General features: G+C 60.2%; 51 protein-coding genes (2 of these 51 only partly in view). 32 read left to right on the plus strand and 19 right to left on the minus strand.

Annotated features, from left to right (window positions below; genetic code table 11):
* Positions 1-944, minus strand: partial view of a cytochrome c gene (locus GSP01_RS03635; protein WP_141350821.1) — the 5' portion only. 391 nt of this gene lie to the left of the window's left edge; 944 of the gene's 1,335 nt are visible here — the first part of the coding sequence; it begins with the start codon at positions 942-944; its stop codon lies off the left edge, out of view.
* Between the two features lie 462 nt (positions 945-1,406).
* On the opposite strand from GSP01_RS03635, the gene GSP01_RS03640 reads away from it, so the two are divergent.
* The 5 genes from GSP01_RS03640 to GSP01_RS03660 all read left to right on the plus strand — a co-directional run bounded on the left by GSP01_RS03640 (position 1,407) and on the right by GSP01_RS03660 (position 7,152).
* Positions 1,407-2,441, plus strand: coding sequence for a FecCD family ABC transporter permease (locus GSP01_RS03640; protein ID WP_141350823.1), 1,035 nt, complete (start codon positions 1,407-1,409; stop codon positions 2,439-2,441).
* Positions 2,438-3,220: an ABC transporter ATP-binding protein gene (locus GSP01_RS03645; RefSeq protein ID WP_141350825.1), complete on the plus strand. Its 783-nt coding sequence runs from the start codon at positions 2,438-2,440 to the stop codon at positions 3,218-3,220. The genes GSP01_RS03640 and GSP01_RS03645 overlap by 4 nt, the downstream gene beginning before the upstream one ends.
* 14 nt (positions 3,221-3,234) lie before the next feature.
* Entirely contained in the window at positions 3,235-4,221 is a 987-nt protein-coding gene (locus tag GSP01_RS03650) for an ABC transporter substrate-binding protein (RefSeq protein WP_228123741.1), read from the plus strand.
* A 28-nt stretch (positions 4,222-4,249) separates the two neighbouring features.
* Positions 4,250-6,424, plus strand: coding sequence for a family 20 glycosylhydrolase (locus tag GSP01_RS03655; protein ID WP_141350829.1), 2,175 nt, complete (start codon positions 4,250-4,252; stop codon positions 6,422-6,424).
* 62 nt (positions 6,425-6,486) lie between these two features.
* Positions 6,487-7,152 carry an HAD family hydrolase gene (locus GSP01_RS03660; protein WP_141350831.1) on the plus strand — a complete coding sequence of 222 codons (666 nt, stop codon included), beginning with the start codon at positions 6,487-6,489 and terminating at the stop codon, positions 7,150-7,152.
* A 20-nt stretch (positions 7,153-7,172) separates the two neighbouring features.
* On the opposite strand, the gene GSP01_RS03665 is transcribed toward GSP01_RS03660, so the two are convergent.
* The 4 genes from GSP01_RS03665 to GSP01_RS03680 form a co-directional block, all read right to left on the minus strand.
* Entirely contained in the window at positions 7,173-8,246 is a 1,074-nt protein-coding gene (locus tag GSP01_RS03665) for a LacI family DNA-binding transcriptional regulator (RefSeq protein ID WP_141350833.1), read from the minus strand.
* Between the two features lie 202 nt (positions 8,247-8,448).
* Positions 8,449-8,706 carry a hypothetical protein gene (locus GSP01_RS03670; RefSeq protein ID WP_174787535.1) on the minus strand — a complete coding sequence of 86 codons (258 nt, stop codon included), beginning with the start codon at positions 8,704-8,706 and terminating at the stop codon, positions 8,449-8,451.
* A gap of 127 nt (positions 8,707-8,833) precedes the next feature.
* Positions 8,834-9,217, minus strand: a complete 384-nt coding sequence (locus GSP01_RS03675; protein ID WP_141350835.1) for an ArsR/SmtB family transcription factor — start codon at positions 9,215-9,217, stop codon at positions 8,834-8,836.
* Positions 9,214-9,861, minus strand: coding sequence for a peroxiredoxin (locus GSP01_RS03680; RefSeq protein ID WP_141350837.1), 648 nt, complete (start codon positions 9,859-9,861; stop codon positions 9,214-9,216). Before GSP01_RS03680 ends, GSP01_RS03675 begins: the two co-directional genes overlap by 4 nt.
* A 108-nt stretch (positions 9,862-9,969) precedes the next feature.
* Between GSP01_RS03680 and GSP01_RS03685 the strand changes: the two genes are divergently transcribed.
* The 3 genes from GSP01_RS03685 (at position 9,970) to GSP01_RS03695 (ending at position 13,423) form a co-directional block, all read left to right on the plus strand.
* Positions 9,970-10,896: an MBL fold metallo-hydrolase gene (locus GSP01_RS03685; RefSeq protein WP_141350839.1), complete on the plus strand. Its 927-nt coding sequence runs from the start codon at positions 9,970-9,972 to the stop codon at positions 10,894-10,896.
* A gap of 63 nt (positions 10,897-10,959) precedes the next feature.
* Positions 10,960-12,648: a bifunctional protein tyrosine phosphatase family protein/NAD(P)/FAD-dependent oxidoreductase gene (locus GSP01_RS03690; protein ID WP_141350841.1), complete on the plus strand. Its 1,689-nt coding sequence runs from the start codon at positions 10,960-10,962 to the stop codon at positions 12,646-12,648.
* A gap of 7 nt (positions 12,649-12,655) precedes the next feature.
* Positions 12,656-13,423, plus strand: a complete 768-nt coding sequence (locus GSP01_RS03695) for a sulfite exporter TauE/SafE family protein (protein WP_141350843.1) — start codon at positions 12,656-12,658, stop codon at positions 13,421-13,423.
* Positions 13,424-13,429: 6 nt separating this feature from the next.
* Here the strand turns inward: GSP01_RS03695 and GSP01_RS03700 are convergent, their stop codons facing one another.
* The gene (locus GSP01_RS03700; protein WP_141350845.1) at positions 13,430-13,780 is read right to left on the minus strand and encodes a hypothetical protein; all 351 of its coding nucleotides are present in this window, start codon (positions 13,778-13,780) and stop codon (positions 13,430-13,432) included.
* Between the two features lie 285 nt (positions 13,781-14,065).
* On the opposite strand from GSP01_RS03700, the gene GSP01_RS03705 reads away from it, so the two are divergent.
* Together GSP01_RS03705 and GSP01_RS03710 are read left to right on the plus strand one after the other, a co-directional pair.
* Positions 14,066-14,608: a cupin domain-containing protein gene (locus GSP01_RS03705; RefSeq protein WP_141350847.1), complete on the plus strand. Its 543-nt coding sequence runs from the start codon at positions 14,066-14,068 to the stop codon at positions 14,606-14,608.
* 168 nt (positions 14,609-14,776) lie between these two features.
* Positions 14,777-15,172 (plus strand): hypothetical protein, encoded by a 396-nt coding sequence (locus GSP01_RS03710; protein WP_141350849.1) that lies wholly within the window; start codon positions 14,777-14,779, stop codon positions 15,170-15,172.
* 15 nt (positions 15,173-15,187) lie between these two features.
* Here the strand turns inward: GSP01_RS03710 and GSP01_RS03715 are convergent, their stop codons facing one another.
* The 3 genes from GSP01_RS03715 to petA are packed head-to-tail and all read right to left on the minus strand — an operon-like array spanning position 15,188 to position 17,698.
* The gene (locus GSP01_RS03715; RefSeq protein ID WP_141350851.1) at positions 15,188-15,880 is read right to left on the minus strand and encodes a cytochrome c1; all 693 of its coding nucleotides are present in this window, start codon (positions 15,878-15,880) and stop codon (positions 15,188-15,190) included.
* Positions 15,877-17,055 (minus strand): cytochrome b, encoded by a 1,179-nt coding sequence (locus GSP01_RS03720; RefSeq protein ID WP_141350853.1) that lies wholly within the window; start codon positions 17,053-17,055, stop codon positions 15,877-15,879. The genes GSP01_RS03715 and GSP01_RS03720 overlap by 4 nt, the downstream gene beginning before the upstream one ends.
* Before the next feature lie 10 nt (positions 17,056-17,065).
* A complete protein-coding gene (gene petA / locus GSP01_RS03725) occupies positions 17,066-17,698 on the minus strand; it encodes a ubiquinol-cytochrome c reductase iron-sulfur subunit (RefSeq protein WP_141350855.1) in 633 nt (210 codons plus the stop codon).
* 164 nt (positions 17,699-17,862) lie between these two features.
* Between petA and GSP01_RS03730 the strand changes: the two genes are divergently transcribed.
* A complete protein-coding gene (locus GSP01_RS03730) occupies positions 17,863-18,339 on the plus strand; it encodes a c-type cytochrome (protein WP_228123742.1) in 477 nt (158 codons plus the stop codon).
* A gap of 168 nt (positions 18,340-18,507) precedes the next feature.
* Positions 18,508-19,119 (plus strand): TetR/AcrR family transcriptional regulator, encoded by a 612-nt coding sequence (locus GSP01_RS03735; protein ID WP_141350857.1) that lies wholly within the window; start codon positions 18,508-18,510, stop codon positions 19,117-19,119.
* 15 nt (positions 19,120-19,134) lie between these two features.
* Here the strand turns inward: GSP01_RS03735 and GSP01_RS03740 are convergent, their stop codons facing one another.
* Positions 19,135-21,459, minus strand: coding sequence for a TonB-dependent receptor (locus tag GSP01_RS03740; protein WP_141350859.1), 2,325 nt, complete (start codon positions 21,457-21,459; stop codon positions 19,135-19,137).
* A gap of 236 nt (positions 21,460-21,695) precedes the next feature.
* On the opposite strand from GSP01_RS03740, the gene GSP01_RS03745 reads away from it, so the two are divergent.
* Positions 21,696-24,002, plus strand: a complete 2,307-nt coding sequence (locus GSP01_RS03745; RefSeq protein WP_141350861.1) for a TonB-dependent receptor — start codon at positions 21,696-21,698, stop codon at positions 24,000-24,002.
* Positions 24,003-24,031: 29 nt separating this feature from the next.
* Here the strand turns inward: GSP01_RS03745 and GSP01_RS03750 are convergent, their stop codons facing one another.
* The gene (locus GSP01_RS03750) at positions 24,032-25,768 is read right to left on the minus strand and encodes a putative bifunctional diguanylate cyclase/phosphodiesterase (RefSeq protein ID WP_228123743.1); all 1,737 of its coding nucleotides are present in this window, start codon (positions 25,766-25,768) and stop codon (positions 24,032-24,034) included.
* Between the two features lie 264 nt (positions 25,769-26,032).
* Complete coding sequence (locus GSP01_RS03755; RefSeq protein ID WP_141350863.1) at positions 26,033-26,716, minus strand: Fe2+-dependent dioxygenase; 684 nt, start codon at positions 26,714-26,716, stop codon at positions 26,033-26,035.
* A 199-nt stretch (positions 26,717-26,915) separates the two neighbouring features.
* Here GSP01_RS03755 and GSP01_RS03760 point away from each other — a divergent pair, with 199 nt between their 5' ends.
* The 3 genes from GSP01_RS03760 to GSP01_RS03770 are packed head-to-tail and all read left to right on the plus strand — an operon-like array spanning position 26,916 to position 32,455.
* Positions 26,916-28,208, plus strand: coding sequence for a TolC family protein (locus GSP01_RS03760; protein ID WP_228123744.1), 1,293 nt, complete (start codon positions 26,916-26,918; stop codon positions 28,206-28,208).
* Positions 28,205-29,368, plus strand: a complete 1,164-nt coding sequence (locus tag GSP01_RS03765; protein ID WP_141350865.1) for an efflux RND transporter periplasmic adaptor subunit — start codon at positions 28,205-28,207, stop codon at positions 29,366-29,368. Before GSP01_RS03760 ends, GSP01_RS03765 begins: the two co-directional genes overlap by 4 nt.
* Positions 29,369-29,377: 9 nt before the next feature.
* A complete protein-coding gene (locus tag GSP01_RS03770; protein ID WP_141350867.1) occupies positions 29,378-32,455 on the plus strand; it encodes an efflux RND transporter permease subunit in 3,078 nt (1,025 codons plus the stop codon).
* 21 nt (positions 32,456-32,476) lie between these two features.
* Here GSP01_RS03770 and GSP01_RS03775 read toward each other — a convergent pair whose 3' ends face one another.
* Positions 32,477-34,456 carry a hypothetical protein gene (locus GSP01_RS03775; protein ID WP_141350870.1) on the minus strand — a complete coding sequence of 660 codons (1,980 nt, stop codon included), beginning with the start codon at positions 34,454-34,456 and terminating at the stop codon, positions 32,477-32,479.
* 521 nt (positions 34,457-34,977) lie between these two features.
* Between GSP01_RS03775 and GSP01_RS03780 the strand changes: the two genes are divergently transcribed.
* Positions 34,978-35,772, plus strand: coding sequence for a deaminated glutathione amidase (locus tag GSP01_RS03780; protein WP_174787536.1), 795 nt, complete (start codon positions 34,978-34,980; stop codon positions 35,770-35,772).
* A gap of 514 nt (positions 35,773-36,286) precedes the next feature.
* On the opposite strand, the gene GSP01_RS03785 is transcribed toward GSP01_RS03780, so the two are convergent.
* The gene (locus GSP01_RS03785) at positions 36,287-38,428 is read right to left on the minus strand and encodes a TonB-dependent receptor (RefSeq protein ID WP_255320858.1); all 2,142 of its coding nucleotides are present in this window, start codon (positions 38,426-38,428) and stop codon (positions 36,287-36,289) included.
* A gap of 120 nt (positions 38,429-38,548) precedes the next feature.
* Between GSP01_RS03785 and GSP01_RS15065 the strand changes: the two genes are divergently transcribed.
* The 7 genes from GSP01_RS15065 (at position 38,549) to GSP01_RS03820 (ending at position 42,967) form a co-directional block, all read left to right on the plus strand.
* Complete coding sequence (locus GSP01_RS15065) at positions 38,549-38,791, plus strand: hypothetical protein (RefSeq protein WP_228123746.1); 243 nt, start codon at positions 38,549-38,551, stop codon at positions 38,789-38,791.
* 481 nt (positions 38,792-39,272) lie between these two features.
* Positions 39,273-39,683 carry a hypothetical protein gene (locus GSP01_RS03795; protein ID WP_174787537.1) on the plus strand — a complete coding sequence of 137 codons (411 nt, stop codon included), beginning with the start codon at positions 39,273-39,275 and terminating at the stop codon, positions 39,681-39,683.
* 42 nt (positions 39,684-39,725) lie between these two features.
* Positions 39,726-40,253, plus strand: coding sequence for a DUF4405 domain-containing protein (locus tag GSP01_RS03800; protein WP_141350877.1), 528 nt, complete (start codon positions 39,726-39,728; stop codon positions 40,251-40,253).
* Positions 40,254-40,414: 161 nt separating this feature from the next.
* Complete coding sequence (gene exbB / locus GSP01_RS03805; RefSeq protein ID WP_141350879.1) at positions 40,415-41,140, plus strand: tonB-system energizer ExbB; 726 nt, start codon at positions 40,415-40,417, stop codon at positions 41,138-41,140.
* A 6-nt stretch (positions 41,141-41,146) separates the two neighbouring features.
* Entirely contained in the window at positions 41,147-41,581 is a 435-nt protein-coding gene (gene exbD / locus GSP01_RS03810) for a TonB system transport protein ExbD (protein WP_141350881.1), read from the plus strand.
* Positions 41,581-42,414, plus strand: a complete 834-nt coding sequence (locus GSP01_RS03815; protein WP_141350883.1) for an energy transducer TonB — start codon at positions 41,581-41,583, stop codon at positions 42,412-42,414. The genes exbD and GSP01_RS03815 overlap by 1 nt, the downstream gene beginning before the upstream one ends.
* Before the next feature lie 202 nt (positions 42,415-42,616).
* Positions 42,617-42,967 carry a zinc ribbon domain-containing protein YjdM gene (locus GSP01_RS03820; protein ID WP_141350885.1) on the plus strand — a complete coding sequence of 117 codons (351 nt, stop codon included), beginning with the start codon at positions 42,617-42,619 and terminating at the stop codon, positions 42,965-42,967.
* Here the strand turns inward: GSP01_RS03820 and GSP01_RS03825 are convergent.
* Positions 42,954-44,642, minus strand: coding sequence for a SulP family inorganic anion transporter (locus tag GSP01_RS03825; protein ID WP_141350888.1), 1,689 nt, complete (start codon positions 44,640-44,642; stop codon positions 42,954-42,956). The genes GSP01_RS03820 and GSP01_RS03825 overlap by 14 nt on opposite strands.
* Positions 44,643-44,778: 136 nt before the next feature.
* On the opposite strand from GSP01_RS03825, the gene GSP01_RS03830 reads away from it, so the two are divergent.
* Positions 44,779-45,510 carry an SDR family NAD(P)-dependent oxidoreductase gene (locus tag GSP01_RS03830; protein WP_141350889.1) on the plus strand — a complete coding sequence of 244 codons (732 nt, stop codon included), beginning with the start codon at positions 44,779-44,781 and terminating at the stop codon, positions 45,508-45,510.
* A gap of 197 nt (positions 45,511-45,707) precedes the next feature.
* A complete protein-coding gene (locus GSP01_RS03835) occupies positions 45,708-46,088 on the plus strand; it encodes an ArsC family reductase (RefSeq protein WP_141350891.1) in 381 nt (126 codons plus the stop codon).
* Here the strand turns inward: GSP01_RS03835 and GSP01_RS03840 are convergent.
* Positions 46,063-46,968, minus strand: a complete 906-nt coding sequence (locus tag GSP01_RS03840; protein ID WP_141350894.1) for a helix-turn-helix domain-containing protein — start codon at positions 46,966-46,968, stop codon at positions 46,063-46,065. The genes GSP01_RS03835 and GSP01_RS03840 overlap by 26 nt on opposite strands.
* A gap of 411 nt (positions 46,969-47,379) precedes the next feature.
* Here GSP01_RS03840 and GSP01_RS03845 point away from each other — a divergent pair, with 411 nt between their 5' ends.
* Positions 47,380-49,851, plus strand: a complete 2,472-nt coding sequence (locus GSP01_RS03845; RefSeq protein WP_141350896.1) for a membrane-bound PQQ-dependent dehydrogenase, glucose/quinate/shikimate family — start codon at positions 47,380-47,382, stop codon at positions 49,849-49,851.
* Positions 49,852-49,931: 80 nt separating this feature from the next.
* Positions 49,932-50,822: a transporter gene (locus GSP01_RS03850; RefSeq protein ID WP_141350898.1), complete on the plus strand. Its 891-nt coding sequence runs from the start codon at positions 49,932-49,934 to the stop codon at positions 50,820-50,822.
* Positions 50,823-50,842: 20 nt separating this feature from the next.
* Here the strand turns inward: GSP01_RS03850 and GSP01_RS03855 are convergent, their stop codons facing one another.
* On the minus strand, positions 50,843-52,318 hold the full coding sequence (locus tag GSP01_RS03855; protein ID WP_141350900.1) for an aminotransferase class V-fold PLP-dependent enzyme: 1,476 nt from the start codon (positions 52,316-52,318) through the stop codon (positions 50,843-50,845).
* Positions 52,319-52,428: 110 nt separating this feature from the next.
* Between GSP01_RS03855 and GSP01_RS03860 the strand changes: the two genes are divergently transcribed.
* Both GSP01_RS03860 and GSP01_RS03865 read left to right on the plus strand, forming a co-directional pair.
* The gene (locus tag GSP01_RS03860; RefSeq protein WP_011252091.1) at positions 52,429-52,890 is read left to right on the plus strand and encodes an Lrp/AsnC family transcriptional regulator; all 462 of its coding nucleotides are present in this window, start codon (positions 52,429-52,431) and stop codon (positions 52,888-52,890) included.
* A 50-nt stretch (positions 52,891-52,940) separates the two neighbouring features.
* On the plus strand, positions 52,941-54,239 hold the full coding sequence (locus GSP01_RS03865; protein WP_141350902.1) for an amino acid permease: 1,299 nt from the start codon (positions 52,941-52,943) through the stop codon (positions 54,237-54,239).
* Between the two features lie 4 nt (positions 54,240-54,243).
* Here GSP01_RS03865 and GSP01_RS03870 read toward each other — a convergent pair whose 3' ends face one another.
* A complete protein-coding gene (locus tag GSP01_RS03870; RefSeq protein WP_141350904.1) occupies positions 54,244-54,642 on the minus strand; it encodes a DUF4186 domain-containing protein in 399 nt (132 codons plus the stop codon).
* A 93-nt stretch (positions 54,643-54,735) separates the two neighbouring features.
* Between GSP01_RS03870 and GSP01_RS03875 the strand changes: the two genes are divergently transcribed.
* Positions 54,736-55,770, plus strand: a complete 1,035-nt coding sequence (locus tag GSP01_RS03875; protein ID WP_141350906.1) for an exodeoxyribonuclease VII large subunit — start codon at positions 54,736-54,738, stop codon at positions 55,768-55,770.
* 162 nt (positions 55,771-55,932) lie between these two features.
* On the opposite strand, the gene GSP01_RS03880 is transcribed toward GSP01_RS03875, so the two are convergent.
* Entirely contained in the window at positions 55,933-56,427 is a 495-nt protein-coding gene (locus GSP01_RS03880; protein ID WP_141350909.1) for a hypothetical protein, read from the minus strand.
* Between the two features lie 145 nt (positions 56,428-56,572).
* On the opposite strand from GSP01_RS03880, the gene gap reads away from it, so the two are divergent.
* Positions 56,573-56,989: the 5' end (the start) of a type I glyceraldehyde-3-phosphate dehydrogenase gene (gene gap / locus GSP01_RS03885; protein WP_141350911.1), read on the plus strand. 606 nt of this gene lie beyond the right edge of the window; 417 of the gene's 1,023 nt are visible here — the first part of the coding sequence; the start codon lies at positions 56,573-56,575; the stop codon falls past the right edge of the window.

Raw genomic sequence — 56,989 nt, forward strand, 5'->3', positions numbered from 1 at the left:
CGGGCAATCGCAGCCTGATCGCCAGCACTGCGTTGGGCGGCCTTGTCCACGTCCGCATAATAATGGGCGATGGCGTGTACGTCTTCCTCGGGGATCTTGGAGAGGAAGCGGTGCGGCACGGGCGACATCGGGCCTGCGGCGGAACCGTGCAGCGGAGCCACGCCGAAACGCAGGTACTGGAACAGTTCGTCTTCGGTCCAGACGACGGGCGTCGGGTTATGGTCGTTCAGCGGCGGAGCGATCCAGCCGTCGATGACTGCACCGTCATAGACATTGCTCATCTTTTCGGCGCCGAGAAGGTTACGCGGCGTATGGCAGGCGCCACAGTGTTCGTTGCCCTCGGCGAGATAGGCACCACGGTTCCATTGTGCGTCGTGCTTCGGGTCGTTCTGGTAGCGGCCCGGAGTGAAGAACAGCAGCTTCCAGAAACCCTGGCCGGTCAGACGGATGTTGATCGGGAAGGGGACCGTGTTGTCACGCGGCTTCAGATGCACGGCCGGGCGCGTCATCAGATAGGCGTAGAGATCCGAGACGTCCTGATCGTTGACCTTCGTGAAATGGTCGAACGGGAAAGCCGGATAGAGCTGTGAGCCGTCGCGGGCGATGCCCTTGTTCATGGCGCGCTTGAACGCAGCCAGCGACCAGTTGCCGATTCCCCATTCTTCATCAGGCGTGATGTTGGACGAGAAGATGTCACCGAAGGGTGTGGCCATCTTGAAGTCGCCGGCCAGTTCTGGGCCGGTCTTGCCATCCACGCGGGTATGACATTCCGCACAGTAGCCGCCATTCGCCACGATTTCGCCGCGGCTGATGGCGGCTGCGGAGAATGACGATGCGGCTGGCCGCGGGATCGGGGCAATGGCGGGGTACCAGGCATAGGCAAGAAAGCCGATGCCTCCCACTGCGCCAATGCCAATGACGGCGGCAGCTATCCGTTTGAGCATGCTTAAACTGTCCCGGCAGGTTTGAAATGGTTTGCCACAAAAGATGGCAGTTGGGTGCAACCTAGGGCACGGAGGCGTGAAAGGAAAGATTGCGTTATCTCAAAACCGGGTGTTTCTGGAAATGAATGTCGCCTCTGTCATGAAAATAACACAGATTTTGTGCTGTTTCAGCATTAATACGGGATTTTTTTGGTCCTGATTGCAGTATTCCCTGAGGTGGACTCTGTGTGGATATGGGAAGGGTATTGATGTCTTGTCATGAGAGGCTGCTGGATTGCTTCCATAACAAGTATGCTTCTCTGTGAATATTATGACACCGAGTGTCAAAAGCCTCCTATGCTTCTGACAGACTTCCAGAACCTGTTCCGAGGGTGCTTCAGACTCCGCTCTCTGCCCGGGTCTATCCCTCGGTGGGGTTCTGGTGATGCGGGAAGGCTTGGCTTATGATTTCCTGACGGCAGATTGGCCGTTCTGCCGAGAGGAAGCGTTATTTCCGCCCGTCCTGCCCTGATCCGGTCTCTCGCATTGGTCTGTGTCATTCTGAGCGTGCTGTGCGCGCTCTGTCTGGGGCGGTATCCGTTGTCGCTACTGCGCGTGGTGGGGGTGTTCGGGTCTCTGTTGCATCTGTCTTCCGCGAGTGATCCCGTGGCGCAGGTTGTCGTCATGCAGGCGCGACTGCCGCGTATTCTGGCGGCGCTTCTGGTCGGAAGTGCGCTGTCCTGTGGGGGGGCAACCTATCAGGCGGTCTTCCGCAATCCGCTGGTCTCGCCTGATCTGCTTGGGGTTCTGAGTGGGGCGGCGTTTGGTGCTGCGCTTAGTATCGTCAGTGGCGGGTCGGCGGTTGTGGTGCAGATGGGGGCGTTCGGCGGCGGTCTGCTGGCTGTCGGGACGGGGCTGCTGATCAGCAGGACGTTGCCCGGCGGAGGGATCCTGACGTTGTTGCTGGGTGGTTTGATCGGGAATGCGATTTTCTCGGCGTTACTGTCTTTGGTGAAATATCTGGCCGATCCGATGGATCAGCTGCCCGCTATTGTGAACTGGCTGCTGGGCAGTCTGGCGCCGAGCAACTGGCAGGAACTGGCCTGGATGTCGGGGCCGCTGATTGTTCTGACGGTGGCGTTGGTTCTGTGTGCGCCGGTGCTTGATGTTCTGTCGCTCGGGGATGATGAGGCACGCAGTCTGGGCGTATCGGTGCGGGTTATGCGTCCGGCGCTGATCGTGCTGGCGACGCTGGTCTGTGCCATGACGATCTCGATGGCGGGGATTATTGGCTGGATCGGGCTTCTGGTGCCGCATGTCGCGCGGCTTCTGGCCGGGGCGGAACATCGGAACATGATGCCGGTGACGGCGCTTCTGGGGGCGGCCGGGCTGGTGCTGGCTGATACCTGTGCGCGCAGTCTGACGACGGGGGAGGTTCCGCTGGGGATCGTTACGCAGCTTTTCGGGGCGCTGGCCTTTGTGCTGGTGCTGCGGCGTCTGCGGAGTGGGGTGGCATGACGCTGCTGTCCTGCCGGAACCTGGGGTTTTGTCAGCCCCGGGGGAATGCTTTCGTGCTGCAGGGGATCGATCTCTCGCTGGAGAAGGGTGAGCTGGTCGGGCTGCTGGGTCTGAACGGGGCGGGTAAAAGTACGCTGTTGCGGTTGCTGATGGGGTTTCTGACGTCTTCGGTCGGAGATGTCTTTCTGGAAGGTCGCTCTCTGCGTGAGTGGTCTGCCTCTGCCATTGCGCGGCATCTCGCTTATGTGCCGCAAAGCCATGTCGCGACCTTTCCCTATACGGTGCGGCGGATGGTGGAGTTGGGGCGTGTGCCTTATTCCGGGCTGACGGGACGCCTGGCTCCCGAAGATCGGATGGCGGTTGATGCCGCGCTGGAGCGGATGGGGCTGTCGGGATTGGCGGATCGGCCGGTGACGGAGCTTTCCGGCGGGGAGCGACAGAGGGTTGTGCTGGCGCGGGCCATTGCGCAGGACGCGCAGGGCCTGCTGCTGGATGAGCCGATGACCGGGCTTGATTATGGGTATCAGCTGCGTCTGATGGCGCTGCTGGCGGATCTTGCTCGGGAAGGCCGGCTTGTTATGCTCACCTCGCACCGGCCGGAAGAACTGTATGTCCAGGCAAGCCGGGTTCTGGTCCTGGATCACGGCCGGATTGATGCAGACGGGCCGCCTCAGGATGTTGTGACGGCGCAACGGATGTCAGCGCTTTACGGTGTGTCTCTGGCCCAGACGGACCATGCCGGAAACCGCTTTTTCCATCATGGAAGGGACGAGAAATGACACTCTCACAACTCTTGAAGAGGTTTTCGGTCCTCACACTCCCGGCGGCTCTGCTGGGTGGGGCGCTGTTCATATCCCTGCCGGCTCCTGTGGCGCATGCCGCCCCGCCCGGGCGGATCGTTGAAGGCTGGTACGCGCATAATGCGACGCTCATCATGCTGGGTGCGCAGGACCGGATCGTGGGCACCGTGGCGCGTCCGGCGATGCTGCCCTGGATGTTCCATCTGGTGCCGGAACTGGCAGAGGCCGAGACGTTGGATCCGGGCAACCTGAATGCGGAAGAACTGCTGGCGCTGCATCCCGATCTGGTGTTCGTCACCAGCTCGGGCCATTCCGCCGGGGCCCTGATACGGGCGGGGCTGAATGTGGCGCCTGAAGGGTTTGACCGGTTTGATACGATGCTCGACTGCGTGGACGGGACCGCGACCCTGCTTCAGACGCCGATTGCCGCCAAGCGTGCTCAGGCTTATCGCTCGGCGTTCCTTCAGGTCATCTCGCAGGCTCCGACAAACCCGCAGGGGCCGCGCGTGCTGCATGTGGAGTCCCTCAAGCCGCTGCGGGTGGATGGTGATGACAGCATCATTGACCAATGGATACGCAGTGCAGGCGGGCTGAATGCGGCGCAGGGGATTCACGGCAACAAGCAACCCGTTTCCATCGAGCAGGTCCTCTCCTGGAATCCGGATATTCTGATCGTTGCTGCCAATGCGGGCGATCCGGAAGCATTGGAAAAGGACCCTGTCTGGTCGAAGATCAAGGCCGTGCAGTCGGGGAGGATCTATCGCAATCCGACGGGTCTTTTCCCCTGGGATCGCTATGGGCCGGAGCTGATGCTTCAGGTGATCTGGGCCCGGCAGATCGTCCAGACCGGACAGGTGAATGTCCCGGCGATGATCCGGTCGATCCGGTCTTTCTATCATGATTTCTATGGCATTTCGCTCTCGGCTGATGATGCGCAGCGGATGCTTGATGCGCTGCCGCCCCCTACCGATACGCACTGATCTTCCGATTTTTCAAGGAAAGCCCCGTATGACGCATAACGTCTCGCTTCGCGGCCTGAGTTCTTCCCGCAGGTGTGCCCGTGTGGCGTGGCTGCTTCTTGCGGGAAGTGTGCTGACCGGAGAACTGGGAGGTGTTGCGCGGGCGGAAGAGGCCCTGCTGCCCGTGCCGCAAACTGTTTCGGTCTCCAATGGGGTGGCATCAATCGGGGGTGGGATTCAGGTCGTGTGGGACACGCGGCCCTCGCCTCTGCTGCGGCGGGCCGCAGCGCGGTTCACGACACGTCTGGCCGCGATTGCCGGGCCTGCGGGCAGGGGAACGCCTTATGTGCTGCATATCTCGGCTGGGCAGGACCGGGCTTATCTGAGTGTGGACGAGAAGGAGCGTTATGCGCTCACGACGTCCGTTAGCGGTGCTCGGCTGGAGGCAGATGGACCGGCGGGGGTGATGCACGGGCTGGCGACGTTGCTTCAGCTTGTTCGGGTGGCGCCGCAGGGGGCGCTGGTGGAGCGGGTGCATGTCGAGGATGCGCCCAGGTTTGCCTGGCGCGGTTTGCTGATGGATGTGTCGCGGCATTTCGATACGGTCGAGACTGTCGAACGGCAGCTTGATGCGATGGAGCTGGTCAAGCTCAACGTCCTGCACTGGCATCTGAGTGACGGAGCGGGTTTCCGTGTCGAGAGCCGGATGTTCCCGAAGCTCCAGAGCGTGGCGTCGCACGGCCAGTATTACACGCAGGCGCAGATCCGCGAGGTCGTGGCTTATGCGGCTGACCGTGGCATCCGTGTCGTGCCGGAAATCGACGTGCCGGGTCATGTGCTGGCGATTCTTCAGGCCTATCCTGAACTGGCGGCCCAGCCTCTGCCGGATGTGAGCGCCAAGGGGTTGAACCTCAATAATGCTGCGCTCGACCCGACCAATCCGCAGACGTTGCATTTTGTGCGCGTGTTGTACGGGGAGATGGGCGCACTTTTCCCGGACCGTTATGTTCATGCTGGTGGCGATGAGGTCGTCTCCTCTCAGTGGACGAAGAATCCGGCCATTGCGGCCTATATGAAGGCGCATGGTTTCGAGACGGCCGCTGCGCTTCAGGCGGCTTTTACAGGAGAGGTTGCGAAGATCGTTTCTGCCCAGGGGCATGTCATGATGGGCTGGGACGAGGTCAGTGAGGCGCCGATCCCCAAAAATGTTGTCGTCGAACCGTGGCGGGCCTCGAAATGGACCGGGACGGCGACGCGGGCCGGGCATCCGGTTGTGGTGTCAGCAGGGTATTATCTGGACCTGCTGCGGCCGTCTGTCGCCCATTATGCGGTGGATCCGTTTGATACGAAGGCCGAGGGGATTACGGCGGAGCAGTTGGCGAAATATCCGTCCAAACATCCTGAGTTTTGGGCGCCGTTCGCGATGGATGAGCATGCTCTGCCTCTGGATGACGGGCAGAAGGCGCTGGTTATGGGGGCGGAAGGTACGCTCTGGGCGGAAATGATGTCTGAGCCGATGCTGGATGGGCGGCTATGGCCCCGGATGGCGGCTCTGGCCGAGCGGTTCTGGTCCGGGCAGGATGTGCGCGATGTTCCTGATCTGGAACGGCGTCTGCCGCTAGTGATGGCGGAGCTTGAGGCGACCGGGCTTCAGGCAACGCAGCATCGGGAGGTCATGCGCGAGGCCATGGCGCCGGGACATTCGGAGCCGCTGAAGATCCTGACCGAAGTGACGGTCCCAGTCCGAAACTACGCTCTCAACCATCTCGCTGCATCCAGTGGGGATGCGATACTCTCCGCGCCGGCTGCGGTGACGGATCCGGATGCGTTTGTAGCACTGCGGTTTAATGAAATGGCAGCGCGGTACGTCCGGGGCGAGCGCAGGCTTGCGGTTCCGCTGCGGGAGATGCTGCAGCGTTGGTCGGGCAATGATGCGGCGTTTGTGGTGGGCGCGAAGGGTATTCCGGTGCTTGAGGCGGTCGTGCCGGTGTCGCATGCCGTCGGTCTGCTGTCGCGGGCGGGGCTCGGGGTTCTGGACGGTCGGGAAGGTTCGGCTTGGCGGATAGATGCGAGTCGGCTGCTTCAGGAACAGCAGGCGGCCTTTGAAAACTCGGCCAACATGCTGGCATCCGCCCATAGCCCTCAACCGCCCGGGGGATTGCTGATTGCGATCCTGCCGGGAATCCGAGCGCTTTTGACGGGGGTGGCAAAGCCTGCGGAGTAAGACATCGGTCAGTTGTTGTGCGGGGGGATGGATTTCCGGCGCTGGGCGGGGGAAAAGGGGATATGACACGTTTTTCGATCCTTCTCCTCGATTATGACGGCACTCTGGCGGAGACGCGGCCCGCTATTCTGCGCAGCTTGAAGGAGGCCTTTGATGCGGTGGGTGTGACAGCGCCCTCCACTGATGTCCTCGAACAGGAACTGACGCGGGGCGGGACGCTCCAGACCCTGTTCCAAGCGATCGTACCCAAAAGCGACGAACGCGAGGCCGCCTCATTCGTGCGGCACTATCGGGCGTTCTATCCGGCGGCTGATGAGGAAGAGACGGTCCTGTTCGACGGCGTGGTGGAGACGCTGGCCGCTCTGAAGGAGCAGGGGAAAACTCTCGCCATTCTTAGCAACAAGCATGCGCCCACGGTCCATGCGAGCATGGCGCGATTTGGTCTGGAATCGTTTTTCAGCGCTGTTGTGGCGTCAGAGCCGAACCTCCCGCACAAGCCCGATCCGCGTGTGATGGAAGAACGTGTTCGTCCGCTTTTTCCCGATCTGCCGCGCTCGGCTTTCCTGATGGTGGGCGATACCGTGGCCGATCTCCAGTTCGCGCGTAACGCTGGAATTGCCTCATGCTGGGCCAGTTACGGTCATGGGTCTTCGCAGCAATGCGTCGCACTGGGGCCGGATCTGCGGATTGACGCTTTCGCGGACCTGCCGGCGGCGCTTCAGGGCTGAAGGCCTCCCGAACGGGAAGTTCAGGCGGCGGGGCCGATACTGCCGCGCAGGACCAGTTCGGTTTCAAGGATGACGTTTTCGTTGCTGCCTGTGGCGGCGCTGAGCAGGCGGACGGCTTCCGTGCCCTTGCGCTCATGCGGCTGGTGGATCGTGCTCAGGTCCGCGCCTTCTGCGGCGGGGATGTCGTCAAAGCCGAAGATCGACACATCCTGCGGGATGTTTAGGCCAAGCGCACGGATGGTTTGCATGGCGCCGATGGCCACGCGGTCGCTCATGGCGAGGATGGCGGTCGGGCGTTGGGCGCGATTGAGGAGATGGCGTACGCCCTGGGCGCCCATGTCTTCGGAGTTGATCGGGATTTCCCAGGTCGGGACGTCCTCGGGCGCGATCCCGGCTTCTTGCAATGCGAGCACATAGCCTTCAAGGCGCATGGCGATGGTGCTGTGGGCGATATTGTCGCGGCGTTTGGCGGTCAGCGGGCCGAAATATCCGTCATGGGCCGTCTTGAGTGACAGGATGCCGAAATGCCGGTGCCCGAGATCGAGAAGCGTCTTGGCTGCGCGGTAGGCAGAGCCACGATCGTCGATCCCGACATAGGGTACGCCGTTGAGACGGGGCTGATCCACCACCACGAGGGGGACGTTGCGCTGCTGTGCCATCATGACGCAGCGGCTGTCTGGGGCGACGGAGTAGAGGATGTACCCGTCCACGGCAGCATTGCCGAGCGAGACTGGAGCTGTGCGGTTGCGTAGGTTGCTGCCCGCGGAAATCAGGGCGAGATCGGTTTCCCGCTCGTCACAGGAGCGGGCGACGCCGTTGAGGACGCTGAGGATCGCGGGATCGGTGAAGGCATAGGGCAGGTCTTCGCTGAACAGGAAGCCCAGAGCGCCTGCGCGACCTGTGGCAAGCTGTTTGGCCGCTGGATCGGGGCCGGTATATCCAAGCTCCTGCGCGGCGGCGAGGATCTTCTCGCGCAGGGCGGCTGAGAGCTGGCCAGGGCGGATATAGGCATTGGAAACCGTTGTGTGGGAAACCCCGACCTGTGCTGCCACGTCCTTGAGGGTTACTTTGCGGCGGTCGTACTGTCGGGTCATTGTTCCGGTCTGTCCAGCAAAACACACCAGGCCTGTCGGGTCCGATCCTGACGGTTGCGGTGTGATGTCAGTATTCTGTTGAAAATCACTGGACGCACCATATCCAGTCTGTCGGGTGGAAACCAGTCACGGACGCGGGAGGGATTACGGAAATAGCCGATTTCGCAATCACGGATCCGTCAAACTGGTTTGCAGGAGTGCTTCAGCCCTGTTTCGGCTTGGGCGCAGATGCTTTTTTGGCTTGAGGGAGAGGTGTGAACATCGCGCGGCATTTCGGGGATAGTTTGTCGATCTTCTTCTGCATGCAGGCGGTGATCTTGGCTTCGTTGGGAATGGCAAGCGCACACAGACGCAGCGCATCGCCCTTGCAGGCCTTCGTCTGTTCTTCGCGTGTGGCTGCGCTTGCGGTCTGCGTCAGTGCAAATGCCAGGCCGGTCAGAGCGATAAAATAACGGATCATGTTCTTTCTCCTTACCTGCAGGTAAGCGTATGGGGCTTTTGCAGTTTCATCTCCGAATCACTTTATCGCAACTATACGTCCCTTATTGTCTTTAAATAGGGATTGGATAATTCCTGATTAAGGACTTTCAGGGGTGAAGAATACGGGCAAAACGCGCCGAAGCTGCTGGCCCGGGTGTGGCTTCAGGTGTGGGAGAAGGTAGTTCTGGCGGAAGTGCGCCGGGTTGAAGGCTCATCAGAAGGACGCGGGCCCGCCGGGCATCGGGCGTGTCGGCCCAGCAGTAGTGAATGGCGCGGGATTCGCGTTGGGATTCGATCAGGCCGGCACGTCTGAGGGCGCCCAGATGCTGGCTTAGCGTGGGTTGGCCGATGCCGGTCATGGTTTCGAGTTCGCTGACGGCATGTGTGCTGTCGAGCAGGGCCGAGAGGATCATGAGGCGTTGAGGCTGGGCGAGGATGCGCAGCCATTCCGCCAGTTCCCGGCTTTTCTCAAGTGGGAGCAGAACAGTCATGGGCGTTCCCGAGTCATGGGCTGGAAGAACCACTTCGCTCCGGCTTTTTCTACGGCGGCCTGTGTCTGCAGCGGTGGTGCGATGGTGCACTGTCCGGGTTGCCAGTTTTCAGGGGTCAGGGCGCCTGAACGGTCCACTTCCTGAAGGGCGCAGACCAGGCGGAGCAGTTCCGGGACGGAGCGTCCGACGGTGGCCGGGTAGTTCAGGATGGCCCGGATGATGCCTGAGGGGTCGATCACGAAGACCGAGCGTACAGTGGCACTGTCCTGTGCGGCGCTGTCCAGCATTCCGTAGGCCCGGGCGACGGCGAGGGAGGGGTCTTCGATGATGGGGAAGGGGACGTGGACGTCGAACTGCGTGTGGATGGCATCGATCCAGGCAAGATGCGCGGGGAGGCTGTCTGCGGAAATCCCCAGGAGGACGCAGTCCCGCTGCTGGAACTCCTCCGCGCTGCGGGCCAGGGCAATGAACTCGCTTGTGCAGACGGGTGTGAAATCGGCCGGATGGGCGAAAAGCAGAACCCAGTGTCCGCGCAGGGCGCTCATGATGAATTCGCCATGCGTGGTGCGGGCGCTGAAATCCGGAGCACGATCGCCGATGCGCAGGGGCGGAAGAGGGGTTTCAGCAGAAGAGGATACGTTCATGATCCGGTTCCAAAAGCATCAGGGCGCTTGACATGCAACACTTACAATATTAACTTAACAGTTAATGAAAGTGTCGTAAAGGCATTCCACAGCCAGAGGGTGAGCGCCATGCATGATGCAGCAATCCAGGCCGCAACCGGCCAGATCCGGCGAACCGAGGCAGGCGCGTCCCCCTCTCCGGTTGTCTGTACATTTTTCGATGAGGCGACAAATACGGCTACGCATGTCGTCCATTGTCCGGTCACGAAGCGCGCTGCGGTTATCGACAGCGTACTCGATTACGACGCAGCCGCCGGGCGCACGTCGCACGGATCGGCGCAGGCAATTGTTGATTATGTCGTGCGGGAAGGTCTGGGCGTTGACTGGCAGCTGGAGACGCATGCCCATGCAGATCATCTGTCCGCTGCTCCGTGGCTTCAGGAAAAGATTGGTGGGAAGCTTGGGATCGGGGCGGATATTGTTCGGGTTCAGGCAGTATTCGGCAAGATTTTCAATGCTGGGACGCGGTTCGCGCGGGACGGGTCGCAGTTCGACTGTCTGTTTACTGATGGCGAGACGTTCCGGATTGGAGAGCTCCCCGTGACGGTACTGCATGTCCCGGGCCATACACCGGCGGACATGGCGTTTGTGATCGGCAATGTCGCTTTTGTGGGCGATACAATCTTCATGCCGGATTTCGGTACGGCCCGGGCGGATTTTCCGGGGGGTGACTCACGGCAGCTTTTCCGGTCCATCCGCCGTCTGCTGTCGCTGCCGGTCGAGACGCGGCTGTTTCTGTGCCATGACTACAAGGCGCCGGGCCGTGACGAATACGCCTGGCTGACGACGGTTGGACATGAGCGTGGCTACAACATCCATGTTCATGACGGAATCAGCGAAGAAGAATTTGTGAAGATGCGGACGGAGCGCGATGCCACTCTGGCGATGCCGCGTCTGCTGATGCCGTCCGTGCAGGTCAATATGCGCGGCGGGCACCTGCCCGAGCCTGAAGCCGATGGCGTGAGCTACATCAAGATTCCCGTTAATCGCGTCTGATACCGGTATTTTCGGCGCGTCTCTGCCGTTGTTGCAAGATCTTTCCTCGTTTCCGGAGTTCCTATGCCAACTCGCCACCTGACTGACAGCTATGCCGTTTCTCCCCAGATTGCCGTGCAGGATATTGCGGATCTGAAGGCAGAGGGTTTCCGCACGATCCTGTGTTTCCGCCCTGACGGAGAAGCTCCGGACCAGCCCGATATGAAAGTGATCGAAGCGGCCGCGAAGGAGGCGGGGCTGGCGTTTGCCGCAATCCCGGTGAAGGCCGGGACGGTGCCAACCGATGCGCAGGTTGCCCAGACGCGGGAGGTTCTGGCAACGCTGCCGGCGCCTGTGGTTGGCTATTGCCGTTCTGGAACGCGGGCCGCGCAGATCTGGGCGCTGGCCGAGGCAGGAAAGCGTCCGGCGTCCGAGATTTTTGCTGTGACGGACAGGGCAGGTGTGGATGTCAGTATTCTCCGCGCGCGGATTGAGAGCGTTGCTGCGCCCTCAGCTGCCCAGCGCAAGGGGGGAGCACATTTTCAGGTTCTGATTATCGGTGGCGGCGCAGGTGGTCTGTCGGCTGCGGGGAGTCTGCTCAAGCGCAACAGGCACTTGTCGGTCGGCGTGGTTGAGCCATCGAACGAGCATTTCTACCAGCCGGGCTGGACGCTTGTGGGCGGCGGTGTCTTTCAGGCGGCCCAGACGCGCCGCAAGGAAGCGGATGTCATGCCGAAGGATGTTGTCTGGATGCGGCAGGCGGCGAAGCTATTCCGGCCGGAGGTACGGGAAGTGGTTCTGGGGGATGGTACGGTCGTTTCCTATGACGCGCTGATCGTGGCGACGGGGATTACGCTGAACTGGGACGCTATTCCCGGTCTGGCGGAGACGCTGGGCAAGAACGGCGTGACGTCGAACTACCGTTTCGATCTGGCACCTTATACCTGGCAGCTGGTGCAGCAGCTCAAAAGTGGCACGGCGATTTTCACGCAGCCGCCCATGCCGATCAAATGTGCCGGTGCGCCGCAGAAGGCTGTGTATCTGTCCTGTGATGCCTGGAAGCGTCGGGGCGTGCTGGACAGCATTTCGGTGGAGTTCGACACTGCTACGCCGGGCCTGTTTGGCGTGAAGGAATTTGTTCCGCCGCTGATGGAATACATCAAGCGCTATCGCGTTGGGCTGCATACCGGGTCGAAGCTTGTGGCGGTGGATGGTCCGAACCGCACGGCAACCTTCGAGCGTAAGGTCGGGGATAGTGTGGAGCAGGTCGAGCGGACGTTCGACATGCTGCATGTGGTGCCGCCGCAGAGCGCGCCGCAGGTGATCCGCGAGAGTACGCTGGCGGGTTCGGATGGGTTTGTTGAGGTTAATCCGGCGACGTTGCAGCATGTGCGTTTTCCGGACGTGTTTGCCATTGGTGACGTGATCGGCACGTCTTCGGCCAAGACGGCGGCCGCAGTCCGGGTGCAGGCGCCTGTGGTGGCGACCAATGTGCTGGCATTTCTGAAGCATCAGGCTCCGGTTTCGGAATATGAAGGCTATGGTGCCTGTCCGCTGACGGTGGAAAACGGGCGGATTGTGCTGGCTGAGTTCCGCTATGGCGGCAAGCTGGCGCCGACGATGCCGAAATGGCTGCTCAACGGACAGAAGCCGACGCGTCTGGCCTGGTGGCTCAAGAAATACGTCATGCCGCTGATGTACTGGGATGGGATGCTGAAGGGACGCGAACTCATGGTTGCACCCAAGCCGCTGAACGCGAAGAAGGACGGCTGAACCGGTTGTGCATATTGCGCTTGAACTGGCCTGCGGTGTCCTGATCGGATTCACGTTGGGCCTGATCGGGGGCGGGGGCTCCATCCTTGCCGTTCCCCTGATGGTCTATGTGGTGGGGGTGAAGAACCCTCATGTCGCAATTGGGACGAGTGCGATGGCCGTGGCAGTCAATGCGCTGGCCGGGTTGATCAGTCACGCCCGGTCCGGAACGGTCAAATGGAAATGCGCGGCCATTTTTGCCCCCTGCGGTGTGGTAGGGGCGCTCATCGGGGCAGCGTTCGGCAAGGCGGTGAACGGGCAGAAACTGCTGCTCTGTTTTGCGCTGCTGATGGTCGTGGTGGGCGTACTTATGCTGCGAGGGCGGCGCAACAAGGGTGAGGCAGGGGCGGCGTGCAATCGCCAAAACATGCCGCGCGTCATGATGGCTGGGGCCGGGACGGGGGTTCTGTCCGGGTTTTTCGGGATTGGCGGCGGGTTTCTGATCGTGCCTGCGCTGATTGCCTGCACGCGGATGCCCATTCTCAATGCGGTGGGAACGTCTCTTGTGGCTGTAGCGGCGCTGGGGGCGAGTACGGCGCTGAGTTACATGCTTTCGGGCTACGTGGACTGGGTGATGGGGATGCTGTTTGTGGCGGGGGGAATTGTGGGGAGTTTCCTCGGAACCCGGGTGGCAAAGCGCCTGTCGGGTTCCGGTGCGGCGCTGACGACGTTCTTTGCCTGCGTTATCTTCACAGTTGCGGCTTATATGATCTGGAGGAGCCTTTCGGCTCTTTAAAAGCGGTTAGTTGAGGCCGAAATGTGGGAAGATGGTGAAGCAGACCATCGAGAAATAAAACATCACCGCCAGCAGGATGTGGCACATATAGAGCGGTGCGATCATGGCGCCGCGCCTGCGGAAAAACGCCATCAGCACACCGAAGGCCGTGATGGCCACGGCAAGCGCTACGTTCAGCATGAGTCGACTGTCGCCGTTGCTGATGGCGATGATCAGAAAGACCGAGCCCACAATGGCCGAGCCTACATGTATGGGCGTCAGGAAGCTGAAGGGGCGTTTGTGCCGGGCTGCGAAAATGGAGAGCCAGACGCCCATGATCGCTGTGAGAGTGAAACATCCCGTCGAAGCGTACAGCATCTGTAATCTACCCTGTTCCTGATGTCCCTGTGCAGACACTCGGAGCCGTAATCCGAATATTCGGAAGCCTCCGCGTTCTTCAGGTTTTTCAGAACACGTCGCCCTGACAGCGTGTTTACGCCGGAACGGCCTTTTGGGCCAGACGTTCCTGGATGCAGGGCGCTTTCTCTCCGGGATGGCGTAGAAAATTATACCCCTATTCGGTATTCTTATTTTCGAGGTTTCCTTTCTGTTTCGATATGACATACTGGTGATACGCAAGAGGCCGGGGAGGGTACAACGGGGATGGATTTGGGAGCACGCCTGCGACTTGTGCGGACGGCACGGAACCTGTCCCAGCGCGAACTGGCCAAGCGGACCGGTGTGACCAATTCTACGATTTCCCTCATTGAATCAGGTGACATGAATCCTTCCGTCGGAACGCTCAAGCGTATTCTGGACGGGATTCCCGTGACGCTCGGGGAGTTCTTCAGCATTGCCCCGGAGGGTGATGAAAAGATCTTCTACCGGGCGGACGAACTGATGACGTTCGAGCAGGACGGTGTGACCTTTGGGCAGATCGGAGGTCCCCTGTCTGGCCGGAGCCTTCAGATCCTGCGCGAGACCTATGCGTCCGGGGCGGATACCGGGGCCATGGTCTATGCCCATGAGGGCGAAGAGGGCGGGTTTGTCCTGCACGGGCAGGTAGAAATCACGGTGGGAGACAGGCGCGAGATTCTGGGCCCGGGTGATGCCTATCATTTCGACAGTCGTCAGCCGCATCGTTTCCGCTGTCTCAGCTCTGAAGGCTGCGAGATCATCAGCGCCTGTACGCCGCCGACGTTTTAGAATTTCGCTCCCGGACTTTCAGAGCCCCTGCGTTCAAAAGAACGGGAGGGGCGTGCTTTCCCGCTGGCTGTGGCGTTGTGTTGGGTGACTATGCCTGTCCGTATTTTCGGGGGTGCCCAGCGGAGAGCCACGGATATGCCAGACCGTCCGTACCCAGAAAGAGACATTATGTTCCGTGCGGTCGCTGCGTCTTTGCGCAGGGGGCTGGGTGCGGGGGCGATGGTCTGCGTCCTGTTTCTGGGTGGCCCGGTTGTGGCAGGGAGTGTGACGCGGACACAGGATATTTGCCCGGTTCAACAGGCGATGCTTCAGATTGAAACGAAGACCCTTGCAGCGGCTGTAGCAGAGTTGTCTCGCGAGACGAAATGCCCCGTGCTGATGGATGAAGGGCTTTTGCGCGGCGGGAGCAGCATTGCCGTCGCTGGAGTTTATACGCCGCGCGAGGCCCTGATCAGGCTTCTGGGCAATGCTGAGCTGGATGTGATCGAGACGGTTCAGGGATTGGCCGTCATGCCGCTGAGTTATCGGGCCGCGCATCGCATGGACCAAGCTGAACGGATGTAGTTCAGGAGAGCGCGGTTAGCGGCGCCCCTTCCAGATGCGGCGTTGCAGCAGGAAGGTCAGGAGTGCCATCAGAGCGAGATAGGCGAGAACATAGATGCCGATCCTTTTGCGTTCGGTCTGATGGGGGTGGGCAATGCCGTCGAGAAAGGCCGAGACGTCGCTAGCCATCTGCGCGGACGTCGGTGGCGTGCCGTCGGGATAGGTGAGCATGCCGTCCTGAAGGGGTGGGGGCATGCCGATATGCTTCCATTTCAGGGCGGTGTTGTAATAGCGCCCTTCGTCGAGCGTTACGCCTGCGGGAGTGGGGGCATAGGAAAGCAGAATCTGCCGGATTTTTTCGGCGCCACCGGGTAGCGTCAGGGCCAGCCGGGAAAGATCGGGCGGGAGTAGTCCGTGATTGGCGAGACGTCCTATGGCCTCGTTTGGGTAAGGTGACAGGATGGGATCGGTGGCTGTGGCGGGACGGGTTTTCGGATCGCCATTATCGTCCGTGCCGTTGGGCATCTGCTGGTCGGCGGCCCATTTGCGAATTTCATCCGGCGAGAGGCCGAGGCTGCTCATGTCGCCATACGCGACGTGTTCCATGCCGTGGCAGGTGCTGCATACCTGCTGGAAAACCATCAGGCCGCGCTGGGCGGGCGTGCTCGCACAGGCAGGCAGGGCTGTCAGGCTGGCGGCGAGTATGAGGTTCCGGGTCCAGCGCGTCATGACGATATCTCCCGTTCGGAGGCCAGCGGTGTGACGAGCAGGAAGTGGATGAACCACCAGGCTATCGCCACGCGGCTGGCGAGCAGCCATGCCGGGGTAGGCGCGTGCATCCCGGCGATGCCGAGCAGAATGAAGGCCGCGAAGGCGAGGGGTAGCGACAGGCGTACCATCGGTCGCTGTGCTGCGGGGCGGATGGCGGAGCGGTCCAGCCAGGGCAGCACGAACAGGACGGCGAGGCTTCCCGAGGCAAGGAGAAGCCCGCCGAGGCGTGAGGGCACTGCGCGGAGGATCGCGTAGAATGGTGCGAAATACCATTCTGGCCGGATGTCACGCGGTGTGACGAGCGGGTTGGCCTGAACGTAATTGTCGGCCAGCGTCAAAAGATCGGGCAGGAAAAAGACCAGCCCGGCATAGACCATCAGGAACAGGCAGAGCGCGAAACCGTCCCGGCTGGTGTAATAGGGGTGGAACGGCAGGGTCTGTTTCGGGCTGACGGGATCAACGCCCGAAGGATTGTTCGATTTCACGACATGCAGCGCTGCGACATGCAGGGCGATGACGCCGAGGATCGCGAAAGCCATCGTGAAATGCAGCACGAAAAGCCGATGCAGCGCCACGTTCCCCAAAGTGTCACCGCCCAGCAGGAGTTCGGACAGCGGTTGGCCAATGACCGGGACGGCATGGACGGCGTTCAGGATTACCGTGGCGCCCCAGTAGGACATCTGTCCCCAGGGCAGAACATAACCGGCGAAGGCCGTCACCATCACCATCAGCATCAGGCCGAGCCCCGTCAGCCAGAGTAGTTCGCGCGGGGCCTTGTAGGAGCCATACCAGAGGCTGCGTCCTATATGGATGTAGAGGCAGCCGAACAGCATCGTTACTCCGCCCATATGCAGGCTGCGAATGAACCAGCCTGAGGGGATCTGCCGGTCGATGGCTTCGACGCTGGCGAACGCCTGGGTGATGTCAGGTGTGTAGTTGATCGCGAGGAACAGGCCGCTGGCGACCATGAAGGCCATTGTGACGATCAGGAACGCGCCAAAGCTCCACAACGCATTGAGGTTGCGGGGCATCGGGAAGGCAACGTAGTGGTGGCGCAGCAGGCTCATGACCGGCAAGCGATGTTCGAGCCAGCCAAGTGGTTCCGTGTCGGGCGTTCTGTTGGGTGAGGGCATGGTCCGGTCCTCAGATCTGTTGGATGTCGGACATGCTGAAGCCCGGATCACCTGCGCTGTGGCCGATGCGGAGTTTCGTGTCGGAAAGGAACGTTACGGGCGGGACCGGCAGGTTGCAGGGCGCGGGCGCGCGGCGTGCAACACGCCCTGCAGCGTCGAAGTGTGATCCGTGGCAGGGACAGAAATATCCCCCCTTCGCTTCTGGCGTGGAGCCGGGTTTTTCGAAAGAGGGCACGCAGCCAAGATGGGTGCAGATACCGATCAGTACGCCATACTCCGGGCGGACCGAACGGTGCCAGTTCGTCGCGTCCTTTGGTTGCTGGAGGACTTTCGAGTCCGCGTCCCGCAGGGTGGCCAGATGATCCGGAGTCTGCAGGACGGCCAGCATCTGAGGCGTGCGGCGTTGAATGAAAACAGGCCAGTCCCGCCAGCGCACCGTCATGTCCTGCCCGGGTTTGAGAGACGACAGATCAACGTCCAGCAGTCGGGCGGACGGGGACGTTGCCGCCGGATTTTTCAGGCTTTCGACAAAGGGGATGGTTAGAGCGCAGGCCCCGGCACAGCCCAGAACCACGGTTCCGGTGGCCAGCAGATCCCGCCGTCTGGTGCCATCCGAAGAAGGGGGTGTCTCGCTCTGGGTCATGCGGAACCTCTGCCGGCTGCGCCGGATGCCCGGCAGGAAAGATGGCAGCAGGATAGGCGTCTTTGCGCTTTCGAGAAAGGCGGCGTGCGGTAGCTTTCAGGGCATTTGGGAGCTAGTGTTTTCTGAATTGATATCACGACGCAAGCTGCGGAAGGGCTCCGGATATGACAACGAAACCCCGCTTCAGGATCATGCTTTCGGCTTTTCTGGGCCTGATGCCGCTGATGGCATCTCGGGTTATAGCTGCGGATGGAGCGGCGCTGTACCAGGGAAAATGCGCGATGTGTCACGGGCCTGCGGCCGCGGGGCGTCCGGGAACTTTTCCTCCACTTGCGGGTCGGGTCGGGCAGATTGCTGGCAATCCGGACGGGAAAGCGTATCTGGCGGCGGTTCTGGTGAACGGGCTGCATGGTCCGATCACGGTGAATGGAGAATCGTACAAGGGATTCATGCCGTCATTCCGCACGTTGTCAGATGAGGATATCGCAGCTGTTCTGGCCTATGTCAGTACTCTGGGTAACAGCACGGCGCCTGTGGGAATATCCGCTCAGGATGTGACCTCCGTCAGAGCCGCGCCGATGGATGCGGCCGCGGTTCAGGCGAAAAGGGCTGCCCTTCAGACTGCTGGTGTGATCCCCTGATAAAAATAGACATATTTTGTTACTAAATAAACGTAAATGCGTCTTGTAACGGCGGATCCATATCTGACCAGCTGCGTTCATTCCAAGTCATGTTAGCCGGTGAAATGGCCAGAGAGGGGAATGACCATGTCACAGACGATAGTGCCGCATTCTTTACCGTTAAACATAATGCACGTTCCCGCTCGGGACCAGACGACTGCTCGGGCACCGGGTCGGCCAGTCAATCTGAGGCTTAAGAGCAATATCCTTGCGGCGATCGCACTGGTGCTCGTGGAAGAGGGCTATCAGGGTCTTACTATCAGTCGTGTGGCGAAGGCCGCCGGAGTGTCGACGGCGACGGTTTATCGCCGCTGGCCGACGAAGCAGGCCATGTTCTTTGATGCGATGCGTTTGTGGCGTGACGATCTGACCCCGGAGATCGATACGGGCAGCTTCGCGGGTGACGTGGATGAACTCATCGCCGCCCGTATTCGATTTCTGGACACTCCTCTGGGCCGCACTTACGGGACCCTGCTGGGTGAGGCCGTGCATGACCCGGAATTCGGTCAGGTCCTGTGGGAAGTGAGCGTGGTACCGGCGCGTGCGCAGATGGCGCTTTTTCTTGAGCGTGCAAACCGGCGTGGCGAGAAGGTTTTTTGCCAGCATTCCGACACGGTCCTGGATATGCTGCTGAGTACGATCCATTTCCGCGCGATGAATCTGCTGGGGCGTGAGCCCATGGATGCCGACAGCACCCTTAAGGAAATCCGGTCTCTGGCGCGTAGCCTGATTGCCAGCTGAGCGTTTACAGAGGCCTCAGAAGCCGTATGACATGCGGCCGCCAATGAAACGGGGTGGTCCGGGAATATAGAAATAGGTTGTTGTTGCCATACCGCCGCTTTCGAAAAAGCTGCGGTTGAGCAGGTTTGAGGCGTAGACCGTGACTTCCCATTTTCCCGATGAGGGACGCAGGGTTGCATGGGCGCCAAGCAGGAAATAGGGCGGTAGGCGATAGAACCCTGTGCCGCCGACCGCGATGGCCTGGCTACCGCGATAGGACCAGTCCGGCCCGATATCGAAGCCCAGTCCTGGTGTCAGTGCCTGCCGCCATTCGGCCTGACCGTTGAGTGTCAGCTTGGGCTGACCGTTATCCACGCCCGCGAAATTGCTGTTCACGGCTCGCCAGACGCCTGTCTTGGCATAGGCGGCATTGGTCGCGGCACGATTGACGTTCAGGAAGTCTTGATAATTGCCGCGCTGCCAGCCGATATTCTGTGTGACGAACACATGCCGCACCGGGTGCAGTTCGATTGTGCCTTCGAAGCCCCAGCTTTCGGATTTGGGGACGTTTGTGATTTCGCTAAGCGGGCCGTAATTCGGGATCAGCACCGTGCCCACGACCTGCTGGTTGTGGAAGTCGTTGTAGAAAGCGGCTCCGTTCAAGCGCAGGACGTTCGGGATTGGGTCGCTCTTGAAGCCGAGTTCATAGGTCAGCACCGTTTCGGGACCGAACGGGTCGAGCTGGGCCTGGATCTGGGTGTTGTTGGCGCTGAAGCCGCCGGGTTTGAAGCCCTTGCTCATTTTGTAATAGACGAGCGTGTTTTTCGTGGCCTGCCATGACACGCCAACCTGTCCCGCAAACTGGGCTGCGGCCGTGCTTTCCCCGTGGAAGGATCTGGTTCTGCCGCCGAAGATTTCTGACGTCAGGCCGGGGAGGCTGCGGTCGTCGATTTCGTGCAGCAGGCCTGCGAACAGCGTTATGTTATGTGGCAGGCGATAGCTGATATGGCCGAATTCGGACGTGCTCTCCTGATTCATGGAGAAGGACGTGGCCATCATGTAACCGCGGGCTGCATAGTCCGTGTAATCGAAAAAGAAGCGCTGTTTCATGCGGCTGCGCTGATAGAACGCCCCGACCACCCATTGCAGGCGGCTGTCGGGATTGCTGGAACCCAGACGCAGTTCCTGCGTGAAGGCATTGGCGCTGATGGTACGGTAGGTGTCGGCTTCGGAGCGGGACGTACCGTCCTGATCGGTATATTCGCCCTGCCGCTCGGTTTCGAAAGCCGTGACGGACGTGACTTTCGCGAAGCCGAAATCATGGTCCATATGCAGGTCCCAGCCCCAGAACTGGTTGTGCTCGCTGGGTTTGAGGCCTTCGGGGCGTCCGATCAGTTTGTCGAATTGCGAACGGGAGGACCATTCGGCCTGTGTCTGTCCAAGATGCGGGAGAGCGGCTGTGCCGATCAGGCGGTGGACGGCCTGACTGGTGACGACCTGACTGTTATCCTGCACGAAATGGCCGGAAAGCAGGATCGTGGTGCGGTTGTCGTCCGAGTGCCAGCGTAGTTTGCCGCGCAGGGCATAGGAATCCGCGTCTCCAAGATGGGCGCCGTTCTGCGGGTCGGTCTGCCAGCCGCCTCCCTGTCGGATCTGCCCGGCCAGACGGAAATCCAGCCCCTTGGCGATCGGGCCGGAAATATAGGCCTCGCTCCGGCTGCGGGCATAGGAGGCGATGTCCTGACTGACGCCGTAATGCAGGGTGCTGGTCGGGTCGGCTGTGTGGAGGCGGACTTCGCCGCCTGTGTCGGACTGCCCGTGCGTGGTGCCAACGGGGCCGGGAGTGACGGTCGCATCCGCCAGATCGAACATCAGACCGCTCGACATGGTCGAGAGTGCGAAAGGCACGTCATCGAAATAGGTCATGACGGTCGGGATGTTGTTCATAGTGAAGTCGTTGAAGCCGACGCCACGCAGGTAGAAATTGGTCGAGGCCGTGCCGTTGATGGACTGGATCGTCAGGTTTGGAGCCACGCGCTCCAGATCGCGCAGGGTCACGACACCGCGCTGGGTCAGGCGGTCGGCGGTCAGGCGCGTGTCGGCGTCCGGGCTATGCTGTGCTGCGGCAAAGGCGAAGTCCGTCCGCCGGGCCGTGACGGCGATCGTTTCGGTATTACGGCCCTGAATGGACTGGGGAGTAGCTTTGCGGGGTACGGGTTTTGCGGCCGGATGATGGGCATTGGCGTGTGAAGGCGCTTCGCTCCTGCCTGCCAGAGGCTTCGTCTTTTCCGGCGAGGCCGCCAGGGCGAGGGACGGGCCAAGGAGGCTGGCGCTCAGGAGAAGGACCTTGCGAAGCGTCATGGAAAGGGCGGTTCTCCGGAAGAGGGGGCGTTCCAAGCGGGCAGCCTGCCTGAAAAAGAACAGCAAAGCCCGAAAAATCACCGTGCTTATATTGTACTCATGCAACAGAGCAAACGCTCGATGCACAATGGCGCACAGAGGCGCAGATTTCGCTTGAATTGTTATGATATAACATAATAAGCATTCCGCTCTGACAATCTTTCGTCTTTGCCGTATCCCCCCTGTCCGGAGGTTTCATGCCGTCTATCGTGTCTGCCCGTTCCTTCCTGCTGCTTTTGGGCTGCACTACCGCCCTTGCTGATTCCGCGTTCGCCCAGTCGGTAACTCCGTCCGTCACGTCTTCCCAGGCGGCTGCGGCCACCACTGAAACCCAGACGGATGATGTGTCCACGGCTGCCCGTGCCAGCTTCGGTCATGCCGACGACCAGCATGGTACGACAACGACGGAGAGCAGTCGCACGGGCGAAGATGACGTTACCGTCAATGCCCATCTCGAGCGCGCCCGTGCGGCCCTTCAGTCTTCGACCGGGGCGACGACCTATAATTTTTCGCGGCAGGCCATCGAGACGAATCCTGGCGGTGACAATGCGGGTCTGAACACCCTGCTGCTCCAGGCCCCGGGTGTGGCGCAGGATAGCTACGGGCAGATCCATATCCGTGGTGACCACAATGAAGTGCAGTTTCGTCTCGACGGCGTAGAACTGCCTGAAGGTATGAGCGTGTTTGGACAGGCGCTCATGACACGCTTTGCCCATTCCATGTCACTGACGACCGGTGCGCTGCCGAGTGAGTACGGGTTCCTTCAGGCCGGTGTGATCGATATCAACACCAAGAACGGCTATTCCGATGCTGGTGGTGATGTTTCGATCTATGGTGGCGCGCGCGACTATTTCTTCCCGTCTGCGCAGTTTGGCGGTCATCATGGCAAGTGGGACTGGTTTGCGACGGGTGATTTCGTTCACAACCGTGTCGGCATTGAAAACACCACGCCGAGCTTCAATGCGATCCACGATCTGACGAACCAGTATCACTTTCTGGGCCATGCCCGTTACACGGTGGACGAGAATACGCGGATCAGTCTGACCGCGGGTGTGTCCAATGCCGAATACCAGCTTCCCAACAATCCGGGGCAGCAGCGCCAGTTTGCCAATCCGTCCTTTGCGAGTAGTGACCTGTCGCAGAAGCTGTACGGCAACGGGGACAGTTCGAGCCTGACCGAGCATCAGAAGGAAATCACGGATTTCGGCATTCTGTCCCTGCAGAAAGACATGGGCAAGCTGAGCTTCCAGACCTCTGCCGTGCTGCGTTACAGCTCGCTGCGCTACTCGCCCGATCCGCTGGGGGATCTGGTTTATAACGGCATTGCCCAGCGTGCGGCGCGTTCGGTCTTCTCGACGGGAACGCAGTCCGATGCCACCTGGCAGGCGGCGAAGGATCATACGGTCCGTTTCGGCTATCAGATTTATGTGGAACGGAACGTTTCCAAATCGGATTCGACCGTTTATCCGCAGAGCGGCGAGGATGCTGATGGTAACGCGGTCTATTCCGATAATCCGCTGACCATCCATGACGGCACGGGTCGGACGGGGTGGATGTACGGCCTTTATGCGCAGGACGAGTGGCGTCCGCTGAAGAACCTGACCATCAATTACGGTCTGCGGTTTGACGGGGTGGATGAATATACCCATGCCAAGCAGGTCAGTCCGCGCCTGAACATTGTTTACAAGCCCTGGAACGGCGGCACGTTCCATGCGGGATATTCGCGTTACTTTACGCCGCCGCCGTTTGAGCTCGTGGGTGGGACGTCGCTCAACAAGTTCGTCAATACGTCAGCGGCTCCTGGGACGTTCCTGAACAGCAACGTGAAGGCCGAGCGCGATCATTACTTTGACGCGGGCTTCTCACAGACGATCCTGCCGGGCTGGCATGCGTCCTTCGATGCGTATGTGAAGCTCGCCAAGAACATGATCGACGAAGGGCAGTTCGGCTCTCCGGTCATTCTGTCGGCGTTCAACTACCGTCGCGGTCAGGTTAATGGTTATGAATTCGCCACGGACTACACCCGCGGTGCCTTCAGTGTGTATGGCAATTTTTCGTGGTCGCGCGCCATTGGCAAGGATATCACGACGGCGCAGTGGAATTTTGATCCCGACGATCTGGCTTATACCAGCAAGCACTGGATCCATCTGGATCATGACCAGCGCTGGACTGCGTCTGCCGGCGCAAGTTATTCGCTCTTCCACCGAACCGGCCATCCGCTACGCCTGTCCGCCTCAATGGTCTATGGTAGCGGTCTGCGGGCCGATGGTGCGACGCCGAACGGGGCTTCCGTGCCTCAATATGCCACGTTTAACCTGTCGCTGGTCCAGTCTTTCAAGGATCTGTTTCAGGTGCCGTTCCTCAAGCGCACGCAGCTGCGTCTGGACGTGACCAATCTGTTCGACCGGACTTATCTGCTGCGTGACGGTAGTGGCATCGGTGTGGGTGCGCCGCAGTATGGTCTGCGTCGGACGATCCTCACCGGTATTGACCAGCGTTTCTGATGCTGGTGCCTGACGGGTCGGACGATCCGTCAGGCTGGTTCGGCCGCCGGGGGCAGAAGCGACCGGTAGCGGATCTTTTCAAGGGCGGCGGGGATGTCCATGACCGGCACAGCCTCGCACAGAAAATCGCCCTGCACGAAATCGCATTCCATCTCCAAAAGCGTGCGGACCTGTGTCGCGTTTCCGATCCCCTCGGCCACGACCTTGCGCCCGAGACTGTGGACGATGTCGATCACGCCCCGGATGATCGCGGCGTCTGTTCCATGACGTTCCAGACCGGCCACGAAAGCCCGGTTGATCTTTACTGCATCGAACGTGAAGGTCTTGAGATGCGTTAGGGATGCAAACCCTGTTCCAAAATCATCGAGGGCAATCTGGATACCTTTCTGGTGAAGGATGTCGAGTTCCTGTTCGATCTGGCCGTGGTGTGGGCGCGAGAAGATGTTCTCGGTGATTTCGAGGGCCAGGGAGGTGAGCGGGATGTTCATTTCCTCGCCGAGGAGAGCGACTTTCCGGAAAAAATCGCTACCTTCGAAATCGCAGGATGTGATGTTGATGGCGATGCGTTCGAAGCGGACGTTCTGTTCGCGAAGTCTGCGCATGTCCCGCATGACCTGCCGTGTAACGAAGGTATTCAGGGTCAGGGTCAGTCTTGGGTCTTCAAAGACTTCGGGAAAATGCTGAGGCGAGAGGATGGGGTGCTGCGGATGGTCCCAGTGCAGCAGGGCCTCGAAGGAAATATTGCCGGGCGTACTCAGGGAAAAGATGGGCTGGTAAAAGACCGCGATGCTCTGGTTGTGTAGTCCGGTCTGGACCCGTCTGCGCAGGCGGGCGGCATGGTCCAGTTTCTCTTCCATGACAGGATGATATTCCCGGATACGGTTCCGGCCGCTGGTCTTGGCGGCATAGAGCGCAAGATCGGCGCATTTCAGAAGGGCTTTTTCCCGTGCATCGACCAAGGGGACGCGGACATAGCCGATGCTGGCGGTGCAGGCATGGGTCATGGTGCGGTTGCGGAAGCTGAAGCGCATCTGCTCGAGGATTTCGAGAAGGATATTCTCGAACAGCGCCGGGCAGTCACCTGTCATGAGGATGGCGAATTCGTCGCCACCGATGCGAGCGATGAAGCAGTTTTCACTCTGGAAGGACTGGAGCTTCTCGGCGACCTTGCGCAGCAGCCGGTCTCCGGAATCGTGTCCTGACGTGTCGTTGACCGTCTTGAATGTGTCGATGTCGAGCAGAGCCAGACAGATATGGCCTGCGGCACTCTGGCGCAGGGTTTTGCGAAGGGTGTGAGAGAAGTGCAGGCGGTTGGAAATCTTGGTCAGGAAGTCCGTATTGACGGCGTGCTGGAGCTTCTGACGGCTGGATTTCAGGTGGTTTTCCGCCTGTTTCCGTGGCGTGATATCAAAGCGGATGGCCACATAGCTGGTGACTTTTCCGCTTTCCGAAATATGGGGAACGATCGTGGTGTCGACCCAGTAAAGGGAGCCGTCGCGCCGGCGGTTGCAGATCTCGCCGTGCCAGACATTGCCTGAGGCAATCGTCCGGTACATCTGCCGGAAGAACTTCCGGTCGTGTTGGCCGGAGCGCAGCATCCGGTGATCGTTGCCAATGAGTTCGTTCCGCGTATATCCGCTGATTTCCTCGAACCGGCTGTTGACGGAAAGAATGCAGCCGCGGGTGTCGGTCATGGCGACAATGGCGGAGCAGTCTAGGGCATGAAGAACGAAATCGTCGCGGGGGGGGTGAGGCCAGTTCTTCATATAATCTAGGCTTCTCCGGAAATCATCCTCTTGCTTTTTTATCACTCAGGTCTGGCTCTATCGAGAGGAGATCTGAGTAATATCGTAGAATAATTAAGCGTTCGTTAAAAGGAGATCCAGCTGTTTTTGGGTATATTTTTGGAGGTCTGTTTCGGGATTTTTCTTTCTTGTTATGCGCGGTGTCAATTTTATTTTAACTATTTCGGGAAACTTAACATAATGGCGCGCGCCCGCCTATTTTGAACCCTGAATGCAGCCCTGTTCTTACAGTTCGGCCCACTGGCGCAGCAGGTTGTGATAGGTCGAGGTCAGCCCGAGAACAGCGGGATGGCTGTCCGGCAGCGCCTTGCGGGTTTCGATGATGGAGCAGTCAAATTCGTAAAGCAGACGGCGCTTCGTATCGTCGCGGACCATGGATTGGGACCAGAAGAACGAGGCCCAGCGGCTGCCGCGTGTGATGCGGCTGACGCTGTGCAGGCTGGTCGAGGGATAGAGCACCATGTCGCCGGCGGGGAGCTTGATACTCTGGGTGCCGTAAGTGTCCTGGATGACGAGTTCGCCGCCGTCATACTCGTCCGGTCCGGTGAGGAAGAGCGTGGAGGAGACGTCCGTGCGGATGCGCATCCCAGCACCGGGGATCGGGCGGATGGCGTTGTCTACATGGGCGTCGAAATGCATGCCGGTGTCGTAGCGGTTGAAGAGCGGCGGGTAGACGCGCAGGGGCAGGGCCGCGCTGTTGAAGGTCGGGTTACGGCCTAGCGCGCGCAGGACGAATTCCCCGAGTTCGCGGCATTCGGGGGAATCCTGCGGGATCTGGAGGTTTAGCTTGGCCTTGGCGGACTGTTCCCCCGCAGTGACGCGTCCGTCTGCCCATTCCGCGCCTTCCAGTCTGTCACGGAAGTAGCGGACTTCTTCGGGAGTGAGGACGTTCGGGATATGGATCAGCATGGACGTCGGGCCTTGAAGGAGAGGGGGGCGGAGATAGGAACAACGGGCTCAAAATGAGAATGACTCTTATCTCGGAGTCATAAAGCCGTTTGGAGGGAGGGGCAATTGGTGCAGGCCTCTGGTGTCCTGTGGGGGAACGGAAGCAAAGGTCGCATTTCCTTTCGTTGACAGGACTGGCGGGGCAGGGGATGACACGGACATGGCATTTCATTCCCTCCTCGTTACGCGCCGGACGGGGGTGTCGCGTGGGTGGATGACCGGCGTGGCGCTCATGGTGGTCTGTATCGTCGGAGCGGGACAGAGCCGTGCACAAGGGGGGCTCGTGGCGCCGCTGTCCATTCATGATGCGATTGCGGCGGCCTGGAAGGCGGACCCTGTACGGGCTGAACTTGAGGTCAATCAGGATTCTGCCGATGCGCGGGCGAAAGCGGCGCAGTCCTGGTTTGCAGGCGGTCCGACGCTGACGGGGGACTATTATGATGACCGAATCAGCGGTTCCAACCATGGGTACATCACCTGGCAGGGTGGGGTTTCGGTACCGCTATGGTTGCCGGGGCAGGGTACGGCGACTGAGAACGTGGCGAAGGCCGAAGCGAAGATGGCGACCGTTCGCCTTGACGTAGAGCGGATGTCGGTTGCGGTGCGGGTCGTGGATGCGACCGGGGCTGCGATCATGGCTATGCGGCGGCAGACGGCGGCGCTGGCGACCGTAGCTGCGCTAAAGCGGATTGAAGCCGGTGTACAGCGGGCCGGGCATGCCGGGGAAATCGCGATGTCGGACCAGCAGGCCGTGGAGGCGCAGTTGGCGCAGGCCCGCAGCGAAGCGGACATGGCGGCCGAGGAAATCGAAACTACGGCGAGCCAGTTACGGACGCTGACGGGGCTGCCGGGTGTCCCGGACATCACGCAGGCGGACGAGCACTGGCTGGGGCTGACGCGGGCCAATGATGCGCGCTGGGTCGAGGATGTTGATCCGCGGGTGCGGGCGACGCATCAGGCGGTGATTGCGGCGCAGAACCAGATGAAGCTGGTCCGCAAAAGTTTTATGCCCAATCCGGAAGTGGGGGTTGATGCGATCGATCAGGGGCAGTTTGGCAGCCCGTGGGATACGCAGGTGGGTGTCAATCTGCGGGTGCCGCTGCCGAGCGCTGTGACGAATACGCCGCAGGAATCCGCCGCCCGCGACCGGATGGCGGCGGCAACACGGGAGGAAGTCGAGGCGCGGCGGGCTGTGCGCAATGAGATGGCACAGGTCCGGGCGCATCTGGTGGCGGCGACGGGATCGCTGTCGAATTCACGGGTTGAGGCCAGTTCCATGTTGCGCCGGGCGGACGGGATGGAGCAGTCCTGGCGAGTTGGTGAGACGCCACTGATCGAGGCTCTGCGGGCACGGATGGATGCGTATCGGGCGCTGCTGGATCTGAATCGTGCTGAGATTGCCTGGCATGCGGCGATTATCCGGATGGGTATCGCGACGGGGACCATTCCATGAGTCGGTTTGTGCGTTTTCTGGTCTGTGGGGTGGCGCTGTGTGCGCTTGGATGTGCGGGTGCGGCAGATGCGCCGGGCTGGATGCAGCCGCTGACGCTCGGGGCGGAGGCGCGGGAGGGGGAGCATCTCCAGACAGCGCTGGTGCGGCAAGGGACGCTTCATGACACGGTCTCAGCGCTGGCGCGCGTGAGCGCAGATCTGTCGCGGACGGTGGTGATCCGCGCGAGCGGGGACGGGAAGGTCACGGCTGTGCGGGTGACGCCGGGGCAGACTGTGGTGCCCGGGCAGGCGCTTATTGATTACACGGATCATTCCCTTCACGTGCTGCATCTTCAGCTTGAGCAGGACGAGGCCGCTCTGGCGTCAGCAAAGGCGACGTTGGGGGAGGCTGAACTGGCGTATCGGCGCGGGCAGTCGCTTGTGGGTAGCACGGTGTCCGCCGGAGAAGTGCGGCGGCGTCAGGCAGCGGTGCAGCAGGCGCGTAGCATGGTCGTGGCGCGGGAAGCGGATATCGGGCTGATTCAGCATCGGCTGACGGAAGAGTTTACCTCCGTGACGGAAAAGATCGTGCAGGATGAGGCGTCTACGCTGATTTCGCCGGTGCGGGGTGTGGTGCAGTCCATTCAGACCTCTGTAGCGTCGGATGTGACGCCGGGGCAGGCGGTGGCGACGGTTGTGGATCTGTCGGGGGTGTGGATTATCGCGGATCTGCGGCTGGATGAAGTGTCGCGGCTGGTGCCCGGTGGCACTGTGACGGTCCGTCCGTCCGGCAATGTACGGGCCGAGCCGTTCCGGGCGGCCATCACGACAATCGACGGCGTTGCCGATCCGGTGACGGGGCTTGTGAAGGTCGTCTGCGTCGTCGATCGGCCCGTGGCGTTCCTGCGGCCGGGGATCATGCTGGATGCGGCTCTTGAAACCAGCGAGGCCGTGGACGGTATGATTGTGCCGTCGAATGCGGTGCAGACGATCGAGGGGCATGACCTCGTTTATGTTCAGACCGCTGAAGGACAGTATGCGCCGCGTGAGGTGCGGGTGCGGCTGGCGACGGATGAGAGTGTCGTCGTGCAGGGAAATCTGAAGGTGGGGGATCGTGTGGTGACGGAGGGCAGTTTTGCCCTGAAGTCCATGTCGCTCGTTAGTGGGCTGGATACGGACTGACTGGGTTTCATGCTGCATTTTCTCCAGTCCAACCGTTTTGTCCTGCTGGGTCTTCTTGTCGCGCTGATGATCGGTGGGATCATGACCGTGCCGGGACTGCCGGTCGAGCCGGTACCGGATATTTCGCCCAAACAGGTTATGGTGTCGGTCACAGCCCCCGGACTGGCGACGGAAGAAGTTGAGAAGCTGATTACCTTTCCGGTTGAGGCGAGTCTTACGGGTATTCCGGGCGTGACAGATCTGCGCTCCGTGTCGCGGACAGGAGTGTCAGCGGTCTATCTGCAGTTCGATGATGCGACGGATATCGATCTGGACCGGACGCGGGTTGCCGAGCGGTTGCAGGCGGCACGGGACAGTATCACGATGCCGGGTGTGAGTGTCTCGATGGGGCCGCTGGCGACGGGCATGGGCGAGATCATGCAGTTGCAGATTCGGGGCGCCGGGCTTTCCCTGATGGAGCTGAACCGGCTCATGACCTGGACGGTCGTGCCGCAGCTTCGGCTGGTGCCGGGCGTGGTGGATGTTAATGTCAATGGCGGGTCGGTTGAGACCTACCAGGTGGCGGTTGACCCGGCGCGGATGCGGGCATTCGGGGTCTCTGTCAGCGAGATCGTGCAGGCTGTCGATACGAACAATGCATCTTCCGGCGGGGGCTGGATTGCGCATCATGCCGAGCAGAATGTGGTGGTCGGTCGTGCACTGGTGGGCAGTCTGGCGGATTTTGGCGCCATTCCCGTCAAGTTCGGGACGGGCGGGCATGTGATCCGGCTGCGGGACATGGGCGTTGTCTCCGCTGGGCCACGCACGCGGCTTGGAGCCGTAACGCGCGACGGGCAGGGCGAGGCGGTCATCGGCGTCGTGATGATGCAGACAGGGGCGAGTTCAAACGCAACGCTGGCTGCGATCGGGCGCGCCTTGCCGACAATCCGGCAGGCCCTGCCGCCGGGCGTGACGCTGGAGCCGTTTTACAGCCGGGCGAGTCTGACGGGTCAGACCATCCATACGGTCAAGGAAAATCTGCTGATCGGCGCGGCGCTGGTGCTGTTCGTACTGGTCGTCGTGTTGGGGGACTGGCGGGCGGCGCTGGTGATCGTGTCTGTCATTCCGGCGTCTCTGGTCGCCGCGATGGCGGGGATGCGGCTGTTTGGCGTGTCGGCCAATCTGCTGAGTCTGGGTGCGATCGATTTCGGAATGATCGTGGACAGTTCGCTCGTCGTGGTGGAGCACATCATGGTCGAGCGTGGGGAAAGCCATGGGACACGCCCCTTCGCAGCCCTGACCGCGGATGCTGCAAAGGCCGTGATACGGCCGGTCAGCTTCGCAATCTTCGTCATCATCATGGTCTATCTGCCGGTGCTGACGCTTCAGGGCATCGAGGGCAAGATGTTCCGGCCGATGGCGCAGACGGTCATTATGGCCCTGTTGGCCTCACTGGTTTACTGCTTCGTCTGCGTGCCGGTGCTTGCGGCAATGCTGATGCGCAAGGTCCAGGCGGACCGGGAGACCGTGTTCGTGCGGACCGTGCGCCGGTATTACGAGCCCGCCCTGCGCTGGACGGAACATCACAGCGGGCGCCTTCTGATCGTCACGGGTGTTGCGTTTCTGGCGGCGTTGCTGATTGGCGGACGCCTGGGCGGGGAGTTCGTGCCGCAGCTTGAGGAAGGCTCGCTGGTCCTGACTTCGACGCGTCTGCCGGGGGCGTCCCTCGATACGGTGCTGGACGGGGTGACGGCGGAAGAGAAAATCCTGCGCTCTTTCCCCGAAGTGAAAACGGTCGTGAGCAGCACGGGAACGGCGGCTATTCCGACCGATCCGATGGGAACGAACGAGACCGATACGTTCATTTTCCTCCGCCCGCGTGAGGAATGGAAGACGGCGTCTACACAGGCCGGGCTGGTTACGAAAATCAATGACGTGTTGGAAAAAACGCGGCCGGATGCGGCATATTCGTGGTCGCAGCCGATCCAGATGCGGATGGATGATCTGTTGGCCGGTGTGCGGACGCAGCTTGCGATTTCGGTCTATGGCGATGATCTTGCGGAGCTGAACCGGATTGCCGGGCAGGTTGTTGAGACGCTGCACACTGTGCGTGGTGCAGCGGATGTCGCGTTGCAGGGGAGCGGGACGGTGCCGTTCCTGCATATCGACGTGAACCGGGATGCGGCAGCGCGGCTGGGAGTATCGGTGCCAGATATTCTTGCGGTTGTGGAAGCCGTGGGCGGGCATGTGGGCAAGCCGGTGACGGTGCAGGGAGCGATCATTCCAACGCAGGTGCGTCTGCGGGAGGACGCGGTCAGTTCGGCGGACCGGATCGGGCATCTGCAGGTGCGCCGGGCGGACGGGCAGGGCTGGGTTTTGCTGTCGCAAGTGGCGGATATCGTGCTGTCGGATGGCGTATCGCGGATTGACCGAGACAATATCCATCGCCGGGTGATCGTGCAGGCCAATATTCGCGGGCGGGATGTGAGTTCGTTTGTCGCGGCGGCGCAGCAGGCCGTGGCACAGAAAATCAGGATGCCGCAGGGCTACCGGATGGTCTGGGCCGGGCAGTTCCGGAACCTGCAATCCGCGCTGCACCGTCTGTTCATTGTTGTGCCGATTGCGCTGGCGCTGATTTTCCTGTTGCTGGTGGCGGCCCTGGGGTCGTTTGGTGCGGCGGCGCTTGTTTTTGCCAACCTGCCGATGGCGGCGACCGGCGGCATTTTCGTACTTGCGATCCGGGGGCTGCCGTTCAGCATTGCGGCAGGGATCGGGTTTATTGCGCTGTTTGGCGTGGCGATCCTGAACGGTGTGGTTTTGGTCAGTCAGATCCGCGTGTTCCGTCAGGAAGGGTTTGCGGCGGCAGAGGCGGCGTTTCAGGCCGCGCGGAGCCGGTTGCGACCGGTGCTGGCGACGGCATCCGTGGCCAGTCTGGGGTTTTTCCCGATGGCGTTTTCTGGCGGATCCGGCGCGGAAGTGGAGCGGCCGCTGGCATCGGTTGTGATCGGAGGGCTGATCTCTTCGACGCTTCTGACCTTGTTCGTACTGCCGACGCTCTATGCGCGGTTCTTCGGCGCTGAAGGCCGGGAGGCTCCGGACAAGGCGTGAGCCTGCCTGGAGCGTGTGCCCTTACTGGAAGGGCAGGTAGCGGAAGTCGAAGAAGATCTGGCTCATGCTGGTATGCGGATCGCCGCCGATGCCGGACCAGATCTGTCGCCGCGAATAGGCAAGCTGTGTGCCCGCTTCCACGGTGCCGAACTTGCCTTTGAAGAAGCGCCACCAGCCACCGATCGTGATCTCCGAAACGCTGCGGGTATTGGCTGTGCAGGAGAGCGTGGAAAGTTCCTGTAGACAGCCTGCGTTGGAGTAGGCGGGGTTGCCATAGCCGTAAGATGCGCCGTTTGCGTTGAAATAGGAATGGCCGACGCGCTGCGTGCCGAAATAGCCATAGACATCGATGCGCGGGTTGGGATGCGCGATGACGCCCGCCTGGGCCTGGATGCCGAAGAGCGGATCGGGGCTACCATTGGCCTTGAGTGTGGCATCCGGCAGCAGGACGGATCCATAACGGTTGATGCCCCAGCCAGCGAGGCCGGCCATGCGCAGTTCCACCTTGCCGGGAATGAGCGGCAGGATCATCGAACCGCCCGCGCCGCCGCCGACGGCGGTATTGTTATGGCCGGTATTGCCCATCGTCACGCGGTCATGAGGGAAGTGCAGGATGCCTTCCATTTCGTAATGGCCCCAGACGGGATCGTAGGCGACCTTGCCGATGACGTCGGGTGCGATCTCGTTGGAGAAATTGGTTGTGTCATTGGTCAGGCCAACACCGTTCTCGCCGATCGTGACGGTGGAGCCGTTGGGCATCGATACGGCTCCGTTGCTGGCGGAAAAGCCGGTCGTGTCATAGAGCGTGGCGGGATTTTCGATTGAAAGACCCGTCCACAGCCGGTGATGGAAGAAATCCTTCACGATGCGGACCTGCCACTGGCGGGACCAGGTTTGGCCTGCAAGCATCGACGCTTCAATCGTTTCCGGAAGACTTTCCTGTCGCGCGACGATACCCGCACGGCCCGGCGTCAGAAGGCTCCAGGCCTGGCCGCCGAGGAAATGCCAGCCTGCCTTGTTGTCGTCATAGGCGAGATAGGCCTGACGCATGCGGAAGGAATAGCTGTTGCTCTCGTAAGGATCGGTCGTGACGGCGCCGGCGCCAAAATCGGATTCAAAAAAGCCCGAGATGATGGCTTCGGAATTGATGTTGCCGCGTGCGAGCAGGGACAGGCGGCTGTAGCGGGCGCTGCCGTTGAAATTATTGGTGTGGTAGCGCGGCTCGTTCGGATACGGCATGTCCTGCCAGTAGTTGAACGTATCGGATGCGACATGACGGTTTTCGAGCACGGCGGCCATATCGACGAAACCGCCGAGCATGAGCGTGACCGGGCCAAGGTGGAACACGCCGTGATCGCCGATGGCACCTGCGGACTGCGCGCCCATCGTCTCACGCGGATGCGGACCCACACCGTTTTCTGCGAAATGGACGAGCACGTCTTCGGCGCGATGGCCGACGACGGCGAGTTCCGAGCCTCTGTCGGTGTCGATCACTCCGCGTCCGGTGGGAGAGAGGGAAACGCGGTCGCGTCGGGCCACGGCTCCGTGGACGGGTTCGGCTCTGGCGGCGGCGGTCATTTCGCTTGGTGTAGCTGCAAACTGGGGAGCTTCGGCAGTTTTAAGGCTATGACGGCCGGCGGAAACAGTGGTGATCCGTTTGCTATGGTCTGCGTGGATATCATTGCGATCAGGTAGATGGGCGGTGGCGAGCTGTCCGTCATGCGCGGGGGGCGCATGGGAGGCAGACCTGCTTGAGGTGCGGTGTCGGGCAATTTCCGCCTTCAGCAGGGCCATGTCGTGATTGATGACGCGTTGTTCTTCCTGCACATGAGCCTGAGCGGCCTGAAGGCGACTCATTTCCTGTTCCATTTTTGAAACGATATCGTCATCGGCCCGCGCCGCGGTGCCCAGCATAAGAGCGCTTAGTGTCGTGCCGAGAAGCAAATATCCGCGTCCCGATAACCGTAGGGAGCGCAGCGTGCGGAAGGTGAGCGGTTGCAACTAATTCATCCATGTCAAAAGATGTCTGGAACATGTGCATGAAGTCTGGCGCGATAGCTTTTAAAAATATTTTCAGGTCACTCCTGACGTACTTCATGTCTCCGGAAAGTTGTGGGGAGAGAAAAATATTATCGTGTGGATTTAGGAAAAAATAACGCAATAGTTAAATTTTTTCATATTTTGATTGGGTATTTTATAGAAAAAAATGAAAATCGATTAATATAGTTGAATAAAAAATTGTTAATTATATTTATATACAAATTAACATTAAATATAATTTTTCATTTATGGCGTGTTCGGGCTTTATTTCTGCCCTTTTGGGGATTTTTATTGGTTTTTCATTTTCTTTACGATATGATATTTTTTCTGTACCGAAAAGTATCAGAGCCGCTCTGGGCGCTGGCGGCTGACAGAATTACCTGCATGAATTCTGTATTTCGTCTTCACCCCATCCTACCGCTCAGGCATGCTGTGGTGGCGGGCGTGATGGCCCATGCGACTTGTGGAAATGGAATGCGGTGATGAGAGTTGCTCTGGGACAGTTTGCTGTTGCGCCGGACTGGGAAACCAACCAGCGGCAATGCCTCGACCTGATTGCACGGGCGCGGGAGGGAGGAGCAGAGCTTCTGGTCCTGCCCGAAGGGATTCTGGCTCAGGACATCAATAACCCGGAACTCCTGCCGCAGACGGCGCAGCCGCTGGACGGACCGTTCATGGAGGGGCTGCGCAAGGCCAGTCAGGGCATTGCCGTGGCGGGATGTGTGAATGTGCCTGACGGGCACGGAAGGTTCTACAACACGCAGTTCGTGTTGCGCGACGAAGCCTTCATTGCAACATACCGCAAGCTGCATCTGTATGATGCATTCAGCATGAAGGAATCCCAGCGCACCTCACCGGGGCTGGAACTGCCGCCCGTGGTGCAGATCGGGGATATGAAGGTGGGTCTTATGACCTGCTATGACGTACGCTTTCCGGAGTTGGCGCGTCATCTGGCTCTGGCGGGCGCAGAGGCCCTGCTTTTGCCTGCTGCCTGGGTGCGGGGGCCGGGCAAGGAACGCCACTGGGAAATCATGTCCGTGGCGCGGGCGCTGGAAAATACCTGCTATGTCGTGGCGGTCGGGGAATGCGGCGCGCGAAATACCGGGTTCAGCATGGTGGTCGATCCGCTGGGTGTCGTGACGCTGGCTCTGGGTGAGGCGCCGGCTCTCGGTTTTGCTACGCTGGAGCGGGAGCGGGTCGCTCATGCCCGGCAGGTGCTGCCGGTCCTGGAAAACCGACGATTTGTGGCACCGGTTCTGGCTGGTTTGAAAAGCTGAAACGCGTTAGGATCGATCCCCTGATTTGCCGGCGGGGGTAAATAGTTTTCATGCATGCTTTAGCTTCGCAATTTGGGCTCTTCCGCAAGGTCGGACTGGCAGGCTGAGTCGGTCCAGCTCGGCTATCATTATTACCACAACGCCGATACGCCCGTGACACCGCCCGAAAGTACGCGGATGTAGACTGCATGTCATCGGCAGAGAAGATATCGACATACCCATGCATTCCTGATTGTTCAGGCTCTGATGGAGCTGCTGCCAGACCCGCGAGGATTGGATCGCATCATGCTTTATCCAGACAATTTCGAAGACACGACCTACGCCGTTTATTATCCGCAATGGTCCGAGTAAGCCGGACTTGAGTGGATCCATTGCGAATTGCGTGATCTGGAAATCATGAATGACGGGCGGCTGGACAGACTGTTGGCGCAGCTTGACCGCGGCATCGGGTCGCTGCGCCAGGAGCTAGGGGGGGGCTGGTTGTTCCGGTGTGAGGCCGGGTTCTTACATCCGTTCAGAACTCCGAGACGACTGAGAAAAACGTGCCGCGCCGCTGGCCGTACTGGGCCTGATAGATGCCGACGCCGCTGCCGTTGCGGAGCTGGTAGCGTTTGTCGAACAGGTTCATGACGTCCGCGCGGATTTTGATGTCATGCCCGACCGGGACCTTCGTGAAGGTGTGCTGATAGCCGATGTTGAAGACGTCGTATTGCGGCTCTTTTTCCAGATTGGCGAAGCCGCTGCGCAGGCCGTAGCCATAGACGAAATCGATATAGGCCATGTCGTGTTTCGTGGTCCAGGATGCCCCGGCCGTGGCAGTGAATTCGCCCTGATGGTCGAGCTGGATCGCGTGGTTGCGGATATAGGCGAGTTCCGCCAGATCGAACTGGTACTGCGCCGAATTGATGTCACGGGCCGAGGTTTTGACGTAGGAAAAATTACCGAACAGCGACCACGGTCCGTGCCGCCACGAACTGCCGAACTCGGCACCATAGACGCGGCCGCGTTTGTAGCTGAACGGGGCGAGGATGACCGCCCGACCGAACTGCCCCAGATCGGTGAGGTCATGCGCCCATTTTGCATAGGCATCGAGCGTGATCTGAAAGTTCGGCGTGATGCGCTGGAGGATGCCGCCATCGACGTAATGCGATTTCTCGACTTTCGTGGCATCGTCGATCGTGTTGGCTGCGGCGTTGGTGGTGCCCGAAAAGCGGGCAAGTGTGGAGGGATAGACATATTGCGGGGAAGGCGGGGCGAAATAGCGCGAATAGCCCAGATGCAGTGTCGTGGTGCGGCCGGGTTTCCAGACCATGTTTGCGCGCGGGCTTAACTGCCCTTCATCGTCGAAGGACGAGGCGAAGCGGTCGTAGCGAATGCCATAATTGAAGGTCAGGTTATGGGTGATTTTATATTCGTCCTGAATATAGGCGCCCGCTTCGACGGACCAGTTGCCAGTATTGTCGATCATGCGTTTTGCGATGTCGGATGTCTGGTTTCCGGCGTCGTCCACGGGGAAGGCCAGCGTATCGGTATCCAGCCGTTCGGACGTGTACTGCCCCAGCAGACCGGCCCGCAGGGTGTGATGGGGGGCGATATCGTAGGACAGGTCCGCCTGCATGCCGCCGGTCGTGAAGTCGTTGACTTCATGTTCGGAGACGCCCTGATAGATCAGGTCGCGGTCACGGTCCGGGGTGTAGTCGATCCGACCGTAGCGGAAATAGGGTGAGACCTGAAGGTTCAGTTTTTCGGTCGTGCGCTGATAGGACAGCACGGCGTAGTAGTTCTGTTCGGTCTGGCTGTCGTTCAGATTGGCCCAGTTCATGGACGGGTCATGCGGATTGACGCCCGCGACGTTGTACAGGGTCGTGTAGTCCGGGCTGGTCGTATCGAATGTCTTGAACGAGTTGGGGATTTGGAAATCCGCGTAGGAGGCGCTCGTCAGCAGCGTGATGCGGCTTGTGTCGTCGAGATGGTAGGACAGATACGCGAAGGCTTTCTCCTGTTCGGTCACGTCATGGATGGCGCGGAACGTGTTGCTCGGGTTTTCGATGCCGATATTGTTGCGCGTGAAGGAAAGGGTGGTGAAATAGTCCAGTTTTCCATGCTGGCCGCCAAACTGCACGGACGGGACGAACGTGTTGTAGCTGCCGCCATACAGTGAGACCTGATTGTGTTTGAGGCTGTCGCCGGTCTTGGTCGTGACGTCCACCACGCCTGCGGTGCGGAAGCCGAACTGGGCGGGGAGGATGCCGGTCAGCAGGTCTACGGACTGGATGATGCGCGTGTCGAGTTCCTGTCCGAAACCGTTCAGCCCTTCCGGCAGCAGCACGCCGTTGACGCGGTAGGTCAGGCCGCCATGCTCGCCGCGAACATGGACCTCGCCATAGCTGTCGAGAACAACGCCGGGGACGCGGAGGAGGATCTGGCTGAAGGCCGCGTTCTGGCCGCCGGGTGTGGTGGTGATCTGGCGTTGGTCGATGGTGTAGTCCACGGCGCCGAGGCCGGGGAAAATGCGCGCGCGTTCGTGATTGAGATGTCCTGTGACGCTGATCCGTTCGGGGGCGGAGGCTTTCTCGGGCGAGATGGTTTTCTTGACGGTCTGCGGTTTTGTTTCGGGCAATGTGGGGGCTGCGAGCGCAGTCCCGAGAACGGCCATACTGACGCTCATCCACGTGCAGGAGCGTTTATTTCGGGATAGTAAATTGATGATTATATAGCATATGCTATATTTAGTGATGTGCATGAAAGACGGCCTGCGAACGGGGTTTGGGGCATCATGGGTGATGGAAGTCTGTCAGGAATAAAGCATCTGCGTGATATTATGCAATATGCTATATTGATTGGCGCGGAATTTTGGGGCATTGCAGCAGCAGTTTCCAATCAAGGCGCAGGTTATGGCGATGGTGCTGCGGCATTACGCGGTCAGGCGTGCGTGGATGCCATGTTGGACACGATGTGGCGGCTGGTAAAGGACGAGCCGGAATTTCTGGCGACCGTGGAGATCGAACTGGCAAGGTAGAGCAACCCGGATCTGGAAGTAGTGACGGCACCGGTTCGGGAGTGGATTGATCGGTTTATGACCCGCTGGCTTTCAGGGAGGCACATGGCCCCGTGGGACCCGTACTGCGTCGAGTTGCGGCTGCTCAATTCGGCGCTGTTCCACTGGAGGATCTGGCGCGCTTCTTTGAAGTCTGGCGGTGCTTGTTCCGGACAGATAAGGCCAAACATGCCGATGCCGTTTCTGACTGCCTTGTCGGTACCACTGTAAGGAATGTCGTGACTATGTCTGTCATCAAGGTTTGAGCGACTGCTTGTGCTTTATAAGCAACAATGTCATTACCACGCATTATTGCCAATGAGAACCATTTGCAATAATGCGTGGAGTGCGGGAAACAGACCTAAGTCAGAACGTCGTGGCGCTTTTGCCTGACGCGAGGTTTCCTCCGGATCAGGCGGAAGGCGGCGTAAGATTTGTGAAGCTTCCAGGGTTCAGGTGCTGCATGCCTTCAGAAAACGATTTCTCGATTTCTTCGCCATCAGGTTCGTCTTTCAGATTCTTCCGCGATCGCTGGGGTCAGAAATGGTCGGCTCTCGTCATGCTGTCACCCGGCGCAGGTTTTGGCGTCCCAGAAGGCGGGGACGCCAAGGCGCAGGATGGAACGTATACTGCAGGCACGACAGTAACTGACAGCACGATCAACCTGTCTGCTGCGCGTGTTCACGCTCAGGTGGACGCTGACAGCAGCGACACGAACAATACCGTCCTCGATATCGGACGCACATCGGGCATCACCATGTCGTGGAAGGACCTTTATGTGGTCTGTCTTGCGGCGGTCCGCATAATCTACTCTCCGTGGGGACAGGGCTCGAAGTCAGCCGGCACCTTTCCGCTTAAATTCCTGTTTCTCTGACATCAACCTGCGGCCGGCGCGGTGCTGGCACAAGAAAGAAACATGTTCAAAACATTCATGAACCGATACGGGACCCCACTGACGACCGGGTTCTTCATTGTCTCCGGCGTCACGGGTGTGGCGATGTTTTTCCACTGGGCGCCACAGTCGTTTCATCCCATTCATGAATGGCTGAGCATGGTGCTTCTCGCGCCGTTCATCCTTCATCTGGTGAAGAACTGGACGTCCCTGGTCAATTACGCCCGGCGCAAGACGCTGTATGTGCCGCTGATCATCGCGTTCGCGGCCTGCATCCCGTTCATCTTCCAGGTCCCGGGTGGACATGCGGGTAACCGGAAAACCGCGTTCATGGCGCTTCCGGTGCTGGAACAGGCGCCACTGTCGGATATCGCCCCTCTGGTTCACATGGATGCGGACGGCCTGATTCATCGCCTTCAGTCTCAGGGCTACACGGTCATATCGGCGGAGCAGAGCCTCGACGATATTGCAAAAACGTCGGGACGCCCCGTCAATGATACGGTGGTCGCAGCCCTTCAGCGTCCGCATGATCATAGCGGCCATCAGGACTGAGACAAAAAGCCTTGGTCAGACCGGGGCTTTTTTCATTTCAGGCACCGAAAATGCGCACCGGATACGATGCGACATGTAGGAGCATGCGAATTATCCTTGATAATGAGAATGACTCTTATTATCGTTGATGCAGTATCCCCGCAGTTCCTATAGGTGCCGTGATGTCCCTCAGCTTTTCCCCCTGGCAGATGTTTCTCGACGCCGGCCCGGTCGTGCGGGGTGTCATGACAATCCTGACGATGGCCTCGCTCGTGACCTGGACGATCTTCATTGCCAAAACCATTGAACTACAGCGTCTTCGTGCGCGTCTGAAGAAGTCGGAAATCACGCTCGAAGACGCTGAGACGCTGGATATTGGCGAGGAATGGACGCGCGCCGGATCAGGCTCCGGCATTGCGCATGCGATGATCATGGCTGCTGAAGTGGAGCGTCAGCGCTCGCAGGATATTACGGGCGACCGCGAGGGCATCAAGGAGCGCATCGTCCTGCATCTTGAGAGGCTGGAAGCTGCCGAAGGCCGTCGCCTGATGCGGGGGACTGGCGTGTTGGCGACTATCGGCGCGACGTCTCCGTTTGTCGGGTTGTTCGGCACGGTCTGGGGCATCATGTCGTCCTTCACAGGCATTGCGGCTGCCCATGCCACGAGCCTTGCGGTCGTGGCTCCGGGCATTGCCGAGGCGCTGCTTGCAACTGCGCTTGGCCTCGTCGCGGCCATTCCGGCTGTGGTCATTTACAATCATCTCGCCCGTCAGACGGCCGCCTGTCGCGCCTGTGTCGCGGATCTGACGTCGCTCGTAATGCGTCTGGTGTCGCGGGATCTGGCGCGCGGGGTCAGCGGCGGCAAGGTGCTTCGCTTCGGTCGTGATATGCTGGCTGCGGCAGAGTAAGCTTCCATGGCCATCCGGATCCGCCATGCGGACGACACCGTGCTTGAAGCGCACGAAATCAACGTCACGCCGTTCATTGATGTTATGCTGGTGCTGCTTGTGATCTTCATGGTCACGGCGCCGCTTACGACCGTCAACGTCCCCGTCGATCTTCCGTCTTCGACACAGCAGGCAGTACCGCGCCCCGATGAGCCCGTTTTCCTGACCGTCAAGGCAGATCACAATCTGGCACTCGGGGAAAACGATGTGCCCGCCGCGCAACTGACGGAAGCCCTCGCCGCCGCGACCAAGGGTAACCGCGACGAACGCATTTTCCTGCGTGCTGATAAAACAGTGGATTACGGTACGCTGATGGATGTCATGGATCATCTGCGAAGCGCGGGTTATCTCAAGGTGGCGCTGGTAACGCTCCAGGGCCAGACGACAGGCACAACGCCCTGATGTCGGACGGGCTGATCTCTGCAAACGTGCCGCTGCCGAGGTTTCGGGAGTGGTACGCCGCAACCTGCCATGTGGAAGACCGCCGGAGCGCACGTCTCTGGGGAGGTTCTGCTCTGGGTGTTGTTGCCCTTACGGGGGCGGCCCTGTTCTGGGCAGTGATGTCCGCGCATCCCCAGCCCATTCTGGTGGCGGAACCGTCTCCGGCTGCGATCAGCATCGATCTTGCGCCTGTCCCCGTGCCGGTATCGGCACCGCAACAGGATGTCGATCCCGCTCCGCAGCAGGCAGTGGCCTCGACGGAGGCGCAGCCGGAAGACCGTCCCAAGGTCGAAGCCCCGCCAAGCCCGGCGCCCAACCCGCCGGTCCCGGTGCCAAAGACGGAGAAGGTCAGGCCGCACCAGCCAAGTGTGCACAAGCCGCTCCCACCCGTTCCGGTCAAAGCGCCGTCTGTGGAAAAGGCAACAGCCCCCCGTACGGTCGAAGCTCCGCCTACGACCGCTCCGAGCGCTGCTTCGGTCACGACGTCCAGCCAGGCATCGCATGATCCCGTGACCTGGCAGGGCGAGCTGCTGGCGCGTCTGGAACGGTTTAAACGCTATCCTGAAGCAGCTCAGTCCACGCATCAGGAAGGAACGTCTCTGTTGCATTTCGTCATGGATCGCAAAGGCCATGTCCTGAGTGTCAGTCTCAAGCGTAGCGCGGGGTATGACCTGCTGGATGCGGAGACGCTGGCCTTGATCCACCGTGCCGAACCGCTGCCTATTCCGCCCGATAGCGTGCAGGGCGATCCGCTGTCCCTGACGGTTCCTATCGAGTTCTATCTGGAACACTGATCCGCTTGCCCCGCAGACCCGAAAGGTCTGCGCGCACGTTGGGGCGGAGCGTCGGAACAGTCTGTCCTGCAGCGTGGTAATCTATATTTGCCTGTTGATCGCACGCGCCATGTCAAACGAACAGCTGATGGAAATGGTCCATCCCCGTTTTGAAATACGGACTGCGTGCAGTAGTGTCCGGCCACAAACGGAAAAGGTCATCATGGACAGTAATCTGAAATGCCCGGTCTGCGGGTGCGAACACGTTTATCCGGATGGTGCGCTGTGGATGTGCCCGGAATGTGCGCATGAGTGGAACCCGGCCGAGACGACGGCGGAAAGTGGTGAGGCTTCCGGCGAGATCCGTGATGCCAACGGCAATGTTCTGGCCGATGGTGATACCGTGACGGTCATCAAGGATCTGAAGATCAAGGGCTCGTCCATGGTTGTCAAGGGCGGCACCAAGGTGAAGAACATCCGCCTTTCAGATGGTGGCGACGGGCATGACATCGCCTGCAAGATTGCCGGGATCGGTGCGATGAACCTGAAGTCCGAATTTGTCAGGAAGGCCTGACGGTCGGAGGGGACGCTGCGGTGTCCCCAAGGATCTGGTGGGCGGCTTTCAGCGCCGTGTGCAGTTCGGCATAGATATTGTTGTCCCCTAGTGTCGGGGTAATATGGTGCCGGTCCATATCCGCGCGCAGATATACGCTCACTCGTCCGAAAATCAGCGCAATGTCGTGCTGATGCAGTTGTGCGATCAGGGCCCGCAGGTCGGCGGCAGCGGAATAATCGATGTCCGTGACAGGGCTTGCATCCAGCACGACGCAGCGCACCGGATGAGGCGCATGCTCCACAAGACCCAGCAGATCCTGCCGGAAGCGCGTCGAATTGGCGTAGAACAGATCCGCGCAGAACCGGAAGACAATCAGGCCGGGCGCACTTTCCAGCCCGTTCTTTGCGGGCAGGGCTTCCAGAATACCGGCGCTCGGGGATTGTTGCAGCACCATCGTATGCGGCTCGTAGCTGTGCCGGACATGGCGGAACAGCGAGAGCGCGATGGCAAGGAAAATACCTTCCTCGACGCCAACCCCCACAACGACGGCGGCTGTCGTGATGGCCAGCCAGAATTCACCGGGGCTCTCCTGCCGGATTGCCCGCAGGCCTTTCAGGTCAATCATGCCGACCGCGACAGTAAAGACGATCCCCGCCAGAACGCAGCGGGGCAGAGCTTCAAGCGGGCGTGTGAGAAACAGCAGCACCAGGAGCGTCACACAGGCGAACGTGACCTGTGCCAATTGCGTGCGGGCACCGGAACGCACGGCCATGGCCGTCTGTGTCGGGCTGCCATTGACGGTGAAAGTCCCGCTCAGTCCTGCCGCGACATTGGCTGCCGACAGACCCAGAAGATCGCGGTTTTCATCAACGGTTTCATGAAACCGCTCCCCGAAGATACGGGACGTGGCCGCACTCTGCGCGATGATGACGAATACGCAGGATGCCGCGACGGGCAGAAGTGCCAGAAGTTCGTTCCATGAGACGTCCGGCAGACCGAAAAGCGGCAACCCGCCCGCAACATGCCCCAGTGTCGGAACACCGTGCTGGGACAGGTTCAGTCCCATGCTTAGTGCAATACTGCCGATGACGACACAGAGCCCGGCTGGCAGATGCGGGGCCAGACGCTGCCCGGTCATGAGAATCCCGACCGTCACAGCCGAAAGGCCTGTGACCATGAGGCTCGCATGTGGGATCTGACGGAAGGTTTCGTAAGCCTGCAGCAACGGATTATGTGCGCTGACGGACACGCCCAGCATGTCGTGCAGCATTGCGATGCAGACCTGTACGCCCACCCCGGCCAGAAATCCCGTCAGCACGGTGCGGGAGAGGAAATCCGCCAGAAACCCCAGCCGAAAAACCCGCGCCACCAGCAGAAGTCCCGCACAAAGCAGCGCCGTCATGCTGACGAGCGCGATGTAATGCGCACTCCCGGGTAGTGCCATCTTGCCGATCGCACTTGAGAAAATGGCCGCCGTCGCGGAATCAGCGGCCACGACCAGATGCCGAGATGATCCGAAAGCTGCGAACGCCACAAGTGGCAGCAGGACCGTATAAAGCCCCGTGACAGCAGGCATGGCCGCAATGCGCGTATAGCCCAGAACCTGCGGAATATTCACCGAGGCAAGGGATAGACCTGCGACAATATCCGTCCACCCGCGCGGGGTCCCGGTGGGGCTCTGCTGTTCCGACATGAGTTGTGTTCTAGGCCTTTGATGAAGGGATGTCTTCACAATGTCAGGGCAGTGGTTGGGTCCGGCATAAAAATGCCTCATGATCTGGACGTTAAAGACGGATCTTTCGTCATCGCAGTCAGGAAGGAACAGGGTCATGACCCAGAGAGTAGCGCTCATTACCGGCGGATCACGCGGCATCGGCGCGGCCATCGCGCTGAAGCTGGCACAGGATGGCTTCGATATCGCCATCACTTACGCCCGCAATGAAAAAGCTGCGCAGAAAGTTGTCTCGGAAGTTGAGGCGCTGGGCCGCAAGGCCGTCGCCGTTCAGGCCGATGGCGGCAGCACGGACGGCAATATCGCAGCCATCACGAAAACGCATGAAGCGTTCGGGCGTCTGGATGCACTGGTATGTAATGCGGGCATCTACCCCTATGGCCCGATCGCCCAGATGACCGTCACGCAGATCGAGGATGTCCTGAACCTCAACCTGCGCGCGGCGATGATCGAAACGGTCGAAGCCCTGAAATACATGCAGACGGGTGGCCGCCTGATCTACATCGGCTCGGCCTTTGGTGAACGCGCACCGTTCCCGGGCATCTCGCTCTATTCGGCAACGAAGGCCGGCCTGATCGGCTTTACGAAGGGTGTAGCGCGGGATCTCGGACCGCAGGGCATCACGGCGAACATCGTCGAGCCTGGCCCGATCGCAACCGACCTAAACCCCGAGGACGGAGCGGCCGCCGCCGTTATCCGCAAGTTCACGGCCACGGAATCCTACGGCAAGGTCCATGACATTGCCCGCACCGTGTCGTTCCTCGCCAGTCCGGACGCGTCCTACATCACAGGTGCGTCCATTCTGGTGGATGGCGGTCTCGTCGCCTGAGACCAAAAACGGCTCCCTCGCGATGAGGGAGCCGCCGTAGCGCGGGCGTTCTCCACAAAAAAATAACTCTGGATTTTGGCGTTTTTGACAAACCGTGATGACCCCAGCCCCGGTGCTGGATTTGTGGGAATGACCACGTCATGGTTTCATGATGCACAACATCTCCGGCCATGCCGGAAAAACGAGGAAGCAGTCCCATGGCCGCATCAATCACGATCTACGGCATTCCCAACTGCGATACGATGCGCAAGGCGTGGACATGGCTGGCCGAACACGGGGTGGCGGTTACGTTCCATGATTATCGCCAGGACGGCGTCGATCGGGGGCAGCTTGAAGGCTGGGTGGCTCAGCTGGGCTGGGAGAAGCTGCTGAACCGTTCGGGAACGACGTTCCGCAGGCTGTCACCGGAACTGAAGGACAACCTTGATGCGGAACGTGCCATTGCGCTCATGCTGGAGCAGCCTGCCATGATCCGGCGTCCGGTTCTGGAAGCTCCGGGCCTGCTGCTGGTCGGTTTCCGCCCTGACGATTACGCCGCAGCCCTGTCAGGTTTCAGCGCTCAAGATCCAACGCCCTGATCTTGCGGTGCAGCGTCGCGCGACTCACGCCCAGAAGACGCGCGGCGGCACTGACATTTCCGTGGACCGTTGCAAGGGCGGAGTGAATAACCTGCGCTTCTGCCCGACGGAAATTGGGCTCTTCCTGCGCATCGAGCAGGGGTAGCAGGGCGGGGAGGCTGGACAGCTCGCCCTCGGGCCAGTTCATGTGCTGGCGGCTGGCATGTGTCGCACCTTGGACATGACCGTCACGGTCAAGAGCGACTAACATCGACGAGGATGACGTGGACGGCCCCAGGGTCATGATCATGGCCTGCCCGAAGCGGTCATGAAACAGTTTCTCCTCCACGCGCCGGGCAGTCGTTAGGAGCGCATCCATCAGCAGCTGCGCGGTGGGCACGACGTTCTCCGCCGTAAATGAACAGATATTCATCGCGCCTGCGAGTTCCCCGATGGAATTATAGACCGGTACGGCCATGCCTGTGAGCTTGCGGAAACATAGCCGCCAGTGCTGGTCATGCACGACCATAACGGGGCGTTCCTCACGCAGGCAGGTGCCGATGGCATTGGTTCCTGCATTCTGCTCGTCCCATACCGCTCCTGCCTGAAAACGCCAGCGCCTGCAGCCGCTGAGCTGGCTGCGCTGGGTATGGCGGGAGAGAACGATCCCTGTGGGATCGGCCAGCATGACCGTGAAATCCAGCCGATCCACGAGCCTGTGCAGATGCTGCATCTCGGGCAGGGCACTCTGGATCAGGCGCTGGGTGCGCCCGCTGACGAAGCGCAGCTCCGGCTGGCTGAGGACTTCTGTTTCCCACCGCTCGGACGGATCCAGATTGTAGTTCGTGGAGCATCTTGCCCATGAAGCGGTCAGGCAGGTGCGGGACAGTGTTGTGGTCATCGCGCTCCTCGCACTGCGTCGTACCTGTCGCAGTTCTGAGACAGGTACGACGCAGACGGTCACAAACGGGTGAAAGTTCAATGATGTGGGATAGCCCGCAACGAAAAAAATCAGGAATGACGTTTTCCGGAAAAGGCGAAGCGTTGCGTATCGGGGATGCTGTTTTGCAGGCCATCGGTAACGCAGTGCTCCTTCTCTTTTCTGGTTCAGTGCTGTGGAGCGGAGGGGAAGCAGGCATGAAGCCGGAGCTGTTAGCAGGCGCCGCTTTTTGCTGCTCCTGCTGTTCGAACAGGGCTCTCCCGTCCGTCACAGCCATGACGGGACGCAAACGGTAACGCGTTCCGCCGATGACCAGGAAAGACAAATCATTTCAGAGGGAATGGTTTTCGTTTTTCGCAAGAACGAGGTGTCATGTCTGCTTCACTCCAGAGGGTAATGTCTTCATTAACCTCTATCCTGCTCGCACTTGTCGGGCTTTTCCTGCTGGGAGGGGGAGGATATCTCCTCATTCTCGGCGGCTCGTGGTTCTACGCCCTTCTGGGCCTCGTGATGCTTGCTGCTGCGGGTATCAGCTTCAGGAATCCCCTGCTGGCCGCGCGGCTGTACGCGGCCCTTCTGCTGGTGGCGACCATCTGGTCCGTTCTTGAAGTCGGGTTCGACATCTGGGGTCTGGAAGTCCGTCTTTTCACGCTCGTCGGCATTGCGGCCTGGATGCTGCTGCCATGGGTGTGGCGCACGGGCCGGAACTGGACTTCGGACAAGCGCGAACTGCTCGGTTCGACCGTCATTGCGATGGTTGCGATCATCGCAAGCTGCTTCACGTCCTACTCCATTAACGGCACGCTCCCTGCGGACCGTATGGCCGTAACCGGACAGTCCGATCTGACGGCGAAAGGCACGCCCGAAGCCGACTGGCCTGCCTACGGCCGCACGGTGGGTGGTGATCGCTACAGCCCGCTGGCCCAGATTACACCTGCGAATATCAGCAACCTCAAACGCGCCTGGGTGACCCGCACGGGTGACGTCCAGAAGTCTGACGAAGGTGTTGTCGCAGGTCCTGATCAGGGCCACGAGTTCAACCTTGAGGTCACCCCCATCAAGGTCGATGACACGCTCTATCTCTGCACGCCGCACAACTGGGTCATGGCTCTTGATGCCAGAACCGGCAAGGTGAAGTGGAAGTTCGATCCCAAGCCGGCCGCGGCCGATCTGGCGGCGAACGTCTATCTGGCCTGCCGTGGCGTGTCCTATTATAAGGCGCCGGACGACTATCAGGCTCCGGACGGCTCCAAGGCCTGCCAGAAGCGCCTTTTCTCCCCGGTCGGCGACGTGCGTCTGCTGGCTGTCGATGCCGAAACCGGCAAGCCCTGCGAAGATTTCGGCGAGCACGGCTTTATTTCTCTGCGCCAGTATCTCGGTCATGTTCCGCATGGCTTCCATTTCGTGACGTCCCCGCCGCTGGTGGTGAAGGATCGCGTGGTGCTGGGCGGTTGGATCTTCGACAATCAGGCGAATTTCGAGCCTTCCGGCGCAATCCGTGCGTTTAACCCGATCACGGGCGAGATCGAATGGGCCTGGGATGCCGGTCACAACCCGGAAAACTGGAAGCCCGGCCCGAACGACGAGCTGACGCGTGACACCCCGAACGCATGGGGCGTCTACACGGCCGATCCGGATCTCGGCCTGCTGTATATCCCGACGGGTAACTCTCCTCCGGACAACTGGGGTGGCTCGCGCCGTCCGTTCGACGACGCAACCTCCAGCGCCACGATCGCTCTCGATATCGAGACGGGTGAACGCCGCTGGACCTTCCAGACCGTTCATCATGACCTGTGGGACATGGATCTTCCGATCGGTCCGTCCATGGTTGATCTGCCCGGCCCGAACGGTGAAAACATTCCGGCTCTGATCCAGAGTACCAAGCGCGGAGAGTTCTTTGTTCTGGACCGTCGGACCGGCAAGCCGGTTCCGGGTTACCCGGTCGAGGAACGTCCGGTTCCGACCGCGGGTGTTGCAGCGGATGACCATGTCTCCCCGACGCAGCCTTACGCAGTTGGCCTGCCGTCCCTGACGCCGCCGGACCTCAAGGAAAGCGACATGTGGGGCGCGACGCTGCTGGATCAGATGATCTGCCGCATCCAGTTCCGTCAGTCCGCTTATGACGGTCAGTTCACGCCGCCACATGTCGGCAAGACGACGATCGTCTATCCGGCATTCTATGGTGTGGTTGACTGGCAGGGCGCATCCATCGATCCGCAGCGCAAACTGCTGATCGCCAATGCGAGCTACCTGCCGTTCCGGATCCGTCTGGAAAAGCGTCAGCAGGCTGAAAATGCCGGTATTCTGCCGAAGTGGAACGGTCAGGGTGACAAGCCGGAAGCCAAGGGCGATGCGCTGAGTGTCTCTCCTGATTACGGAACGCCTTACATCGCTTACACCAGCCCATGGCTGAACCCGCTTCAGATTCCCTGCAAGGGCCCGGCCTGGGGAACGATCACGGCAATCGATCTGGTGACGAAGAAGATTGTCTGGCAGCACCCTGTCGGCACCACGCGCGACACGGGTCCTTTCCGGACGCATAACAACCTTCCGCTTCCGACCGGGATGTACAACATCGGTGGCAGCGTCCTGACCAAGGGCGGCGTGTCCTTTATGGGTGCGACGGCCGACGACTACCTGCGCGGTTTCGACATGTCGAACGGCAAGGTCATCTGGCAGGACCGTCTGCCTGCTGGCGGACAGGCCACGCCGATGTCCTATCAAATCGATGGGAAGCAGTATGTTGTGATCGCCGCTGGCGGTCATGGGGGCCTTGGCACCCGCAGCGGTGATTATATCATCGCTTACAGCCTGAACGGAGACCAGAGCGCCCCTGCGCACTGATCGCCCACTTACGGACGGAGCGTGTCTTTTACTGAGGACACGCTCCACATTCCCGCTCACACTCTATGGAAATTCACGTTATGCGTTGCAAATTCACGCTCGGAGTGCGTCTTGGTGCCCTGACGGCCTGGTTGCCTGCTGTTGCTCTCGTTCCAGGCTTTGCCGCTCATGGTGCGGATATTCCACTGGCCATCATCGGACCGCACGAATACGACCTGCCGGTCGATTTCAAACCGTTCAACGTGGTCGTGCAGTATGGTGACGGAAACGCCGCTGGCTCCGTTTACGACAGTGGCGGACAGCGACGGGCGCGAGGTGGCAGTCACACCTGGAGCGGTATGACGAAATACGTGCATTTCCGAAGTTTCGACGCGATCCCGCATGTCGGCTTCGCCTTCGAACTGATCCAGTCCGAGGCCTACACGCTGGCTAACGGGCAGAACTGGGGTGGTCTGGGCACGACAATCGTCGGACCCGCCGCCTGGTTCAAGCCCAACAAGCACAGCACGCTCGGGATCCAGACCTTCATGGAAACACCGTCGGGCACGCGGGATTCCATGGCGATGCATTACTGGGCCAACCTGTCGAGCATCATCTTCGATTACGAATGGAAGCATTTTAGCTTCGATGGCGATCTGGGCAGCGTCGTAAGCTCCACCAAACATCGCAATGGCGAACACAGCTATTCGGCTGGAAACGTGTTTTACACGAACCTGCGCTTCAGCTGGAAAGCCACGTCACGCATCGAGCCGTTCTTGTCGCTCGACTGGCAGAACAGTGGCGGCATGCACGACAACACGTCCAATCTGTGGGTCGCCAATTCCAGCAGCCGCGAAACGGCGCTTGGCGTCGGTGCAATGTTTTTCATCACTAAACGCCTGTCGTTCACACCCCGTTATTCTCATTCCGTCGAAGGACGGAACGTGCCGGAGACGAACGCCTATTACATGAAGATCGCCTATCTGTTCTGAGAGCGTGTTCGCGGCCTGTTTCAGGCCGCTGCCTTCGGACGGAAGCGCGCCGTGGTGATGTCGCAGTCATACTGTGCCGCCGTCTCGCAGGGATTGCTGGCGAGTTCGTTAATAGCGTTCAGGATGCGCTCGACCTTGCTGTCATCCATCAGCACACTGAAATTCAGGCGTGTCCAGCCAGGTTTTTCGATTTCCTGACCCGAGAGAATGGCGCTGCGGATCAGGCCAGACACATTTTCATCAATGCCTAGCAGACGATGCGCATACGGCCCTGCACACGCACAGCCACCCCGGACCTGAATGCCGTAACGGTCCGACAGCATGCGCGTGAAAAGCTGCTGATGGATGAACACATTGTTCTTCACATCGCGGATACGGAACGAAAAGATCGGCAGTGCGTCGGCAGTCGGATGTCCTAGGATCTCGATGGCGGGATTGTTGCTCCAGGCTTTTACGGCCCGGGCGCGCAGTTCCGCATTGCGCTGCGCCATATAGGCGTCTCCGATGACGTCCTTGACGATGAAGGCCAGCGCGGCGCGGATATCTCCGATCACGTTCGGTGTCCCGCTTTCTTCGCGGGCAGCGAGGTTCGCGGTGTAGTCGTGGTTCCAGGGCGAAACAAAACGCACGGTACCACCGCCCGGAAGGACAGGTGTCGTGCGGAGCATGGCGGTATTGCGGACGATCAGTATGCCGGACGCTGCCGGGCCACCGATGAACTTGTGGCAGGACACGACGACCGCATCTTTCTCGAACGGTGTGCCGGGCTGCATGTCAATCGGGCAGTATGGTCCGGCTCCGGCATAATCCCAGATCGACAGGGCACCATTTCGCTTGAGCAGGGCAGTGACGGCGTTCACATCCGTCAGGATGCCCGTGACGTTGGAAGCGGCCGAGAACGAGCCGATTTTCAGACGGTCTGCGGGGTAGGATTTCAAGGCCTGTTCCAGACCATGCAGATCCGGTCCACCTTCGGGCGCCTCAGGAATTTCGACAATCTCCGCACCGCTCTCACGCCAGGGCAGGATGTTGGAGTGATGCTCGTAAGGGCCGATAAAAACGACGGGCCGCTTGCCAGTTTCACACAGAGCCGGGATTTCCAGCAGATGAACGAGACGGTTCAGCCCGGCCGTTGCGCCATTGCCCATAAAGATGGTCGTGAAATCGGGAGCAGGTGCATGACAGAACCGGGCGATCATGGCGCGGGCGCTGTTGCGCAGGCGCGTCATGTAAGCGCCGCAGAAAGACGCTTCGGTGTGACTGTTGGCATAGAATGGCAGGATCTCGTCCATGATGAACGTCTCGATCTGCTTCAGCGCACGGCCGGAGGCAACATAATCGGCATAAAGCAGGGATTGCGTCCCGAACGGCGTCGAGAACTTCGCACCATCACCAATCACCCCCTTGGCCAGCGCGCTCAACCCGTTGTCGCGCAGCGTCTGCTCGAACTGTTCAAGAATGGCGGTGCTGTTGTCGAGATTGCCGATCGTTTCCATGGCGCGATGTTCTTCCTCTGCGTGAGAATTGAACGATAGACCGACAGAAAGAGTAAAAACCTTTTCTTTTTTGAGGATGAAAAATCGTTTTTGTGGTCATATGATGCGATATGGCCAGAAAACTCGATCAAACAGACAGGGCGATCCTGAGAATCCTCCAAAAGCAGGGTACCCCTTCCCAGCGTGAACTCGCCGAGAAGGTTGGTCTGTCGCAGAATGCCTGCTGGCGGCGCCTGAACGCCCTGCGCGAAGACGGCGTGATCGCCCATGACACGGTGCGGCTCAACGCCTCTGCGCTGGGCCTGACGCTGACGGTGTTCGTGCTGATGCGTACGCGCCATCATTCGCGCGAATGGTTCGAGACATTTCGCAAGGTGGTCGGTTCGATCCCGAACATAGTTGATTTTTATCGGATCGCGGGTGAATACGATTATCTTCTGAAAGTGGTGGCCTGTGATATGAACGATTTCGATCGTGTCTATCAGCAGATCATCAGCAAGGTGGAGCTTGATGCCATCACCTCGTACATGACCATGGAAACCCTGGCGGACAACAGAGATCTTCCGGTCTGAAACGTCTGGCCCGCAACACCGTCCCGTCCACAGCAGGAAGTCCCTTGTCCATGAGCCAGCCCGACCAGCTTGCCCACAGTCTGCGTACGCGCCATGTCGTCATGATCGCCCTGGGAGGGGTGATCGGGGCGGGATATTTCATTGGAGCGTCCGCGGCCCTTTCGCTGGGTGGTCCTGCGGTGCTGCTGTCCTATGCGCTTGCCGGAACGCTGGTGTTCCTGGTCAATCTGATGATGCGCGATCTGGCGCTGAAGGTGCCGGGACGGGCATCGTTTCTGGGCCAGATCCAGTACGCGCTTGGGAACCGCGCAGCCTTTGTGGCTGGCTGGGCGTACTGGCTGACCTGGATTATCGCGATCGCCGTGGAGGTCATCGCGGTGGCCACGATGCTCGCCCCTTATATTCCGCTACCTTACGCGGTGCTGGAAATCCTGATCATGGCAGTGATGACCGGGGTGAACCTCATGTCGGTCAAAGGCTATGGCGAGTTCGAATACTGGTTCTCCGCCATCAAGGTTCTGGCAATCGTCTGTTTCATTGGTATCGGCGTCTGGGTGCTGCTGAGCCGCCCCATTCCTGTGCATGAAAACCTGTTCGCGCATGGCGGCGTGTTGCCGCATGGCTGGCTGGCCCTTCTGGCCGTGATCCCGACGATCCTGTTCTCCATGGGCGGCAGCGAGATTTCCACCGTTGCGGCCGTTGAATCCGACAACACCGAGCAGAACATTGTCCGCGCCACGCGCTCCATCGCGCTGCGCATTGGCGGGTTCTATATCGTATCCATCGCGCTCGTTCTGTGTCTGGTGCCGTGGAGCGATGTGGTTTCCGGATATTCGCCATTCCTGCTGGTCCTGCACCGCCTGCATATCCCATTCGCGGATGTGGCGCTGGCGCTCGTTGTCATGACGGCTGCGCTCTCCAGCCTCAATTCCGGGATCTATGTAACGTCCCGCATCCTGTATGAACTGGCGGAATCCGGCTCCGCGCCGGGGTTGTTTCTGACGGTGGATGCATCCACAAAACTGCCACGGCGCGCCATTCTGGTCAGCGCCATAGCGTCCATTGTTGTGGCTGCCTTGGCCGTTCTGTCGCCGACGCTGATTTTTGGCCTGCTGGTCAGCCTGACGGGTGGGTTCATGGTGTTCAACAATACCATGATCGTGGCAGGGCGCCTGAAGCTCGTGCCTGAGTCGCCCTGGAAGGCTTATGTGGCGCTGGTCCTTATCGGATGCACGTTGGCCGCTATGCTGATCCAGCCCGAAACGCGTTCGCAGATCGTGTTGGGGGCTGCGGCACTTCTGCTGATCTTCCTGGCGGAGCGGTTCGTGCCACGTCGCCAACCGGACTGAGGCTTCAGAAGAGCGCCCCCTGCGCCGGGCTTTTGGGTATGGTTCGCCCAAAATCCCGCTCGATCCAGCTTCGCAGCACAAGCAGGATCTGCGCCTGCTGTTCGGGTGTCAAAGCCCTGCCGGGGGCCATGCCATGCCATTTGGACAGGCAGCTCCGGCAGCACGCACCTGTGGCATGCTGTGCGATAAATACCGGATGCCCGCGCATGGGCGTCTGCTTGCCATCGCGGGGTGGATGGGCCGGGGCAAGACGTTCGGCAATGAAAGCCGTGCCATGTTCCATGACGGCATCAAGGCCCCGGCTTTCGAGATAGAGTCGCGCCTGATCGTCCAGGTGAAAGCGGGTGCGGAACCGGGACCGGGCAAGACGTTTGAACAGCGCTTCGGGATCAAATCGGCCCACCAGTTCACAACCTTCTGAAAAACAGGCAAAAAATCACGTGAGAGGGCCTCAGCCCCCTGTGAGAACATTTGTTCTTTCTCCATATGGTAACAAATGGACGCTTTTCCGAGACGCTCCCGCTCATCTTCCGCGGCGGGAGACACAACAACACTGACAGTCCTCTCGCCGCTTCAGGTGCAGGATCTGTTTTCTGCCCGGCTGGATGAGATCTGCGCCGCTTTCGACGAATGGGGCTTTCCGCTGATCGTAGCGGGACAGCTTGGTGATGCCGCGCCTAATGCTTATCCCAAATATTACCAGCTTCCCCTGACCGATCCGCAATTCGGAACCACCCTGGCTCTCGAAGTGCAGAAATCCATTCTGGCGCGGGCCGAAGTCGGGCCCGGCGATTACGTCCATGTCACCGGCATGCTGCGCGCCCGACAGTATCGCGGACAGGTCGTTCTGCGTTTCGAAGTGGTCGCCGTGGAACTGCATGATCCGGATCGTCAGAAGATCGAACGCGTCGAACGTTCCGTTCTGGACGTCCTGCGTGGGTTGCCCTGCGCATTTCACCCCTATCCCACCCGGCCGGAGGCGCGGCTCCTGCTGATTCATTCCGCAGCCTCCAGTGCATTGGTGGCCGAGGATTTCCTTCAGGCTCTCGGCGGGGCCTGGCGCCCGGAACGTGTGCGAAGTCTGCCCACGGCCATGAACGATCCAAGTCGTCTGGCAGAGGCGATCCGCACCTGCCGGGAAGACATCATCGTTCTGATTCGTGGGGGCGGGGACGTGTCCGATTTTGTGGTGTTCGAAAACCCGCTGGTGCTGGAAGTTTTGGCCGCCTGTCCTGCGCATCGCGTTCTGGGGCTGGGACATACGGCAAACCGGACTTTGGCCGAACGTGTTGTTGACCATGCCGCAACAACCCCGGCCGATGCCGGGCATTACATCCGGCGCATGAGCGGCCGGGTTTGGCAGGAACAGGAAGAAGCCCGTGCGCAGCAGGAAGAAATGGCTGCGCTGCGTGACAGCGTGACGCAAACTGTTGTGCCCGAGCGGACGCCGATCGGAACACGTCTGCGCAACGGCCTGATCCTGTTTGCGATTGGTGTAGCGCTGGGGCTGCTTCTGACCCGGCTGCTTTAAGGAGCAGATGTTTCCCGGAGTGTTGCGGTTGTCCGCAGGACGGCGAGGGCTGTGGCGTTAAGAAAGAGGCACAGACCGAAACCGGTGCACAGGATACCCAGCACCAGTTTGGTCCCGGTCCGGTACCTCACAGCGCCTCTGTTCCGGGCATGGCTTCGGAGATCAGCGTACGTCGACGCGGACGGACGGTTTTGTGGCCGACGGATCGGTAATGGCGTGCATTTCGATCTGGATGGGCTGTGCGCCAGCCTTTTCAAGATGGGACGCGACGACTGCCGCCAGATGGTTGGTCACATCTGTTAAGGCCTGTGCCTGACCGTCGGGGGTCGGCTGTGGCGGTGCAAAGGCCTGCACGATGAAGAGGACGTTCGCCTTGCGTGACAGGGCAGCCTTCGCAGCGCGTTCCACGATGGGGCCGTATTCGGATTCTGGCGTCCCCCCTGCGATCGCCAGAAACGGAGCATGTGGCGGCGGTGCAGGCGGCGCAGGCGGAATATGGGGGTGAGGGGGCTTGCCCGCATTCGGGTTGAACGTGCGCTGGTCCAGCAGCTTGCATCCCGAGAGAAGGGGCGCGGCCAGAAGAAGCCCTCCCATCAGGAGGACGGAGCGGGGCACAGAACCCCGCGGCGAACGGAAATGTCGGACAAAAGGTGCCATATCGTGCGGAACCGTCGCAGGAACGGAGGCTTTGAGCAAGATTATAGAGCCAACTTAATGAAAAACTGTTGATGCCCCCTGTTGCTCTGCTGTGGCGGTGCTATGGAGGATGCCCGAGTTTTCAAGAAACGGAGTAGGGCAGGTCATGGCTGTAAAAATCGCGATTAACGGTTTCGGACGGATCGGACGGCTGGTGCTGCGTGGCATCATCGAGAGCGGTCGCACGGATGTCGAAGTTGTCGCCATCAACGATCTGGGTTCCGTCGAGGCCAACGCGCACCTTCTGGCCTATGACAGCACGCATGGCCGTCTTCCGGGAACTGTCCGCGCCGAGGGCAACAGCCTGATCATCGAAGCCAATGGTCGTACCTATGGTCCGATCAAGGTGTCCGCCGAGCGCAACCCGGCACAGGTCCCGTTCCAGGGCGTCGATGTGGCGATGGAATGCACGGGCCTCTTCACGTCCCGCGAAAAGGCTTCGGCCCTGCTGGAAGCCGGTGCCAAGCGGGTCGTCATCTCTGCTCCGGCCACGGACGTCGATGCGACGATCGTTTACGGTGTG

Origin of the sequence: Gluconobacter sphaericus NBRC 12467 (genome assembly GCF_006539125.1) — a bacterium.
In the GTDB taxonomy this organism is placed as follows: Bacteria; Pseudomonadota; Alphaproteobacteria; order Acetobacterales; family Acetobacteraceae; genus Gluconobacter; species Gluconobacter sphaericus.

Bases quoted from the DNA above. Each gene is read 5' to 3' on its own strand.
- GSP01_RS03715 (WP_141350851.1), bottom strand. From the start codon at position 15,880: ATGACGCGCTGGACCCGGAACCTCATACTCGCCGCCAGCCTGACAGCC.
- GSP01_RS03745 (WP_141350861.1), top strand. From the start codon at position 21,696: ATGCCGTCTATCGTGTCTGCCCGTTCCTTCCTGCTGCTTTTGGGCTGC.
- GSP01_RS15065 (WP_228123746.1), top strand. From the start codon at position 38,549: ATGGGTGATGGAAGTCTGTCAGGAATAAAGCATCTGCGTGATATTATG.
- GSP01_RS03840 (WP_141350894.1), bottom strand. From the start codon at position 46,968: ATGACCACAACACTGTCCCGCACCTGCCTGACCGCTTCATGGGCAAGA.
- GSP01_RS03785 (WP_255320858.1), bottom strand. From the start codon at position 38,428: ATGGCCGTTCTCGGGACTGCGCTCGCAGCCCCCACATTGCCCGAAACA.
- GSP01_RS03780 (WP_174787536.1), top strand. From the start codon at position 34,978: ATGAGAGTTGCTCTGGGACAGTTTGCTGTTGCGCCGGACTGGGAAACC.
- GSP01_RS03660 (WP_141350831.1), top strand. From the start codon at position 6,487: ATGACACGTTTTTCGATCCTTCTCCTCGATTATGACGGCACTCTGGCG.
- GSP01_RS03855 (WP_141350900.1), bottom strand. From the start codon at position 52,318: ATGGAAACGATCGGCAATCTCGACAACAGCACCGCCATTCTTGAACAG.
- petA (WP_141350855.1), bottom strand. From the start codon at position 17,698: ATGACCCAGAGCGAGACACCCCCTTCTTCGGATGGCACCAGACGGCGG.
- GSP01_RS03750 (WP_228123743.1), bottom strand. From the start codon at position 25,768: ATGAAGAACTGGCCTCACCCCCCCCGCGACGATTTCGTTCTTCATGCC.
- GSP01_RS03815 (WP_141350883.1), top strand. From the start codon at position 41,581: ATGTCGGACGGGCTGATCTCTGCAAACGTGCCGCTGCCGAGGTTTCGG.
- GSP01_RS03740 (WP_141350859.1), bottom strand. From the start codon at position 21,459: ATGACGCTTCGCAAGGTCCTTCTCCTGAGCGCCAGCCTCCTTGGCCCG.
- GSP01_RS03875 (WP_141350906.1), top strand. From the start codon at position 54,736: ATGGACGCTTTTCCGAGACGCTCCCGCTCATCTTCCGCGGCGGGAGAC.
- GSP01_RS03655 (WP_141350829.1), top strand. From the start codon at position 4,250: ATGACGCATAACGTCTCGCTTCGCGGCCTGAGTTCTTCCCGCAGGTGT.
- exbD (WP_141350881.1), top strand. From the start codon at position 41,147: ATGGCCATCCGGATCCGCCATGCGGACGACACCGTGCTTGAAGCGCAC.
- GSP01_RS03645 (WP_141350825.1), top strand. From the start codon at position 2,438: ATGACGCTGCTGTCCTGCCGGAACCTGGGGTTTTGTCAGCCCCGGGGG.
- GSP01_RS03860 (WP_011252091.1), top strand. From the start codon at position 52,429: ATGGCCAGAAAACTCGATCAAACAGACAGGGCGATCCTGAGAATCCTC.
- GSP01_RS03765 (WP_141350865.1), top strand. From the start codon at position 28,205: ATGAGTCGGTTTGTGCGTTTTCTGGTCTGTGGGGTGGCGCTGTGTGCG.
- GSP01_RS03835 (WP_141350891.1), top strand. From the start codon at position 45,708: ATGGCCGCATCAATCACGATCTACGGCATTCCCAACTGCGATACGATG.
- GSP01_RS03880 (WP_141350909.1), bottom strand. From the start codon at position 56,427: ATGGCACCTTTTGTCCGACATTTCCGTTCGCCGCGGGGTTCTGTGCCC.
- GSP01_RS03720 (WP_141350853.1), bottom strand. From the start codon at position 17,055: ATGCCCTCACCCAACAGAACGCCCGACACGGAACCACTTGGCTGGCTC.
- GSP01_RS03820 (WP_141350885.1), top strand. From the start codon at position 42,617: ATGGACAGTAATCTGAAATGCCCGGTCTGCGGGTGCGAACACGTTTAT.
- GSP01_RS03685 (WP_141350839.1), top strand. From the start codon at position 9,970: ATGCATGATGCAGCAATCCAGGCCGCAACCGGCCAGATCCGGCGAACC.
- GSP01_RS03850 (WP_141350898.1), top strand. From the start codon at position 49,932: ATGCGTTGCAAATTCACGCTCGGAGTGCGTCTTGGTGCCCTGACGGCC.
- GSP01_RS03760 (WP_228123744.1), top strand. From the start codon at position 26,916: ATGGCATTTCATTCCCTCCTCGTTACGCGCCGGACGGGGGTGTCGCGT.
- exbB (WP_141350879.1), top strand. From the start codon at position 40,415: ATGTCCCTCAGCTTTTCCCCCTGGCAGATGTTTCTCGACGCCGGCCCG.
- GSP01_RS03800 (WP_141350877.1), top strand. From the start codon at position 39,726: ATGTTCAAAACATTCATGAACCGATACGGGACCCCACTGACGACCGGG.
- GSP01_RS03830 (WP_141350889.1), top strand. From the start codon at position 44,779: ATGACCCAGAGAGTAGCGCTCATTACCGGCGGATCACGCGGCATCGGC.
- GSP01_RS03680 (WP_141350837.1), bottom strand. From the start codon at position 9,861: ATGAACGTATCCTCTTCTGCTGAAACCCCTCTTCCGCCCCTGCGCATC.
- GSP01_RS03845 (WP_141350896.1), top strand. From the start codon at position 47,380: ATGTCTGCTTCACTCCAGAGGGTAATGTCTTCATTAACCTCTATCCTG.
- GSP01_RS03730 (WP_228123742.1), top strand. From the start codon at position 17,863: ATGACAACGAAACCCCGCTTCAGGATCATGCTTTCGGCTTTTCTGGGC.
- GSP01_RS03670 (WP_174787535.1), bottom strand. From the start codon at position 8,706: ATGATCCGTTATTTTATCGCTCTGACCGGCCTGGCATTTGCACTGACG.
- GSP01_RS03735 (WP_141350857.1), top strand. From the start codon at position 18,508: ATGCACGTTCCCGCTCGGGACCAGACGACTGCTCGGGCACCGGGTCGG.
- GSP01_RS03825 (WP_141350888.1), bottom strand. From the start codon at position 44,642: ATGTCGGAACAGCAGAGCCCCACCGGGACCCCGCGCGGGTGGACGGAT.
- GSP01_RS03705 (WP_141350847.1), top strand. From the start codon at position 14,066: ATGGATTTGGGAGCACGCCTGCGACTTGTGCGGACGGCACGGAACCTG.
- GSP01_RS03700 (WP_141350845.1), bottom strand. From the start codon at position 13,780: ATGCTGTACGCTTCGACGGGATGTTTCACTCTCACAGCGATCATGGGC.
- GSP01_RS03675 (WP_141350835.1), bottom strand. From the start codon at position 9,217: ATGACTGTTCTGCTCCCACTTGAGAAAAGCCGGGAACTGGCGGAATGG.
- GSP01_RS03710 (WP_141350849.1), top strand. From the start codon at position 14,777: ATGTTCCGTGCGGTCGCTGCGTCTTTGCGCAGGGGGCTGGGTGCGGGG.
- GSP01_RS03690 (WP_141350841.1), top strand. From the start codon at position 10,960: ATGCCAACTCGCCACCTGACTGACAGCTATGCCGTTTCTCCCCAGATT.
- GSP01_RS03770 (WP_141350867.1), top strand. From the start codon at position 29,378: ATGCTGCATTTTCTCCAGTCCAACCGTTTTGTCCTGCTGGGTCTTCTT.
- GSP01_RS03665 (WP_141350833.1), bottom strand. From the start codon at position 8,246: ATGACCCGACAGTACGACCGCCGCAAAGTAACCCTCAAGGACGTGGCA.
- GSP01_RS03865 (WP_141350902.1), top strand. From the start codon at position 52,941: ATGAGCCAGCCCGACCAGCTTGCCCACAGTCTGCGTACGCGCCATGTC.
- GSP01_RS03795 (WP_174787537.1), top strand. From the start codon at position 39,273: ATGCCTTCAGAAAACGATTTCTCGATTTCTTCGCCATCAGGTTCGTCT.
- GSP01_RS03755 (WP_141350863.1), bottom strand. From the start codon at position 26,716: ATGCTGATCCATATCCCGAACGTCCTCACTCCCGAAGAAGTCCGCTAC.